Genomic DNA, 57,671 nt, shown 5'->3' with positions numbered 1-57,671 from the left:
CTGAACACCGATATAAACTAGCTAAGGTATTGGAGGTGTCATATGTGATTAGCGGAACATTTTTTTGTCCACTAACTACCGCCCCAAGTCCTCCGTTTAAGGATATATCAACAATAGAGTACATGAATCCATCATTTACCCCGTCTCCGTCCTGAGTGTCCGGATCATTATCTGCATTATCGTGATGAGGTTCATCAACCGTAAAAACGATATATAGATTGGGTGAATTGGGTTGAGGTACGATAAGAGCCGAAGAGGTACTAGAAGGATCTCCCTTCAGCCCGGTACCATTTTGCATAATGTTATTAAACCGATCCCAGATGGTAATTCCATCTGTATAAAACAAAAGTTGTCCTGTAGCATCCGATATGGTGGTACAGCCTTCTAAGGTGTCTATTTCTCCATCAGTTAATGCGCTGGGAGGTGTCGTGTTAAAACTTATCCCAGCGTTTTGTCCAAAATACCAATTGTTTGCTTCTCCTTGACTATAGATTGCAATGGTATTAGTGGTAAATAAAAAAAGAAAAAGAAGTAAAGATCTCATCGACTCGGCTCAAACGAGTCAAAGATAATTATAAATCTCTCTTTTTAAGAAGTACGTATGACCATCTCACAAAAATGGCGGTCCATACCAGTACAATTAGTGTTTCGTACCAATGTACAGCATAATCTCTTTGGAAATTTTCTCCTAATTGGTTCGCCGCCGATTGGATAAAATTTAGTCGGCTAAAAGGTTCATTGACCAAATTGCTCATACTGTCTAATGGAAGGAATGGAATTATTTTATCGATAACATCCGTTTCGAATTTCCATTTAAACAATCCTGAAACTAGCCTGAATAACAGCTCTATGATTTGCCAGAATATCAAGAATCCCAAAGCAAATGCTGATCGTTTGATAAGTATTCCCAAGAACATACAAAATGAAAAGAACCCGACTAACTTTAAGAAGTAGGCAAAAATAAATTCTAACCCAGAAAAAATGATTGAAGGTTCATTGTAGTCTGAAAAAATCAATCCTAAAATTAAAGATACCAGAAATAGGAATAAGGTAGATATAAATGAAAATACGAGTACTGTCAAAAATTTTGAAGCGAGAAACTCTTTTTTACTTAAGCCATCAATTAAGTTTTGTTTAAGGGTTCTGTTGGTATATTCATTAGCCATTATGGATACAATCACAATAGCCAAAAAAGTTTTAGCCAAGCTGCAATGTAGGCGTTAAAATGCCATATGTATGGGAAATTGAAGATCCCCTGATCTGCCAAACGGAAATTAACTCCACCAAATTTAAATTCGTAAGAAGCAATTAGTGCAATAGCGGTAATAAGCACAAAATAGGTGATCGTAAGTACTTTTGCTGCTTTATTATACTTTAATTTCTGAAATTCTATATTGAGTAATCGTAACATGTTTCTAGTTTAAATTGTTGGTTAATTGTAAGAATTGTTCTTCGAGACTTTCTTTTCGTTTTACCAAATGCGTAAGCACGATGCCTTCTTCAAATAATTGTCTATTCAGACTTTCTTCATCCAACTCATGCGCAAGGAAAGCGATAATCTTATCACCTTCTTCTTTAAAACTTTTGAAATTATCTTGTTTTGATAGCCACTCTTTTAAAACAGAATTTTGATTGCTTTTTAATTCAAAAAAGCCATGACTGGCGTTCATTTCATCTACAGGACCAGAATACAATTTGATCCCTTTTCTGATGATCACTACATGACTACATACCTTTTCTACTTCATCCAAAAGGTGAGACGCTAAAAGGATGGTTGTGCCTTGCGAGGCAATCTTTTTAATGATTTCTCGTATTTGATGTATTCCTTGAGGATCAAGCCCATTGGTAGGTTCGTCTAAGATTAAAATTTCAGGATCATTTAATAAGGCTGATGCAATCGCCAGGCGTTGTTTCATACCCAAAGAAAATGTTCTGAATTTGCTGTCCTTACGATCCAGTAATCCTACTAGTTCTAATTTTTCCTCAATTTTATCTGCAGGAACTTCTTTAATTTGACAAACTAGTTTTAAGTTTTGAGCTGCAGTCATATACGGGTAAAAGTTTGGGCGCTCTATGATCGCACCAACTTTTTTTAAGGCTTGATGTGTAGATGTATTTCCATCAAACCAGGTAAAATCCCCAGAAGTCTTATTGACAACATTGAGTACAATACCTAACGTGGTAGATTTTCCACTTCCATTAGGACCTAAAATACCATATACATTACCTTTTTTTATTGAAAAAGAAAGATCTTTTACAGCAGTAATATGGCCAAATTTTTTGGTCAGATTATTTAATGTGAGTATGTTTTCCAATGGTTTTCTTTTTTGGCGGTTATATTAAAGTAGACGATTGGCTTGGTTTTTTGTTACAGACTTAAGGTTACGATATTACGTTTTTGGTGTTTCAAAATTGTAATTCGTACCTTGCTCCGTACTAATGACAGATGGTTATGGATGAAAAATTAATGTCGAAAAAGAAACCTACGTATCCTATAAGTGAGGCACTCGATGCGTATTTAAAGCAATGTAATCGTAAAATCAAAATTCCTGTATTTTATGATGATTTGCTTCGCTTTTCGGGGTCTGTTGTGGTCTATGATAGTAATGATGAAGATACACTTTGGGTGCGCGTGTATTATGAGGAGCATGAACGGCCAGAGATCGAATCCAGTTTAAAAAAAGTGTATACCATATTGCACTCTGATGGAAATGAAGACGCTATCGAATTTTTGAATATTGATGCCATCGATTACTGTACATTCGGTAATTCTAAGCCTTTTCGGGTAAAAGTGCGAAATATCCTGAATGACAACTACACCTATATCTATGTAAAGAAAGCAGATGCTTCCCGTATCTATGGATTAGAATTGGAGCATATGTTTTCCCCTAATCGTATTAATTTTTTGGTCTATAAAAATACGTTGATCGAAGAGCATATTGCCGGTATTCCTGGAGATGTTTTTATTAAAGATTTCTTACCAGACTTAAGTGATCAGGCCAAATCGCAGATAGCCAAAGAGTTTGTGAAGTTTAATGAGCGTTGCCAAATGCGATTGTTAGGAGATATGCGATCCTACAACTATGTGATTATCCCTATACACGATTTTGATCATGTGGAGTATAAAATCAGAGCAATCGATTTTGATCAGCAGTGCTATGAAGGCAAATTGAAGGTGTATCAACCTCAGTTTTTTAAAGAAAACTTCAGTATGGTGGATATTGTGATGAAAAAATTACAACCTAACTCTATAGAACAATACAAAAAAGAAGAACGTTCTATTTTGGCAAAACGAGTGTTGGCGTCAAGGTCACGGTATGAAAACCTGATCGAATGTATGTGTGCAGATCATATTTCTACAGCCGAAAACTTAGAAGAATTGCGGGAACATCTTTATAATTTTACCCTAGATCTTAAGTTTAGAAGGAGTGAATCTATGGGAGATGTCTTGAAAACGGCTTTGGATTTTGTACGACGTAATTACGAGAATGTAAACATGAAAAACTTATTGGACCGATAATAGTATAGGAAAAATAAAAAAAGCCTGAGTATAGCTACTCAGGCTTTTTTTACTTAATCAGATTTCAATTTATTTTATTTTCTCTTCCAGTTCTTTGTTCTTTTCTTTTAATAAAAGAATTTCTTGTCGAAGAAGTTCTGTCTTTTTGTTTTGCTCGATCATGTATAATGTTAGCTCTTCGATTTTTTCGAGAAGTTTTAAATTCATTGTTTTCAATTCGATTCCGTTTTGTTCCATTTCTTTGGCAGAGGGTATATTAGGTAAATGCCCTTCTTTTTCAATATAGTTTTCCACTTCCTTGATGGTTTTAAGATCATAATCTTCCAGGAATACATAATCTGGAGCCACAGCACCGTTAAGGTCTACTTTCACTTCTTGGGTATGGATTCTTCCTTTTACTGCAAGTTTTGCATCAGGATTGGTGGTTCCTATGCCGACATTTCCATTGTCTGAAATCCTCATTTTTTCAGATAAAGAATTATAGCCGTTCCAAGTATTAAAAACTATATTCGAATAGTCCCAAGGTCCATTACCATTTCTTCTCGTTTTTACACCGATGGAAGCTGCATGAGTACCAGAAGTGGCATAGGCATTATAAAATTTTAATTCTCCTACATATTGGTCAGGTGTGTTTACTGAATTGGATATGGAAAGATTACCATTTACGCTTAGTTTTTCCTTAGGCGAAGAAGTTCCAATACCAATATTTCCATTTTTCATGATAGACATTTTACTACTACCATCAACCTGAAATCCAAATCGAGATGAAGCTGAGCCTCCAACAATATTCATATAGCTATTTCCATCTCCTGAGATTAAGAGATTGACATATCTGCCATCACTATGGGAAGTTTTTATTACACCTCTCACTTCTAGTTTTGATGTAGGGTTTGTCACTCCTATCCCTAAGTTTCCGTTAGCGGCCATTGTCATCATTTTTTGAGAATAATTGGTCCATACAAATAGAGGTCGGTTTTGGATTGGACTGTTTGTTCTTCTAGCATTGAAATTGATTAATGCATTACTCCCGTTGTCCATAGCATCCGAAGAAGATCCCATTATAGCAAGAGTGGTTCTGTTGTCTGTCTCGTGATAGCCTTTTAATAAAGGGATAAATTGTCCAGAGGTTCCAGTTGTATTAGCAATCTGAAAATAATCAGATGGCGCATCGGAAACCTTTAGTCTCAATAAGCTTTCGGTTTGTCCCGTGTTAGATAGAATGTCAAGTCTTGAAGAAGGGTTTGAAGTTCCAATACCGACATTTCCTCCGGGAAGTATCGTTAGTCTTTCTTTAGCACTTGTAGCATCTTCAAAAATACCAAAGCGATCAGCGGTTATCATACCAGTAGCCCAAATTCCATTATTAGAATTACTCTGAAACAGACTTACTCCAGTAGTAGATTGTAGGTTTATTTTTTCATTATTAGACGTCTCCGTTTGAGATTGCCCCGTTATTGACATGAAGATAAATGTCAGGGAAAGTAAGATTGTTATTTTTTTCATTGTTATAGATCGACTTTAGTTATTTATATAGTTAAGTGTTATGAAGTACTAAAATGTTACTCTGATTTCAGAAAGGAAGCGAAAATAGATCAAAATATCCAGAGACAATTTGTAATGTTGATAAAACGGAATATTTGTTCATCAATTTATTAGATAATACCGATACCTAGCAGAATAGAAAAGATGATCAATAATACCCCTACAACGGTCTGAATGGTGTTAATAGTAATTTTCTGTAGAAATTTATTACCGATATATGCTCCAATAAAAGCCATTAAAGAAGCAGTGATTAGCATGGGGTAATCTAGTTTATTTTTTAATTCAAAAATATCCTTGGCATAGATAGAAATCCGGGAAACATCTATACAACAGGCAATAACTACTCCGGTAGCAATAAAAGCTTCCTTGGATAGTTTTGCACGAATCAGGAAAGCTGTACGAAGCGCCCCTTGATGTCCTGATAAACCACCAAAAAATCCACTAAGAGCTCCCCCTATTGGTAAGTGTTTGGTGTCTATTTCTAACCGCTTCAACTTTGGTATTAAATCAAAGAATGAGAAGAAAATTAAAAGAGAAGCAATACAAACTTTTACCCCAGTGATTTCGTGTTCTGAATCCCCAATATGATAGGTGTACAGTGGATTCGTTTCTGTAAGTTTTCCAAGAAGGTAAGCACCCAAAAAGGCAAAAAGTATTGCGGGTATCCCAAATTTGAGTATGGTTTTGAGATGCGCTGCTTTTCCGATTAAAGTAAGCTTGAATAAGTTGTTCAACAAATGCACGATTGCAGTCAGCGCTATCGCAATGTCAATAGGAAAAAATAGAGCAAATACTGGCATTAATAAGGTTCCCAGCCCAAAGCCCGAAAAGAAAGTGAGTCCAGAACCTAACAATGCTATTATTCCTACCAGAATATACTCCACAGTATATTAGGTTTTTTGCTCTTTGTTGAAATATACCAGATAATAGTACATCTGTTTTTCTTCGTCCCATCCTTTTTCTACAAACTTCTCTGCAGATTCGGGATTGATAAAATCCATTTTTATCTGTACGTTGGTATCCAGACTGATTACATTTTTCATTTTTTTACGAGCCGCGGTAACCGCATTATTCGCAATAGGGAAGGAGGTAAGGTCTTCGATCTGGTATTTTGGTGCCTTTTCTACTTTGTAATGTTTGAATTCGGGGATTAGATCAGGATTGTCGATCACCTCATTTAGGAAAGCAGTTTCTTCAAAATCATCATTTTTGGCAAAGTGATTTACCGCTCTATTCATAAACATCACTTCCTCTTTCTTATCCTCGGCAGGAAGAATGACATCTTTGGCAAAATCCTGGCAGAATTTCATGTACTTTTTAGTGTAAAAATTCTCATCGGCAAAAGCTTCAACGCCCAAGAAATGTTCTAGCCAATATTTAGTGTCATACTTGTTGGAATCCACAGAAAGGATCTTGTAGCCTTCTTCTTTTTTATGATTAAAAATTAAACAGCCTTTATCCAATTTATTCAGATTTACACCCTGTTGAATCAATAATTCGATATCCGTTTCTTTTTCTGCAAATTGAAGGAAATCGTGTTTTAATTCTGATTTGAAAATCCCGATAGCGTCTACCTTTTCCTGATCAATAGTTAGGTTGTCTAAATAGGCTACATAGACCTCACCACTTTTGATATGAGGGTGCTGAGACTGCTCATACAACAAAGAAGCGATTCTTTTTGATTTTTCATGTACCGAAGATGGATTGTCAAAAATTTCGGTAGCAATTTTATATAGGGGATTAAATTCTATATCTACTTCATTAGCAAATTGAAAGTAGTTTTCCTCTTTTTCTCTAAATGGCTTAAAAAGTATTCCTTCAATAATGCGGTAAGCTCATCATTTAGCGTGTAAGGGGAATCAGATAGGAAAATATTCTCATTTCTGCTCTTATTTCCAATTTTATGAACCGAAAGAGATTCTATCTGTGTGCTATATAAATTAATCATAATTTTTTCTTTTCAGGGTTGAGTAATTCTAATTCCAATGTTCGTCAAAACCAAGTTCATCATAGTCGTCTAGATCTAGAAAACTATCTTCTCGATCATCATCGTCTAGCATATCCGAATCATCAGCAGTAAATTCTTTATCAGGAGCTTGGTCTGGAATTTGACCATGTACAAACATGATATTAGGATATTCTCTTCCACTTTCATACTCAGCTATTTCAGCAAGTTCTACGAGGAACGTCCACATGCTTAAAAAATCATAGATATAGATCAGTTTTGGAGATGCTTCATGCACCACATCGATCAAAGTGGTTTCATTCATTAATCGGATTGGCTGCGTACCATCACTCATATCAAACAACGAGATTTCTTCTCCCTGATTCCACTGCTCATCACTAATATAAAAAGAAGCCATTTCGGTGCCATCAAAACCAAAAGACTGCGTAATCGTATTATGAAATTGCTCTAAGGTGGCATCTTGCTCAATTTCAATATCTCTAAAAACATCCTCTTCGGTGTCTAATATAACTCTAAAACGATAAATCATTATTGACTAATTAGGTTTGCAAAGATACAAACAAGTTTGCGACAAATTTTGGATTTTGACAATGTAGTTTTTACTGCTTTTCAACAATAGGTTTTGATTTGAAAACTTCTAAAAGAATAAAAAATTGCACTCCAAACAGTAAGGAGGCTAATACCAAATGTATGGGTTGTGATAAGAATGGAAAATCAAAGTAGTACATTAAAATTCCTGTAAATGCTTCCAGTCCTATAAAAATCAGTACCCAAATCATTTTGGTGATATCCAGGTTAAGCTTTTTATACTGAAGGAACAACCAAGTGTTTATCAATACAACCAATATGGAAAAAGATCGGTGTACATAAAACATAACTGTGGGTGGATTCAACCATTGTGATTTTTGAGCTTCTCCCACCAATTTTATTTGTTCGTCGATATGTTGTCGAACTTGCGTTCCTAGAGCTACCTGGATTAGGGTAAGCAATACGGACACTGATAAAACAATTTTGAAGGTAGGAGAAAAGGTAATAGCTAGATTTTTGGGTCTAATTTGGTACAACAGGACAATAAGAATAGCAAGGATCACAAATGCCATTATCATATGAATCGTTATTCTAAGCGGTAATAAATTCGAATCTACTACGACTTTGCCCAACCATGCCTGAAACCCCATAGCTATGATAATGATAAAAGCCAGTATTGGAATCTGTTTGTTTTTTTTCCAGAAGGTAAAAGAAACAAAAAACATCAATAAAATTGGGATTCCAGATAATACAGATGCTAATCTATTGATATACTCTATCCAGGTATGCAAAACATTAAATTTTGCATAATCATGTTTAGTATATCGCTCCCAATTGTTTTCCTCAAAAATCTGCCCCGAAGTGAAATCCTTTGGAGCGATACGCAGTTCATCAGCTACAATCACGATGAATCCTTTTTGATACTCATGATTGGGTTGCCACTGTATTTGTGCTTCTTCGGTAGGAGGGATGTAATATCCAAAACACTTTGGCCAGTCTGGACATCCCATTCCAGATCCTGTCATACGTACTACAGCACCTGCAATAATGATTAAGTATATAAAAATAATTGATGTTACTACTAGAGGTCTAAAATATTTCTTCATAGTCTAAGTCTATAATCGCATTTTGCGACTCCTTTTTTATGTACAACTGATTCTAGTTGCTTTCTAATCCTAGTTCTTCACCTTTTCTAAGCATAAACTGATAAGCAGCTTCATGTTCATTGGGGATTTCACCTTCCAGAATAGCTTCTTTGATAGCTTCTTTTATGATACCAATTTCTCGAGAGGGTTTAATATTAAAAGTTTTCATGATTTCTTCTCCTGTTACCGGAGGTTGAAAATTTCTAACATGATCTCGTTCTTCGACTTCCACCATTTTTTGTCGAACAATCTTGAAATTATTGTGGTATTTTTTAAATCGCTTTGGATTCTTGGTAGTGATGTCAGCTTCGCAAAGTGTCATTAACTCTTCAATATGGTCTCCTGCATCAAAAACTAGTCTTCTTACCGCAGAGTCAGTGACATCTGAAGCAATAACAATAGGTCGGGAGCTCATTAGCACCATTTTTTGAACGAATTTCATTTTTTCATTCAAAGGCATTTTCAATCTTTTGAAAAGTTTAAATACCATTTTGGATCCAACAAATTCGTGTCCATGAAATGTCCAACCTACTTTTTTGCTAAACTTTTTGGTAGGAGCTTTTCCGATATCGTGCAGTAAAGCTGCCCATCGTAACCAAAGGTCATCCGTATTTTCGGCGATGTTGTCTACCACTTCCAAAGTATGGAAGAAATTATCTTTATGTCGTTGTCCTTCGATCTCATCAATACCTTTTAATGCGATTAATTCGGGTAAAATGTATTGTAGAAGCCCTGTCTTTTCAAGTAATTTGAACCCTACAGAAGGACGATCACTTAATAAAATCTTATTGATTTCTTCAACGATGCGTTCTTTGGTAATTATTTTGATTCGTTCCTTATTTCGTGTAATGGCGTCTAGAGATTGCTCTTCTATTTTGAAATGTAATTGAGAAGCAAAACGAATTGCCCTCATCATTCGTAAAGGATCATCAGAATAAGTGATATCTGGATCCAAAGGCGTACGAATGATTTTGGAACTTAGATCTTCAATCCCATTAAAAGGATCAAGGAGCTTTCCAAAATTTGCTTCAGAAAGTGAAATGGCCAGCGCATTAATAGTAAAGTCCCGACGGTTTTGGTCATCTTCGAGAGACCCATTTTCTACTATAGGATTTCGACTATGGGCTGCATAAGATTCCTTACGAGCACCAACGAACTCTACCTCTAGGTCCTCTGTTTTGAGCATTGCCGTACCATAGGTTTTAAAAACCTGTACTTTGGGTTGGTTAGGTAAAAGTCGAGATACTTCCTGAGCCAATTGTATACCACTTCCTACGGCAACAATATCGATATCCTTTGGATTACCTCTTTTGAGGATATAATCTCTTACAAACCCACCAATTACATAACAATCGAGTTTAAGATTACCAGCAGCCTTGGCTATGGTCTTAAAAATGGGGTTTTGTAAGGCTTGATTAAACGTTTTATCTTCAGACATGAATCAATTTACTTCCTGATAATTTTTACAGTACTGTCGTTTCCGATTTTAATAATCGAAGAAGGTTTTACTCCCTTTTTTTGTAAGGGCAAATTTACGACATAGTCTACGCCTTCCAAAATAGCTTTGTCAATTTCTTTAAAGTTTTTTGGAGTTGGAGATCCACTAATATTAGCAGAGGTAGATACAATAGGTCTTTTGAATTTGCGAATCAACTTTCCGCAAAAAGGATCTCTTGCAACGCGAATAGCTAGTGTATTATCTTCGGCGATAATATTTTCTGCTACTCGAAGAGGCCGGTCATAAACAATTGTAGTGGGTTTTGAAGCGTGTTTTAAGATGTCATAAGCCACTTCGGGCACCTCTTCTACATATTGTTGTAGCATTTTAAAATCACTTACCAAACAGATCATAGATTTGCTTTCTGCTCGTTTTTTGAGTGCAAAGATTTTATCGATAGCTTCTGCGTTTGTAGCATCACAACCAATACCCCAAACGGTATCTGTTGGGTAGAGAATGATACCTCCTTTTTTTAAAACTGAAATTGTATTGTTGATTTCTATATTTTGATCCGCCATGGGTTAATTTTTTATTTTTTGGATGCCTCAAAATTACTATATATTTGTCAATGTATCCGTATCTTAATTTATGAAGGTTTTACATATATCCGGAGCCCGCAGTTGGGGAGGAAATGAGCAACAACTGATATATCTTACAGAAGCATTACAGCAATATGGTGTTTCTCAATTTCTTTTCTGTTATGAGGGAACGGTGTTGGAAGAAGCAGCAACAAAACTGCCAGTGCAAGTGATTGCAATACCTTATGTGAAATCTCGTAAGAAAGCGTATAGAAAGCAATTGAGTGCTGTTGTTAAGGAAAAAGAAATTGATTTGTTGCATCTGCATACCAGTGATTCTGTAACAGGTTATGTATTGACCGACTTGTACGAAAAACTAAATGTTAAAGTCGTTTTTTCGAAAAAAGGGATAAGTAGAAAAGTAAGTTTTTTGAGTAAGCTGAAATACAATTATAAGAATATTGATAAAGTTCTGTGTGTTTCGGAAAAAGTGAAAGATCATTTTGCAACTGTACTATATGCTAAGCATCACCACAAATTATGCGTTGTTCATGATGGTGTTGCAGTGGATGCAACAACAAAAAAAGAAGTGATAAGTCTAAGAGAGGAGTTATCCCTACCTGAGCATACCAAGATTATTGGAAATATTGCAAATCATACCAAAGCCAAAGATTTAAAGACGCTGATCCATACACTTGACAATTTGGTGAATAAAAAAGAATAAAGATGTGCATCTTGTACAAATGGGAGAATCGTCTAAGCGTACTCAAGAATTAAAAGATCAAATCTCGTCCTTAGGTTTAGCGTCTTATATTACTTTTATAGGGTTTAGAAAAGATGCCTCTGCCTATTTGCCTCAGTTTGATGTATATCTTATGACGTCTGAGAGAGAAGGAGGACCTACTACTGTTCTAGAGGCCTTATATAAAAGAACTCCTGTGGTTTCTACAGATGTAGGTGTAGTGTCTGAAGCAATTACAGATGGCCATAGTGGGTATATTGCCAAAGTAGGTGATCCCGAGACTTTGGCAGAAAAAGTAGAAATTTTGTTGAATGATCCAGAAAAAAGAAAGTCCTTTGCAACCTTGGCATATGATAGTTTTTTAAAGACTTTTACTACCAAAAAATTAGGAGAGAATACCTTCAATATCTATAAAGAAGTTATGCATGAATATTAGATCAGCTTTAATTATATCTACCTACAAATGGCCTGAAGCACTATCTCTTGTTTTAAAAAGCGTAGTGAATCAAAGTGTACTGCCAGACGAGATTTTGATTGCGGATGATGGATCAGGTGAGGCAACAAAAAAGGTTGTAGATCAGTTCAAAGATCAAATTCAAGTGCCGGTAAAACATATCTGGCATGAGGATTTGGGATTTAGAAAAGGCAAAATATTAAATAAGGCCATTGCAAGCGCGGAGGCAGATTATTTGATCGAGGTAGATGGAGACTGCATCATGCAAAGAAATTTTATTGAAGATCATTTGGCGTTCGCAAAAAAAGGGATGTTTTTGTATGGTTCCAGAGTAAATATTCAACAAAGTTTTCTCAAGGAGTTGTTTCAAAAGCGAAAAATTGGATTTCATTTGTTTTCAAAAGGAATTAAAAAAAGAACGAGGGCTTTACGAATTCCTTTGTTAAGTCATTTCTTTACATCAAATGCCCAATTATCCAAAAAGATAAGAGGTTGTAATATTTCATTTTGGAAAGAAGATATTATTAAGGTGAATGGCTATAACGAATCTATAGAAGGATGGGGGAGAGAGGATAGTGAACTTATTGTGCGCGTATTGAATAACGGAGCAGAAGGAAGAAGATTAAGATACAGAGGTATTGTTTTTCATATTTGGCATCAGGAAAAGTCCAGAGATAAGCTAGAGGAAAATGACGAAATCCAAAAACTCTCCCAAGAGAACAAAATGACTTGGTGCGAGGATGGGATTGATAAGTACCTGAAAGAATAAAAATGATAAGATATAGTTGGGTTTTGTGCCTGGCTTTGTTTTGATAGTAAAAGAAAATGAACAAACGATTTATTATACACGACACCTATAAATCATTAACTGAAAAGATAAAGGATACTATAATCAATTTTGATAGTTACACTGACGTTCTTGGTGCAGCAGAAAGAAATATCATTAAAATTGTAACTGTCGATGGAAAACGACACACTGTAAAAGCATTTAAAATTCCTAATGTTTTTAACCAGATCGCTTATAAGTTTTTAAGAAAATCTAAGGCAGAACGATCTTATGAATATGCTAATAAATTATTGGATTTAGGAATTAATACTCCGTTTCCAGTGGCTTACGAAATACAAACGACTCCTTTGTTGTTTAAAAGAAGCTACTACATTAGCGAGTTGGTGGATTGTGAACTCACCTACAGAGAGTTGACCACGGATTTTGATATAGAAAATCATGAAGAGATATTAAGAGCCTTTACCAGGTTTACTCATCAACTTCATGTAAATGGAGTCAACTTTTTGGATCATTCTCCGGGAAATACACTGATACAAACAAATAAGAGTGGATATGAATTCTTTTTAGTAGATCTAAATCGTATGGAGTTTGGTGAAATGGATTTTGAAACTCGGATAAAGAATTTTTCTAAACTGACTATCCATAAATTTATGGTGGAGATAATGAGTAATGAATATGCGAAATGTACAGGGGAGGATGAAAAAGAGATATTCGATTTGATGTGGGAGTCCACACGTGAATTTCAGCATCGATATTATCGTAAAATAAGAATGAAAAAAAGAATTTTCTTTTGGAAGAAAAAGTATAAAACTATGACTTCCGATTCTCCGATTTGATAATTTCTCGCAGTTTGATATACTTTAGAAATGTAAGATTAGCGGTTTGAGCACAGATAATAAATCCGTTTACACCATCTAGGAATCCTAATCTTAAGAAATACGCTTTAAAAAACGCCCAAGTAGGATTAAAGAGAATGTTCCATAAGGTAGCTTTTTTCCCTAACTCATAGTAGGATTGTGCAGAAATAGAAGAAAACTTTTCAATCTGTAAATTGTGGGCACTGTAAGTGGGATAATTCCAGTGTAGGATATCACCCTTTAGTTTTCCACTAGCTTTATTGTTGTATAGTTTAAACTTTTCATGAATTCTATTACCTGTCCATTCTCCCTTACCTCTAATAAATGCTCTTAGCTTTTTGTCTGGATACCAATCAGAATGATTAATCCATTGTCCACAATAATTATTGAATCGATTCATGTAATAACCATCCTTGGTCCAATTTGATTTCAGAGCTAAGATTGATTCTTGAAGTTCGGGCGAAAGTGCTTCGTCACCATCCAAAGAAATGATATGATCGTAAGTAGCTTGAGCAACAGCAAAGTTCTTTTGGTCTTTATATCCTAAGAATTCTTGTTTTATAAAGGTTGCACCATAACTAAGACAAATCTCTTCGGTGCGATCTGTAGAGAAAGAATCTACCACGATAATTTCGTCTACAACATTTTTAAGTGATGCTAGACAAGCCTCGATTTTTCTTTCCTCATTAAAGGTGATGATGACTCCAGAGAGTTTTATCATAGTTGATGTTCTGTGTGTTAAATTTGGTCTCTAAAAATAACTAAATTATACTGTTGTTCCCAGCTATTACTAGAAAGATCAAAATTTGATTTCTATTTTTTTTTGCTAACTGAATTCGTCATTGTTGAAAAGTTGGACTAAATAATTTTTCAGCTTCGGTATGATAGATTCAGAAGAAAAATGTTGATACAATTCTATAGCTCTGTCTTTAAGAGCTTTGTTTGGTGGTTGGGTGAACAAATCAGGTCTGACATCTACAAGGTGTATCGAATCATGTTCAACACCATCCTCAAACATATTCCAATCTTTCTTTACGATCCAAGGCGAAAAAATAGTGAAGGTTGGGACATCAAGTGCTTTAGCCATGTTTACAGCACCTCCTTCATTTCCTATCAGAGCATTACAATGAAATAATATAGCAATAAAACCTCGTAAACTTTTTGCATATACATTAAAATGAATACGTTGTTGTGTTCTCGGTAATGTGAGGTCGTATATCGCTTTGGCCTCTTTTTCCTGACTAGGGATATAGTTAAAAAGAATATTTGCTTCTGTGATCCCTGCAACTTCATCTATTATTTTGGCCATGTATTTTGGCGGTAGTGTTTTTCTTTCTTCACTACCCAAAACACTGATCATGATCAATGGGTCATTGCAATTGATACCATTAGAAGCCAAAAATTCTTTGGCAGTTGCTATCTCTTCTTTGTCAAGAAAGATTTTAGGTTTTAATATTTCAGTAGCAATCCGATGTTCGGGAATGACCAACCGTAATCTATTTTCGATAGCGGTGCTGGCATTGGTAAGTGGCTTGGATTTTCTATGGATAACTTGTGTGTATAGAAGTTGCGTGTACCACTTGTAAAAGGAGATTCTTTTTGGAGCCCCGGAGAATAATGCGATCAGGTTGCTTTCTAGTTTGCCAAATGCATCGATAACCATATCGTATTTTTCTCTTCTGACTTGCTTCAAAAAGCGATATAATGCTTTCTTGCTATCCCTGTATTCTTGCTTGAATTCAATAATGTTATCAAAAAAGGGATTATTCTTGATAACTGGTTTGGCATTAGAATAGACCAGGTAGTCAACAGTACTATCAGGATACTCTTTTTTAAGGCTCTCACAAATTACTGTGCTCGTGAGAACATCACCTATCATTTTCTGTTGAACAACAAGAATTTTCATATATGATTGATCAAAATAGTTGAGCTTGTCAAACCAGAGACAAGCTCAATTTTTTATATAGCTAACCTCTTATACTGCAACATCGTATTCACGAAGAGCATCGTTTAAAGAAGTTTTCTTATCGGTACTTTCTTTACGTTTTCCAATAATTAATGCACAAGGTACATTATATTCTCCAGCAGCAAATTTTTTGGTATAGCTTCCTGGAATTACTACTGATCCAGAAGGAACCACTCCTTTTCGCTCTACTGGAGTATCACCAGTAACGTCAATAATTTTGGTAGAGGCTGTAAGTACAACATTAGCACCAAGTACTGCTTCTTTTTCTACTCGAACTCCTTCTACCACGATGCAACGAGAACCTATAAATGCATTGTCTTCAATAATAACGGGAGCGGCTTGTAAAGGTTCTAATACACCTCCGATACCAACACCACCACTAAGGTGAACATTTTTTCCAATTTGAGCACAACTTCCTACCGTTGCCCAGGTGTCTACCATAGTGCCTTCGTCAACATAAGCTCCAATGTTTACATAACTAGGCATCAAGATGGTTCCTGGTGAGATATAAGCTCCGTGGCGAGCAACAGCATTAGGAACTACACGAATGCCTTTCGCTTCATACCCTTTTTTAAGAGGTATTTTGTCATGATATTCAAAAATTCCAGCCTCAAGCGTTTCCATTTTTTGAATAGGGAAATATAAAACAACTCCTTTTTTTACCCATTCATTTACTTGCCAACCTCCTTCGATAGGCTCGGCTACTCTTAGCTCTCCTGCATCTAGTAAATTAACAACTTGCCTTATGGCATCTTGGGTGGCAGCTTCTTTTAAAAGCTCTCTGTTATCCCATGCTTTTTCTATAGTTTCTTTTAGTTGGTTCATCGATCAAAAATTTTGGTAAATATAACAGCTTATATCGAAAAAAATACGGATAAACCATATTTTAGGAAACCATTAATAAATAAGGACTTTTTATAATAAAATCATACTTTTGCAAAAAAAATATGGCAAGGATATTAGCAATTGATTATGGAGCGAAACGATGTGGGATTGCAGTAACCGACGAATCTCAGATTATCGCTTCTGGACTTACCACAGTAGATACAAAAGATTTGCTGTCTTGGTTAGAAGAGTATATGGGAGATGAAGAAGTAGAGCTTTTTGTGGTAGGAGAACCTAAAAGACTGCATGGAGAACCTTCAGAGAGTGAAAAGTTAATTACTCCTTTCTTGAAGAAGCTTAATCAGAAATTTTCGGATATCCCGGTAAAAAGAATTGATGAACGTTTTACTTCAAAAATTGCTTTTAACACCATGATCGAAAGTGGAATATCAAAAAAGAAACGAAGAAACAAGGCTCTGGTAGATCAAATCAGCGCAACGATTATACTGCAGGATTATTTGTATAATCGATAATTATAACATTAACAAGAATCATATGATTTATCCAATTGTAGCGTACGGAGATCCGGTATTGAAGAAAAAGGCAAAAGAGATTGATAAAGACTATCCGGAGCTTGATAAGCTTATTGAAAATATGTTTGAGACCATGTATAATGCACATGGAGTGGGGTTGGCAGCTCCGCAGATTGGACTACCCATCAGAATATTTATTGTAGATGCCGAGCCATTTTCCGAAGATGAAGAATTGTCTGAAGAAGAAGCAAATCTGCTAAAAGATTTCAAGAAAGTATTTATTAATGCAACTATTCTCGAAGAAAAAGATGATGAATGGGCATTTACAGAAGGCTGCTTAAGTATTCCTGATATACGTGAAGATGTATTTCGCAATGAGACAATCGTGATCAAATATTTTGACGAGAATTTTAAGGAGCATACCGAGACTTATGGAGGATTGGCAGCAAGAGTGATTCAACACGAATATGATCATATTGAAGGGATTTTGTTTACGGATAAACTATCCAGCTTAAAAAAGCGTTTGATTAAAGGAAAATTATCAAATATATCTAAAGGAAAAGTAAATGCTGATTACCGCATGCGTTTTCCTCTAGCGAAAAAAGGAAGATAACTAATTTTTATACTTGGTAATGTTTGATTATTTAAAACGAACTACAGATATTTGCCAACTTTGAAGATAAAATTTATGGGTTTAGATAAAATATTAGCAATTTCAGGGAAACCAGGATTGTACGAATTAAAAGCACAAACAAGAACTGGTTTTTTGGCAGAATCTTTACTTGATGGGAAAAGACTGTCGGTAAGCATCAGACATAATGTTAGCGTGCTAAGTGAAATTGCGATTTACACATTTAATGAAGAAGTGCCACTACGCGAAATTTTTCTGAAGATTCAGGAAAAAGAAAATGGAGAGCAAGCGATCAGTCATAAAGAGTCCAAAAACAAATTAGAAGCATATTTTTCTGAGGTATTACCAGATTACGATGAGGATAGGGTATATGTTAGTGATATGAAGAAAGTGATACAGTGGTACAATATTCTCCAATCTAAAGGGATAACAGATTTCTCTGAAGCTGAAGAAGATAAGGCTACTGCAGAAGAAGAGTAACTGAAAAGCGAAATAATTATAGACATTTAAGTCCCGTTGAAAAACGGGATTTATTTTTTGTAATTACTTTTTTCTTTTTTGGGTTGTTAATGGATTATGAATAAGTTCCTAAATATTGCTTCATTTTCGATGTAGCTTTTCGGGACTTCTTTGTATTTTTGCGCAAAATTTTAGGCACAACAAATAAATTTTTAGTTTACATGGCTAATACCAAATATGTTTTCGTAACCGGGGGTGTTTCCTCTTCTTTAGGAAAAGGAATCATTGCTGCCTCATTGGCAAAATTACTTCAAGCAAGAGGTTACAGGGTTACTATACAAAAATTAGATCCTTATATTAATGTGGATCCAGGAACCCTTAACCCTTACGAACATGGAGAATGCTATGTAACTGATGATGGAGCCGAAACGGATCTTGATTTAGGACACTATGAGCGTTTTTTGAATAGAGCTACCTCTCAAGCTAATAATGTGACTACTGGTAGAATCTATCAAAGCGTAATTGAGAAAGAACGAAGAGGAGAGTTTTTAGGAAAAACGGTACAGGTTGTTCCTCATATTACTAATGAGATTAAAGAAAGAATTCAGATTTTAGGAAAAAGCGGAGATTACGATATTGTAATTACCGAAATAGGAGGTACGGTAGGTGATATTGAGTCCTTACCTTATATCGAAGCAGTGCGTCAGTTAAAATGGGAGTTGGGAGATACCAACGCCATTGTTATTCACTTAACCTTAATTCCATATTTATCAGCAGCTGGGGAGTTGAAAACCAAGCCCACCCAACATAGCGTAAAAACCTTAATGGAAAGTGGTATAAAAGCAGACGTTTTGGTTTGCCGTACAGAACACGAATTATCTGATGATCTTAGAAGAAAACTAGCACTGTTTTGTAATGTAAAGCAGGAAGCGGTAATTCAATCTATAGATGCTTCAACTATTTATGATGTTCCTAATCTAATGCTAGAGGAGGGATTGGATTCTGTAGTGCTTAAGCAATTGGTTTTACGAGAAGACAATACGCCTGATCTCGAAAATTGGAATAAGTTTTTAGCACGACATAAAAATCCAAAATGTGAAATCACCATCGGATTAATTGGTAAGTATGTAGAATTGCAGGATTCTTATAAGTCGATTCTAGAAGCCTTCATTCATGCAGGAGCGGAAAATGAGGTAAAGGTCAATGTAGAAAGTATACATTCGGAATATATAGATGATGCCACTATCAAAGAAAAAATAGCTCATTTGGATGGTATTTTGGTAGCCCCAGGTTTTGGAGAACGCGGTACTGAAGGTAAAATCAAAGCCGTTCAATTTGCCAGAGAAAATGGATTGCCGTTTTTTGGAATCTGTTTAGGAATGCAAATGGCAGTAATTGAATATTCTAGAAATGTATTAGGGCTAAAAGATGCTAGTTCTTCAGAGGTAGATGAAAACACAGAACACCCGGTTATCGATTTGATGGAGGAGCAGAAAAGCATTACCGATATGGGAGGAACAATGCGTTTAGGAGCCTGGGATTGTGAATTAATGGAAGATAGTAAGGTTTTTGAAGCCTATGGAGAAACGGCTATCAAAGAACGTCACCGTCATCGTTATGAGTACAATAATAATTACAAAGAGCAACTGGAAAATGCTGGGTTAAAAACTACTGGAGTAAATCCTAAAACTGGTCTTGTAGAGATTATAGAAATACCTGAACACCCTTGGTTTGTTGGGGTGCAGTATCACCCCGAGTATAAAAGTACGGTGGCCAACCCACATCCACTTTTTATTGCTTTTGTAAAAGCAGCTGTGACATACTCCAAAAGTGATAAAAGTGCCAAAGTGTCACAGGGTTAGGAATTGGCGAGGTAATTGACAATAGAAAGTAACATAAAATTGTAAAGTCAGTCCTTTTCTGTTTTTTTTCAGCATAAAGGGAGTTATACATATCATACATGGAAGAAAAGAAATTTGACCTTAATTCGATTATTGGATTTGCACTTATTTTTGGAATCATCATTTGGATGTTTTATCTAAATCAGCCGACTCCAGAAGAAATTGAGGCAGAAAAAGCAAAACAAGAGCAAGTTGAGGCACAGCAACAACAAACACCAGATAAAACCACCGATTTTGTTACTCAAAGTGAAGCAATCACCGTAAATCCTCAGGATTCGGTAGCTTTAGAACAAGCAAAAGGACAATTAGGAGCTTTTGCATATTCTGCGAGTCTTCCTTCGGCAAAAGATCATAGTACTACAATCGAAAATGATGTATTACTGCTCAAAGTGAATAATAGAGGAGGATATATTTCTGAAGCACTTCTAAAAAACTTCAAAACTTATGATTCGGTTCCTGTATATTTAATCAAAGATGGTAAGAACGCCTCTTTCAATCTTAATTTTGGAACTACCGATAATAGAATCTTAAATACAAAAGATCTGTTTTTTGAGCCAACGGTAACCAAAAATGGCGACAATACTGTGTTGTCTATGAGACTTAAAGTTTCAGATTCAAAGTATCTGGAATACCGATATGAGCTTAAACCTAATGAGTATATGGTTGATTTTACCATTAGATCTCAAGGATTACAACAGGTTTTCAATAGTAGTCAGTCCATCAATATGGATTGGAAACTACAAGGAATGCGTCATGCCAAAAGTGCTGCGTATGAGAATAGATATACCGAAATCGTATACGAATATGATGGAGATAAAGACGATTATTTAGGTCAGGGAGAATTTACAGATGACGAAGAAGAGAATGTGTCTTGGGTTGCTTTCAAACAACATTTCTTTACTTCAATTTTACTTACAGATACTCCATTTAAGAAAGCTTCTTTTACTTCGAAAAATATCGCTAATGCTAGTGATTTGGCAGATAAAGAGATTAAAGTAACCAAAGAGTTTTCGGCTACCATGCCATTGGAACTTCAGGGAGGAGAACTAAATTATGCAATGGATTGGTACTACGGGCCAACAGATTATAGAATCCTGAATGATTACAAAAGAAACTTGGATGAGGTCGTACCTCTTGGATGGGGAATTTTTGGAGTGATCAATAAGTACTTATTTATTCCATTTTTTGATATTTTAAGAAGTTTCTTAGCACCTGGTTTAGCTATCATAGCTTTGACTATCATCGTACGTATTCTTCTTTCTCCGGTAACATACAAATCGTATTTGTCTCAGGCAAAAATGAAGGTCCTACGTCCGGAGATTACAGAGATCAACGAAAAACATAAGGATAATGCCATGAAAAAACAGCAGGAAACTATGGCGTTGTACAGCAAAGCAGGGGTGAATCCTATGAGTGGTTGTTTACCAGCTTTAATGCAAATTCCTGTGTTCTATGCATTATTCAACTTCTTCCCAAGTGCTTTTGAATTGAGACAAAAGAGCTTTTTGTGGGCGGATGATTTATCGAGTTATGATACGATAGCAAGTTTACCTTTCGAAATTCCGTTCTACGGAGATCACATTAGTTTATTCCCAATATTGGCTTCGATAGCGATATTTATTTATATGATGATGACTACAGGGCAAACTATGCAAACGCAACAGCCAGGGATGCCTAATATGAAGTTTATCATGTATCTATCTCCACTGATGATGTTATTTTTCTTTAATAATTATGCGAGTGGATTATCCCTTTACTATTTTGTTTCAAACTTGATTACTATTGGGATTATGCTAGTGATCAAAAATGTAATTATTGATGAAGATAAAATACACGCCAAAATTCAGGAGAATAAGAAGAAACCTAAGAAACAAGGTAGGTTCCAGAAGAAGATGAAAGAATTAATGGAGCAGGCAGAACAGCAACAAAAGCAACAACAAAAAACTAAGAAAAAGTAGTTTCTTACTGATGATAATAAAGAAAGCTCCTTTTTTTAAGGAGCTTTTTTATATTTTGAAATATTTTATACATTTAAAAAGTCAAAGATTGGTATACTTTTTGGAAATTACATTCGTTGAAATAAAGTCCCAAATTAGTTAGTTATGCGAAATGCGTTTTTATTTTGTATTTGTGCTTTTGTCTGTATTACTGTAAGTGGGCAGGAATATAATCAGCTTGATGCTGATGGTAAAAGACATGGAAAATGGCGAAAGCGATACGACAATAGTGATCAGATCCGGTACGAAGGTACTTTTGAACATGGCAAAGAAATAGGAGAGTTCAAATTCTACAAACCTTCTGGAGGAAATAAACCAACAGCCATAAAGACATTTTCAAAAAATAATGATACTGTTTTGGTTAAGTACTATAGCCAAAAAGGAAAGGTCATTAGTGAAGGGAATATGATAGCAAAAGATCGGGTAGGACAATGGAAGTATTACCATAACGGATCTGATAAAATCATGATGACCGAAGAATACAAAGAGGGAAAATTGGATGGGGAGCAACTTACCTATTTCACCAATGGTAAGCTCACCGAAAAAACAACTTATACCCTCGGGAAACGAAATGGTAAACGATTAATTTATTCTGAAAAAGGATTAATGCTTAAAGAGTTTACTTACGAAAATGATCAATTACATGGGTTGACCAAATATTATGATACTGATGGTAACTTGATTATCGAAGGAAATTATAAAAGAGATCGTAAAGATGGGATCTGGAAATATTATACCGACGGGAAATTGACAGAACAGAAAAAGTTTCCACTACAAAACGGAGGTTGATTTCTAGTATTGATTTATAATATACACCTATAGATAAAACCAAAAAGTGATACTTCTGTATTGCTTTTTTTATTTAGTATTTTTGCAGTATAAAAAGTTAACAAATCGATTTTATAGCGTAAAATCAAAGAGTTTTTTAAATGAAGAGAGTAATCGTAGGCCTTTCGGGAGGAGTTGATTCCAGTGTAGCGGCGTACTTGCTTAAAGAGCAAGGATACGAGGTGATTGGTCTGTTTATGAAAAACTGGCACGATGATTCTGTGACTATCTCTGATGAGTGCCCGTGGCTAGATGATAGTAATGATGCACTATTAGTAGCAGAGAAATTAGGAATTCCTTTCCAAACGGTAGACCTAAGTGAGCAGTATAAGGAAAGGATTGTGGATTACATGTTTAACGAATACGAGAGAGGGCGTACGCCTAATCCGGATGTTTTATGTAATCGAGAGATTAAGTTTGATGTTTTCTTAAAAATAGCCCTATCTCTTGGTGCGGATTATGTGGCAACAGGTCATTATTGTCGTAAAGAAACCATCCTACAAGATGGGAAAGAAGTTCATCGCTTACTGGCAGGAAAAGACCCTAATAAGGATCAATCTTATTTTTTATGTCAGTTGTCTCAAGAGCAGTTGTCCAAAACATTGTTTCCTGTAGGAGAATTATTAAAGCCCGAAGTACGAGAAATTGCAGCAGCGCAAGATCTGGTAACAGCAGAGAAAAAAGATTCGCAAGGGTTGTGTTTTATTGGTAAGGTACGGTTACCAGAGTTTCTTCAGCAGAAACTACAACCTAAACAAGGAGATATCATAGAGATTTCTTCAAAAGAGGATAAGTATGTGAAAACAATACCTCAATTCAATTCTAAAGTAGAAGAGTTAGAGTTTTTGTCAACCAAGTATAAATACGAAACTACTGAAGGAAAGGTGGTAGGAAAACATCAGGGAGCTCATTACTTTACAAAAGGACAACGTAAAGGGTTAGCTGTTGGAGGTACACCAGAACCACTTTTTGTAATTGAAACCGATGTAGATACCAATGTGATTTATACGGGGCAGGGGAAAGATCATCCTGGGCTTTACAGAAAAGCATTGTTTGTCTCAAACGAAGAATTGCATTGGGTGCGAGAAGATCTTTCATTGGAAGTAGATGAAGAGATGGAAGTAGTGGCACGTATACGTTACAGGCAGCCTTTAGAGAAAGCTCGATTGCATCAGGTAGATTCAGGAATGTATGTGGTTTTTGAAAATGCCCAAAGTGCTATCGCAGAAGGACAGTTTGTAGCTTGGTACCTCGAGGACGAGTTAGTAGGTTCTGGAGTGATTTCGTAATCACAGTTCATAAAAAATCATAAAGCTATATGAGACCCCAAAGGATTTAAATACCTTTGGGGTTTTTAAATATTAATGTATGAATACCATCAAATCACTATTTAATATTGAATATCCAATAGTACAAGGAGGAATGATCTGGGCGAGCGGATGGAGACTGGCTAGCGCAGTAAGTAATACTGGAGGATTAGGGCTTATTGGAGCAGGGTCGATGTACCCAGATGTTTTAAGAGAACACATCCAAAAATGCAAAGAAGCTACAAGCAAACCTTTTGGAGTAAATGTTCCGATGTTGTATCCCAATCTTGAAGAAATTATACAGATCATTATAGAGGAAGGGGTGAAGATTGTATTTACTTCTGCCGGAAACCCAAAAACCTATACCAAACATCTTAAGGATCAGGGGATCACTGTGGTTCATGTGGTGAGTAGCCTTAAATTTGCCCTAAAAGCTCAGGATGCCGGAGTAGATGCTATCGTGGCCGAAGGTTTCGAAGCTGGAGGGCATAATGGTAGAGATGAAACTACTACATTAGCTTTAATCCCAATGGTAAAAGAAAAAATACATATTCCCCTAATTGCAGCTGGGGGTATTGCCACGGGGGCTGCAATGTATGCGGTTATGGCTTTGGGAGCTAATGGAGTGCAGGTAGGAAGTCGTTTTGTTGCTAGTGATGAAGCCTCTTCTCATATGGATTTCAAAAAAATGGTGGTAGATGCCAAAGAAGGAGATACACAGCTTACATTAAAAGAATTGGCACCCGTGCGAATGCTTAAGAATAAGTTTTATCAGGATGTTGCCGAGTTGTATACCAAAGGCCCTTCTGTAGAAGACTTAAAAAACTTATTGGGTAGAGCCAGAGCAAAACGCGGTATGTTCGAGGGAGATCTTGAAGAAGGAGAGCTCGAAATAGGACAAGTTTCAGGATTGATACATGATATCAAACCTGCAGCAGAGATTATTCAGGATATGATATCTGAATTCAAGAATACCAAAAACAAAATGGATCAACTCGCTATCTAACAACTCTTATGAACTCTAGAAAGGATCAATTACAAGCATTTGATAGGTTATTAACCATAATGGATGAGCTTAGGGAGCAATGCCCCTGGGATAAAAAACAAACGCTACAATCATTACGGCATCTTACGATAGAAGAAACGTATGAGCTAGGGGATGCTATATTGGATAATGATCTTGAAGAAGTAAAAAAAGAGCTTGGTGATCTGTTACTCCATATTGTTTTTTATGCAAAAATAGGAAGTGAAACACAAGATTTTGATATTGCCGATGTTGCCAATGAAATTTGTGAAAAATTGATCAACAGACATCCACATATTTATGGTGATGTTGAAGTGAATGATGAAGAAGATGTGAAACGAAATTGGGAAAACTTAAAGCTCAAAGAAGGCAAAAAGAGCGTGCTAGAAGGGGTGCCTAAATCATTACCAGCAGTAGTAAAGGCCAGTAGGATTCAAGATAAAGTCGCAGGAGTAGGGTTTGATTGGGAAGAACCGCATCAAGTGTTTGATAAGTTGAAAGAAGAGTTAGAAGAACTACAGCATGAAATAAAAGTTGGAGATGCCGAAAAAATGGAATCAGAATTTGGAGACGTAATGTTTTCTATGGTGAATTACGCCAGGTTTTTGAATATTAACCCCGAGGATGCACTAGAGCGTACGAATAAAAAATTCATAAAACGATTTCAATACCTTGAGCAAAAGGCTAAAGAACTCAATAAAAGCCTTAAGGATATGACATTATCAGAAATGGACGTGTATTGGGAGGAAGCCAAGAAATTATAAATTTATATAGACTACAAATAAAATAGTTCCCCATCGATATCATATAGTAACGATGGGGAACTTCATATATAAAGGGGGCATGTTAAGGATTACGGTTTGAAAATCTTTTTGATTTGTGTACGACCATCAATGGTAATCTTACAAAGATAAATTCCTGAAGAACGTATTTGATTACTGCCCAAATCAATACTATGTTTACCTTGTTTTACTACCGCATCGAAAATTACTTCTGAAGCACCATACAAATTAATAAGCTCTATAGTGATCATACTTTTTTCGGTTTTGGTGTACCATGATAGCGTTGAATTAGCAGTAACGGGATTAGGATTGATATTGAAGGTGGTGGTTAAAAAACTAGTTTCATCTGCTTTGCTGGTACTAGGTTTTGTATCATGCCAAACACCATTATAATACCATCCATCTGTACAACGATTGAGATCTCCTGTTTGCGAGGCTCCATTATTACTGAAAATCATATTTGCACAGTTGGTGTTTGTAAATGTATATCTGTACCACCCTTCGGTATCTTCTATCATGAGCTCTCCCGGCCAGGAAGTGGTGAGTGCAGATGGCGTAGTATTCCAGTAATAAATAGATGGGTTACTAAAAGTGTCAGATTTAAAGTATACAGTCAGATCATTGCCCCCCTCTTCGGGGTTAGAGTCATACCATACACCATTAAAATACCAACCGTTTCCGCATCGATTTTGATCAGTGGTTTGATTACTTCCATTATCGCTAAAAATCAAATTGGTACAACTTACATTGGCTAAGGTATAACTAAACCAACCGTTCCCAATATCTTGCATTGATTCTCCTGGCCAGCTTGTAGAAATATCTGCCGGACTAGTATTCCAAAAATATATTTCGGGAGTATTAAGATTGCCTTTATAGTAGATCGTCATACCACCTGAGCTTGGTTGAAAGGTAAAAGTATTTTCAACTACAGAAGACGATAGACCTTCGCTATCGTATGCAATTGCTTTTAAGGTCGTATTTTGATTCAGAGTAATAGCAGACGAGTATACATTGGAAGAAGTTGACGGTTCGTCACCGTTAGTGGTGTAGTAAATAGTAACACCACTAGGGTTGTTATCGCCTGCAGTAAGCGTTATGGTTATATTTTCGCCTTCAACAAAAGATCCTCCTTCTGGAGACATAGCCAAAGTAGGAGGGGTATTTGTATTCCCGCCTGGTTGGGTGTCGTACCATGTTCCGTTATCATACCAACCGTCTCTATCTCTAGAAAGATCTGGGGTTTTATTACTGGCGTTATCACTAAACAACAAATTAGTACTATTGACACCTTCAAAAATGTATTCATACCATTCCGAATTGCCTACTTGTGTCATTATAGGTCCTGGCCAGTTACTAGGAGGGAGTACATCGGGAGATTCATTCCAATAATGCACATTTACCTGGGACCAACTCGCTGGCTTTTTAAAATAAATATGAAGACCTTCGATGGGGCCAATCGTATAGTTTTTGGTAATAATATCGGAAGCAGTACCGTTGGTGTCAAATACGACTGCCTTAATGGTTGTAGATTCGGTTATAGTAAAGCGTCCTGCATATCGTGTACTAGATGCATTTGGATTGCTGCCATCGGTAGTATAAAAGATATCGTAAGGTCCACCAGCTCCGCCAAGCCCTTCCATAGAGATCTCTATTGGATCCTCAGAACGACTTATGTTTGGATTCACTACTGCTATTGGATTCGAGGGACCATTAACACAATTTTCAAAAAAACCACCACCACAACTTCCAATTAATCCTGGACCATTGAGCACATATATCCCGGCAGATCCCGAAGTAACCGAAAAATTTAGCGTTCCGTTAGAAGCGGCAATTTCCCGACCTGTAACGGCATCTCTATAAATTCCGTTTGTCATTCCTGAAATTGAAAAAGAAGCACCACCGTCTTTGGCAAGTCCGACAGCAACTTCACTATTTTGATATACTCTTCTGTAGGCTACTGCATTTCCTGGGGCGTTTTTCCAGCTCCATGCACCTTTTTGCAAAGCAGGAACTGCTTTACGGATAGCATTTAGCTTTTTGATATGTTGATAGATGGTATGACTAGAGGCTTGATCAATAGCATCTCCATAGTAGGCTCTACCCGTTTCATTAATAGATCGTTGTATTCCTGAAGCATCATGAATATCTGCAAATTCTCCTGCTTTAAATCTCATTTCGGTACCATAATATACCGATGGAATACCTCTCCAGGTAAACATAAAATTCATACAGGCTGCAAGGTTTTCATCACTACCTCCATAACGTCTGTTCCAATCATTATTAGGTCCAAAATCATGATTGTCTAGCCAGGTTACTAATGTCGAAGGGTCGCTATAAAGATGGTCATATCTAGCTGCCGCTTTTACCGTAGGGAAGGATTGACCTTCTTCAAAAGTACCATGAAAAGTAGCTTCTCCATAAAAATCAAGAACAGCCATATCAAGAGGCGCAGAGTTGTTTACGGCTCCTCTCCAGGTATAATAGTGTGGGTTGATCTCCTCAACAGGGTGTAACTCATGTCTTTTTTGGGCTACCTCACCAAAAATGAAAAGGTCTGGGTTGATTGCTTTAAAAGCGTCATAGAAATAGATGACATCCTCTCTGCTCATGTGTTTTATAGTATCCCATCGAAATGCGTCTACACCCATGTTAATAAAAGTTGCATAGGCATTTACTAGGTAGTCTCGAACCGCTTGACTACCTGTGTTTAAATCGGGCGTATCACCTGCCAATGCTCTGTTATATAGATTTTCTATATCATCAAATCCTTGTGCAAAACCATTTCCCGAATGGTGGTACCAATCAGGATCAGAAGTGTCTACATAGTTTTCTTTACTAGGGAAATTAAATGCTGCTAGATTTTGGTTATACGGTGGAGGCATTTTGGCCAGATTGGCTCTACTCCATATCAATCCATCTTCGGGATTAGGAGTTAGTCCATCATATTCCCAATTGGGATTATCTGGAGCATACCAGCTTGCATCGGGATCTGTATTGTATTTAATTTCCGCCACATCTTTGATTCCAAACCTTCCTGCATGGTTGGTAACAACATCCAAAACGATTTTCATATCCCTGGCATGGATCTCATTGATCAAATCCTGAAAAGTGGCACCGGGAGATTCTAATCTGGGATCTACTTTGGTAAAATCCCAGGCGTGATAGCCATGATAATCCAGAGGACTACGGTTATGAACGATAGGGGTAATCCAAATAGCGGTAAAACCAAGATCTTTGATATAATCCAGTTTTTGAATCAACCCTTTGAAATCTCCTCGCCAAGTCACATCGTTGGGATCTGTGATTGAAGGATTAATGGTAGGATCGGGATTGTACGAAGACCATTCGGTAGGAGCATTGTTACTTTGATCGCCGTCAAAAAAACGGGTAGTCATCAAAAAGTAAATGGTTTCTTCTCTGAAATCTGTTTGTCCTTGTGTAATAAGTGGAACAAAATAAACCGTGCAACAGCTAAGTATAGCTGTCGCTTTGAGTAATAACTTTTTCATTAGTGTTGTTCTTGTGTTGATTGTGTGTAAAAAAATTAACCATATAATTGTGAATTATGTAATTAATCTTGTCAATAAATATTGATTTAGCAATTTAGGTAAAATCTTAGGGCTGTTAGAATGGCCGTGTATGCGAAAACGTTTTCGTGTTGATAAATCACAGAAACTTCATGTTTTTTTACATGTATAAAAAATAAAAGAAGTGTTATTTTTTTAGACGGAAATATGCTTTGGGAATCTTTAGTTCTTGATAATCAAAGTGTTTGTTGATCCATTGTACTGTTTTGTCAGAATAAAAAAACACATGTGTAGCATCATTTTTATACCACCAGGATTCGAAATTTATAGAGGAGGAATAGAGATTGGTTTTACAAAATAAAATTCCTCCTGGCTTTAATAGGGAATATAACCGTGCAAATTCCTTTGATGGTTGATAAAAGTGCTCTATAACCTCACAGGAAACGATATAATCATAGGTGTGTTCTAAAGCGTTGGTGTTTGGATCAAAAAAAGGATCATAAGTCTCGATGTTATATCCTTTCTTTCTTAGAAGTGATGTAATTACTGAATTTGTTCCAGAGCCAAAATCTAGTCCCAAATCATCTGCCTCAAAATTTTTCAAAACAGCATCGACAAGCGGAGATACAAAGTCCTGGTACCCTTCGTCATCGACATCGTTTTGGTGCAATTGATAACGTTCTTTTTCTTTTTCTTCGGATAATAGGAAAGAAGGATCCAGAAAAATACCATCACATACAGTACAGCGATAGTATATTCTTTGGTGTGTTTCAGAAAAAAGTTGACTTTGTGATTGACAAAGCGGACAGTGCATGCTACAATTGTTTGATCTTTTTCAATTTAGCTTTCCACACTTCTAAGTTTTCACGATGTTTTGCAATGTTTTTCTGTACTTCCTGAACCAGAGGATTGTCGTCTTTTGCATTTTTAAAGAATTGAAGATTATTCTCTAGCTGTCGTATCTCACCATTTACATCATCAATTTTCTTACGAATAAAGTTTTGCTCATTACGTAGTGCTCTATCATCACTTTGATTGGATAAAGAATTAAGTTTGTTTTCGTATTTAATGAGTTCGGTTTCGGTACGTGTCAAGTTTAGTTGCGCAAAAAGCCCGTCTAATATTTTGTTATATTCGGATTCTATGTTCTTGTGTTTGTATGGTACTCTACCCAGTGTTTTCCACTGTGCAATATTGTCTTTTATGGTTTGTAAGTCTGCTTCAGGATCTCCAACAAGTTTAATCGAGGAGATAGCTTCAATATGTGCTTGCTTCTTTTCTAGAGCGACTAGTTCTTCCTTGTTAGCTTCATTTCGCTCGGCATGCAAACGATCAAAATAAGCATTACAAGCATCTTTAAAGCGTTTCCATATGCGATCACTATCTTTTCGCGGCACATGACCTATTTTTTTCCAATCCGCCTGAATTTTTTTCATCAACGGAGTGGTAGTACTCAGATCTTCATTATCCTTATTATCTTCAGCAATTTTGATCAGTTCCATCTTTTTATTTAGATTTTCGAACTGCTCTTTTTCAAGCTCTTGTAAAAGGCATTTTTGTTTCGGTTAAACTCTCTTACTGCAGTTTTGAATTCGCTCCAAGTTTGTTCGTTAACCGCAGATGGAACTTTTCCTGCCTTGAAAAATTCTTCCCTTAAAGCTTCAATCTCTTTTATCTTTTGTTGCCATCCACTATGATTCCTTGGGTGATCGGAACCTACCGCAATGATTTTTTGGATAATTTCTTGTTTCTTTTCAAGGTTTACTTCATATACCTTATCTAGTTCCTTAAAATATTGCTGACGGTTTTCATGAATTTGCTTGGTAAGGCCACTAAACTTCTCCCAGATCGGTTCTCTGTATTCTTTACCTACTGGACCAAGATCTTCTTTCCACATTTTGTGAAGCAGCTGCAGTTCTCTAAAAGCCCTATTTACATCGGTTTCCTGAGCCAATTCTGTGGCTCGTTCAATAATCTTTAATTTTTGTTCGAGGTTATGTTTAAAATCAAGGTCTCTGAATTCTCGGTTCAAATGCAGAAAATCATAAAAGTTTTCGGTATGGTGGTGATAGGTATTCCATACCGTATTGTATTTATCCCGGGGTATGGGTCCTGCATTACGCCATCTTTCCTGAATACTTTTGAAATGATTATAGGTTGTATTTATATTTTCATCTACATTCAGAAGTCCTTTGAGCTCCTCGATTAGATCTAATCTTCGGTTAAGATTTTCTTGAAGATCTCTTTTTAAGTTTTGGTAATACGCATTGCGTTTTTCTTTGTAGTCAAAATAAACAGAGTTGAATTCTTTTTTTCTGGAGTAGAGTAGTAGAAGTCTATAATATCACCTCCATCAGCAAGGAACTCTTCCTTTTTTTGTTCTACTTCTTCGTTAAATTTTGCGCTAAACTCATTTCTGATTTCTTCAACATGTTCTTTGATAGCCTGCACTTTTTCATTTTTTACCAAAAAACGTAACTCTTTAATGAGCTCTTCTTTGCTCATTGCATGGTAATCTTTCTTTTCGATGTCATGACTTTCAAGAGTGCTTTCGTCTTCGCTGTGTTCTGCTACAGCTTCATCCATTTGATTCTGGACATGGTCTTCTTTTTCAACACTGGTTTCAGATGTTGTTTCTTGAGCAGATGTTTCTTCGGTACTTTCGTTTTCTGTATTCGAGGTAGGATCAGTTACTTCAGGTTCAGTATTTTCAGGGACTTCGGTTTCTGATGTTGTCACCTGATCTTCTTGATCTTGATGTACTGGATCTTCAATCTTTGTTTCAAGAATATCTATCTTATTTTCTTTATCTCCATCTGCTTTAGGCAGGTTATCCTGTGTTGACATTGTGCGAACGTTTTTGTTTGTCTGAGCTTAAACATCACTAAGATACTAACATATTAGGTAACCTCAAAGGGATTGAGGGTGTTTTAGGAATAACGAAATGTATATTAAGTAAGAATTTTAAGACAAAATCAGGTTTTACAGGCTGTTCCAAATCTCCCAAGCTTTTTGTGCTTGAAATATTAACATTTGCAGCCCATTCGCGGTTTGTGCACCTTTTTCTTTTCCTTTTTTTAGGAATACCGTTTCGCTGGGATTGTAAATAAGATCGAACAAAACATGATCCTTTGTTATATATTCGTAAGGAATGTTTGGGTAATTGTCAACATTAGGATGTGTGCCCAAAGGGGTGCAATTAACGATGAGTTTAAACTCCCGGATAATGTCTTCGTCGAGTTCATTATAACTCATTTCGTTAAAATCGGGATTTCTTGAGACAAATGTGTAAGAAATATCCAACTGATTCAAGGAATAGGCTATGGCTTTTGAAGCTCCACCGGTTCCCAGAATTAGTGCTTTTTTGATATTGCTATGTAGGAGAGGTTTTAAGGATTCGGTAAATCCATAATAATCGCTGTTATATCCTATTAGTTTATCGTTGTCGAATCTAATCACATTTACCGCTCCAATGTCTTTTGCCACAGGATCAAGTTCATCCAGATAAGATATCACATCTTCTTTATACGGTATGGTTACATTTAAGCCCGAAATATGGGATGTAGTAAGAATATCTTTGAAATCTTCAATTTGTTTGAGATCAAAGTTTTGGTAAGAGCAATCCAGCTGTTCTTTTTCGAATTTTTCAGAAAAAAACCTCTTGAGAATGAATACCCGATATCCCTACCTAAAAGTCCGTATATTTTTGTCATTTTGAAGTTTTGATCGTTTTTTTACCATACCATTCTAGCCAAAGTACAATTCCTATACCTACCAAAATATAGACTAATGCGATATATGTTTGTAAAGAAGTTACATCTGGGAAAAAGCGATCATAGTTGTCCAAAATAGGATTTCCCTGGGCATCCAATAACGTATTACCTAAAGTATCTGCTTTGTAAATTTTATTTTTCCATGGCCAAACTACGCCGAGAGAACCCGTGATAAATCCAATAATCACTGCAAACGTAGCAGTCTTATAGCGTTTCAATACATATCCAAGGAAATGCGACCAGGTCACTAATCCCATCAGAGAACCAAGGCTAAATACCACCAAAACTTTTAATAGCCTCATTCTTTTTGCGTTTTCGATAAAAGAAAGATCCCAGCGAACAAGATCAGCTATAGTGTCATATAATGCATTAACAGAGTCTACCAGGAGTAATACATAATTTCCTAAAAGGATTAAAATAAAAGAGCCCGATAAACCGGGTAATGTCATTCCGGATACACCTACAATCCCACAGATAAAAACAAAAATAAGGTTGTCATTTTCTTTGGCAGGATCCAAAAGACTAATCGTCACTCCAACAATGGTTCCCAAGGTAATTAAAAGGATGTTTCGCTTACTCCAATCATCAAAATCTTTTACAATATAGTAGATGGAGCCTATGATCATTCCAAAAAAACAAGCCCATACATAAAGTTCGTAATGAATGATTAAGTAATCCAGAATTTTGGATACACTAAAATAACTAATCAACATCCCCAGAATTAATAATCCCAGAAATCTCCCGTTGATATATCTCCAAAAGCTTTTGAACCTAAAGTTGGTAAAAAGTTTAAATGCCTTAAAGTTTATTTTTTGCAGCGAATAAATAAATTCTTCATAAAAACCAGCTACAAATGCTACTACTCCACCAGAAACTCCAGGTACCTTATTAGCCGCTCCCATTGCTAAGCCCTTTATAATAAGGAATATCCTATCTGTAATCGTTCTGGTACTTTGTTGCATATATCAATTGGCCTTTTTTGTGGCTAGACGCTCAAGAGTAAAAATTAATAAAAAACCAATAATTATAAATAGTATTACCAACAATATTTTTGGATCTCCATCAAAGTGACTAGGAAGAATGCTTTTTTCTATAAAAGGAACTTGTATTCCTTCAGAGTTGGTGCGCCAGGAGAGTACTTTTTTCCAGGGCCATAACTTATTAAGGGATCCAATCATGAATCCTGTAAGGATGGCTAAGGTGGTATTTTTATGATTTTTAAACATCCAGTTAAGGACTTTCGAAAACAATTTCAATCCGGCGATAGCACCAAGGGCAATCAATAAAATTTTTAGAATTGCCTGGTATAATAGCTCCCAATCAAAATTTACAATACCATCTCTAAATTGATTTAGAATATCAATAAATGTTTGATAGGCTCCTAAAATTAATAGGATAAAAGCACCAGAGACACCGGGCAATATCATAGCAATAATTGCAATGAATCCGCAAAAAACCAGGTACCAATTGCTATCTGGAGAAGCAAAAGGTTCTGCTATAGTTATAAAATAAGAAACTACCCCAGCAATAATGACTCCTATCCATACTTTTGGGGTCCATTTGGTGATTTGTTTTCCTATGTAAAATATACTAGCAATTACCAAACCAAAGAAAAACGCCCAGAGTAATAAGGGTTGGTTGTGTAATAACCATTTGATGAGTTTGGCTAAGGAAAGAATACTAATAGCTATACCCAAAAATAAAGCTACTAAAAAAGATAGGTTGTATTTTTTCCACGATACCAGAAAACCTTCTTTTTTCCAGGTTTTGAAGAAACCGAGATCAAGTGAGTTGATGGTTTCAATTAATTCTTCATAAATACCAGATATAAAGGCGATGGTTCCTCCAGAAACACCAGGTACAACATCTGCTGCGCCCATGGCTAGCCCTTTAACCGAAATCACTAGGTAGTCCTTAAGATTTCTATGCATTCTTTTTGTTTTGGTTATAGTCAAACAAATGTATGCATTTTTATGATGGAATACGAGAAGAAAAAAGGTGTTTATTTCTTTTACTTGGTGTATTCTGAGACGATATTTTTTACCAGGGTAAGGTTGTATACTTTTTCGAATAATTCCTCTAATACGATTAGATATTCATGATCCGTAGCGAGTCCTTTTCTCAAATGGAATTCTCCTTTTTCAAAATCGGCGTTTTCATAATACAGCCCAGCTAATCGATAATGAATTTCAGCATTTTCGGGATAGAATTCTACCGCTTGGTGCAGGTTCTGAATAGCTGCTTTGGGTTCTCCTAAAAAACGTAAAATATCAGATCTGTTGTTCCAGGTTTCCAGTTCATAATTACCTAATTCGATGGCTTTACGATACCCTCTTTCTGCTTCTTCAAAAAACGCAAGCTTATTATTGATTTTTGCATATCGTTTCCAATACAACACGTTTTCTGAATCTATATTGATGGCTTTATTGATATAGTATAGTGCTTTCTGGTAATTACGTTTTCTCATATAGAAATCGGTGATTGCAATCCACCCTTTATCTAATAAGGGATCTTCGTGCACTGTTTTGGTATAATGCTGAAGTGCCAAATCATCATTACCTAATTTTTCAAAACATTTACCGATACGCAATAAGGCAAAAGAAGTAGGGTCATCTAATTCTAGCGTGATTCTATAATTTTCTATAGCCTCATTATTCCGGTTTAGCTTTTCCAGCACTTTTCCTTTTTCCAGATAAGCTCCAATAAAATATTCATCACTAATAATAGCAAAGTCAAAAGCTGCTAACGCCTTTTCATAATCTTTTAAATCAAAATATTGTTTTCCAACCTGGTGCCATGCTACTTCGCAATAAGGATTTTTGTCCAGAAACATATTGAGGTAGTCAATGGCCTCCTCGTGTTGTTCCAGAAAATCAAAACAATAAATCACATTATACAAAGCAGAGTAATCTTGATCGTCTGCTTCGAGACATCTCATGAAATTTGTTTTTGCATTTTCAAAATCGTCCATAAACAGATATTCCATTCCTATCAATGAATAAACATCTGCAGGGTCATTCGTATATTGAAGCGCCATGTTTAATAATTCTATGGCTTTTTTATGTTCGTTTTGTTTGGATAAAATATTGGCTTTTTGAATATAGATTTCTTCATTCTCTGGCTCTATGGCATGCAATTGCGCTAGCAAATTATCCGCTTTTTCCAATCGATCTTCAAAAACCAATACTTCTACTTGTAGTAATTTCAAGTTTACAGAAGATGGGTGTTGAGAAAGTCCTAAAGAGATCGCTTTTTTAGCTTTGGCAATTTTTCCATTTTCAAGATAATGATGGATAATAGACTCAAATTCATCAGAATCAAAAAACTTCACATCATTAGATCTCAGCATAGACTCATATCGAGTAATTGAGAAATTATTTTCTTCTTCGTGGTTAAATTTCATACACGTTGATTAAAGATGCTCAATAAATGGACAGTAATGTCAAATAGATTTTGTTTTCCCCAACAAAAACGAATAATTAATACATCCCATACTTCATTTATTTTCGCACTATTGATTTCCTCAGTATTAAAATTACAAATGAAATTGCAAGTTTGAACTTGAGCAATCAATTGTTTTTAACAAACTAATTAACAAAATATGTACCATTTGTAAAATGACCATATTTTGTCAGTCACTATGAGTTTTTAGAAAAGAGTAAGGATTGTGTGTTTAGTCGGAATAGTAGCTTTAAGATAACATTTTTGAGGACAAAATGCTAATTTTTAACTAGTTTTCTTTCTTGTAAGAGCTCATCTAATACAGAGGTGATGATGGCGCAACCTTCTTTTATTTCTGCTGTAGAAATGGTAAGAGGAGGGGTAATGCGTACTGCTCTTGGCTCAAATAACAACCAGAATAGGATAAGTCCTTTATCCTGACATCGTAGTACTACTTCGTTCGTAATTTCTGAAGAAGGAGTCATAAAAGCTAACATGAGTCCGATTCCTCTAATTTCTTCAATCAAAGGGTGTACCAGCAAAGATCTGAATAGTTGTTCTTTTTCCAGCGTTTCTGCCATTAAGTCACTCTCGGTAATTTCTTGTAATGTTGCCAATGCTGCTGAAGCAATAACCGGATTGCCTCCAAAAGTGGTAATATGACCTAGTTTTGGTTGATCTTGTAAAGTATTCATGTGGTCTTCCGAAGCCGTAAAAGCTCCAATAGGTAGTCCTCCTCCCATACCTTTACCCATAACCACAATATCGGGAGTAAGTCCATAATTTTGAAAGCCAAATAGCTTACCAGTTCTTCCGAACCCTGGTTGTATTTCATCCAGTATCAGAAGTGCTCCAACTTCATGACATCGTTTACTGACTTTTCTGAGATAGTCATTACTTGGAGTAATAAAACCAGCACCACCCTGTATTGTTTCCAAAATTACTCCAGCCGTACTTGTAGTAATCTGCTCGAGTTCTTGTTCGTTATTAAACGTGATGAATTTGATATCGGGTATTAAGGGTCTAAATGCTTGTTTGCGTTCTTCATACCCCATAACACTCATGGATCCCATGGTGTTTCCATGATAGGCGTGCTTTGCTGCAATGATTTCACTTCGTCCGGTAACCCTTCGTGCTAATTTTAGAGAACCTTCAATGGCTTCGGTACCTGAGTTGGTTAAATACGTTTTTGACAGAGGAGTAGGTAGGTGATGTGCGAGTAATTTAGTCAATGCTACCGCTGGTTCCTGGATATACTCACCGTACACCATTACATGAAGATATTTATCAAGTTGCTCCTTTATGGCTTCTACAACTTTAGGATGCCTGTGTCCCAAGCTACATGCAGATACTCCAGCTACAAAATCTAAATATCTTTTACCAGCACGATTATAGATATAAGAACCTTCGGCATGTGATATTTCCATGGCCAATGGGTGAGGTGTGGTTTGTGCCTGATATTTTAAAAAGTCCTCTTTCAAGATACGATGGTCTTACATTAATTGTTGGATAATCTTTGCAAGCTATCCTTTTGCTTGACATGCTTTAGCGTAGTAACCGTAATACTGTCTCTTTGCCTGGCCGTACGTTGTAGATCCATGTCAATAAAAGAACTCTTTTTCTTAGGATCATTCTTTTGAGTATCAATTTCCTCTTGTATTTTTTGTTGCACAGGAGAAGAAATGGAATCCAACTCTTCGTTGGTTTTTTTCAATTCGGCATCTTTTAACTCCTGCTCTAGCAAGCGAGAGCCTTCTGATTTACTTTCTTCCAAACGTTTTACCGTTTCCTCATCAAAGAAATCTGCTTCATCTTTTGGTAAAGGGATTCCTGTTATTTTAGTTAATTTAGGAGGCTTTTCACCCCTAAATAAGTCCGCCTTGCTATTAATTCTTTCATCACCCCGCCAATGAAATCCAGATAACTCTCTGGCATTTTCTGGTAAATCAATTTCTCGATACAAGGTGCCATCAACGTTTTGATAATAGTAAACATCCACGATTTCTCTTTGCTCTAATAACAATTTAATAGAACTGGATAATACTTTGTTGATACCAATTAGTTTAAGCTCTCCTTCGCTTTCTCTTTGATAAAAGATAGTTTCAGTGTTTTTATCAATATCAACCTGATAGATTTCATTATCCTTAAACAGACCATAAAGCGTTTGACCTTTTACCTGATTAAATCCAGCTTTTAAAGTGTCTTCTTGGACCAAAAATGCATTTTGATAGACTAGTAATGAATCTAGTTTTTCGGTCTCTTTGTTAGAGATAATTTTTATGGTATCTCCTGTCATTTGATTTCTTTGAGACCAAATGATAGGCCTTCCGATCATTTTAGTATACCCCGTAGTTTGATCTACGTTGATAGAATCACTTTTACCGCTCATATTACTTTTGTAGATCCTTACATCATAAAATCCATTCATGATCCGATGTTCGGGTTTTCCGGTTACCATCAAGGTATCACTATGGATATAAATCGAATCGTTTTCTTGTAAAGTAGCGGCGAGCGCTCTTTTTGTGATAAATACGGAATCTTTGTCTTTGAAAACTTCGGCATAATGCCCTGTAATTACTGAATTATTAGCAGTGTCAAGAACTTTTATGTTGTTCGTGGCTGAAGCAAATTGAATGGCGCTATTATAAAAAATACTATCTCCAAAAACTGTTCGATTATCATAATCAATACGCGCGTTTTTGATAGCATACCCTGTTTTTACTTTGGTGTCATAGAACCCACGTTCACAATAGAGTGTACTTTCTTTTCCCTTTACTGTAGAGGGGCCATACAAATAGGCATGTCCGTTTTCTGTATAATAATCTAATCGATCCGAATCTACAGTGTTTTCTGGGTTTACAATTTTTACATCGGTATTAAACGAGTATTGTTTTCTATCCATAAAATAGCGTCCAATACGACTAGTTAATGTGTTCGAAGAATCTCGAACAGTACCTCCACTGCGATAATAGGCTTGTTGTCGTAATCGATCAAAAAATAAGGTGTCTGTTCTTAAAGTATTCGAAGGAGTTTCCATAAATACATTTTCGCTGGCATATGCAAATTGTGTATCCCCATTGTATTCTGCATATGTGCTAGTCATAGTAATCGTATCCCCTTGGATCATTTTTACATTCCCCAAGGCTTTCACGAATCTATCCTCACTATAATGAATGGCTTGATCACACCAGATTTCAATACCTTCATGTTGCATATATACTTGCTCGTCTACTTTGGCAAGGATAGTGGCACCAGGAAATCTGTTTTGATCCTTAATGGTACGATCAGATTGTACTTTTATCGGTTTTCCTTCCTGAGCAAAGGATAAAGAACTCAATAGAAGACAAAAAACAATATAGAGAAATGTATTTTTCAAGTATTTCAAATTTGTATGCAAAATAACGAAAATTGTATCTAATGATTGTTCAAATAGTAAATACTTATTCCTGTTTTTGGTGTTGCATCAAATTTAGTTTTTTCATTGACTAAAGCGGGAAGAGGGTTAGCCCCTTTTTGCCCCGGTTTGTAAGGGGTATGCCCCATTTTGTAAAGGAGGAGGTTCGTAGTATTTTGTAAAGAAATTAAAATTTTCGGTTTTTTTAACATTATATATATTTAAGTATCAGTAAATTGTGCTTCGCTAACAAAAAATCATGAATCAATACTATGGGGATAGTATTGATCAATACTTCTTTTAATATTCAATTATATAATTTTTTAGAAGGTACGGGAAATACCTTTTGAGAAGCATGTTATGTATTTGAAAAAAAGGAGACTAAAGTTGTAATACAATCAACAAAAAATAAAATATGTTTTTGAGAAAAAACCATTTGGGGCTGTTTTTTTCTCGTTTTGTGGGATGCTATTTTCCCAGGGGAAACAATTGGAGTTGGTAAATCAGAATCTGGTTGATTACACCTATGATAACAATCAGGTTACTTATGAATCGGTAAACGAAAATGAAGGGGGTCGAACAATTATATACAATTGTTGGATAGTTTTACTTCATTAGCTATCGAATCAGAAGGATATGAACTCCATATTTTAAACATCAACTCCAAAAATTCGGATTACGCTCCCTTTTTTCATAATGAGGAGCTAGTGTTTTCTTCTTCTAGAAATACGAGGAGTATTTCAAAATCTTACGATGAAGAAAATAAGCAACCGTTTTCAGATTTATATATAGCAACTAATAAGTCTGATAAGGAGGTTATCAAAAAGGTAAAAGGAAATATAAATACCAGATTCCATGAATCTTCTGCGGTATTTAGCAAAGATGGTACAACTGCGTATTTTACTAGAAATAATTATGTCAATCATAAATGGAGTGCTAACGCAGCAGGGGAAGTGCTTCTCAAAATCTATAAGGCTACAAATAAAAATGGAAAATGGGTAAATGTAGAAGAATTGCCTTTCTGTAGTGACGAATATTCTGTTGCCCATCCTGCGTTGTCTGCAGATGGGAATGTTCTGTATTTTGCTAGTGATATGCCAGGAAGTTATGGGAAATCCGATTTGTATGCGGTAGAAATTTTTGAAGATGGAACATTTGGTACTCCATATAATTTGGGAGGGCAAATTAACACACCTGGTAGAGAAACATTTCCATTTGTTAGTGACAAAGGGAATTTGTTTTTTGCTAGTGATGGGCATATTGGTTACGGGAATCTTGATGTTTATATGGTATTGCATGATAAAAATGCAATGTCCAAAGCGTACAATCTCGGTTATCCGATTAATGGACCTCAAGATGATTTTACTTTTGTGATTAATGAAGAGAACAAAGTAGGGTATTTTGCCAGTAATCGAGATGGAGGAGAAGGTAATGATGATATTTATGGATTTAGGCAATTAGTGCCGTTTCCGGAGTCAGGTTTAAATAAGCCTAAAACCATGAAAAAAATGGAGCGTATTATGAATATCAAAGAAAAAGATGTGGAAATTACTTCCTGGTAGTTTTTATTTCTTGGTTATATAAAAGAAAAAGCTGCCTGAAAGGGCAGCTTTTTTATATGATACCAGTTATATCGTTTTATCTATGGATGGTTTGTTTTCTATCGGGTCCAACAGAAACGATAGTAATTGGAGTTTCTAGTTCCTTTTCCAAAAATGCGATATACTCATTCAATTCTTTAGGAAGTTGAGAAGCCTCAGTCATTTGAGTAAGATCTTCTGACCATCCCTTCATCTCTGTATAGATTGGAGTTACATTTTCTGGTTCAATATTATAAGGAAGGTGGTCAATAGTTTTTCCTTTGTAAGAGTACGCAGTACAAACTTTAAGCGTGTCAAAGCCACTTAATACATCTCCTTTCATCATCATTAGCTTGGTAACACCATTTACGTGAACTGCATATTTTAAGGCTACCAAATCAAGCCATCCACATCTTCTGGGTCGACCAGTAGTAGCTCCAAACTCATGACCTACACGAGCCATTGTTTCTCCGTTATCATCAAATAATTCTGTTGGAAAAGGACCGCTACCCACTCGAGTCGTATATGCTTTGAATATACCAAACACATCTTTGATTTTGTTTGGAGCGATTCCAAGACCTGTACATGCTCCAGCAGCAGTGGTGTTCGAAGAAGTAACAAATGGATACGTTCCAAAATCAATGTCTAGAAGTGACCCTTGTGCACCTTCTGCCAAAATTGTTTTTCCTTCTTTTTGTGCTTGATGCAAGTATTCTTCGCTATCAATAAAAGTCAGGGTTTTTAAGGTTTCAACAGCTTCAAAGAATTCATTTTCTAATTCTGCCAAATCGTACTCGATTTTAGCATCGTAGAAATCGATCATGGCTTCGTGTTTGTTAGCAAGATTGCGATAACGTTCTTTCCAGTCATCAAGTTCTAAATCACCAACGCGAATACCGTTTCTTCCGGTTTTGTCCATATAAGTGGGGCCAATTCCTTTAAGCGTAGAACCGATTTTTGCTTTTCCTTTAGACGCTTCAGAAGCGGCATCCAAAATTCTATGGGTAGGTAAAATTAAATGTGCTTTTCTAGAGATAAGTAGCTTGGATTTATAATCCAAATTGAACTTATTTAAGTTGTCTAACTCTTTTTTGAAAATTACTGGATCAATTACAACTCCGTTTCCAACCAAATTAATGGCTTTGTCATGAAAAATCCCACTTGGGATCGTATGCAATACATGTTTGATGCCATCAAATTCTAAGGTATGTCCCGCATTTGGACCTCCTTGAAATCGTGCAATAATATCATAATCTTTGGTAAGAACGTCTACAATTTTTCCTTTACCTTCGTCTCCCCATTGAAGACCTAGCAATAAATTTACCGCCATTAGTTGTCTTGATTAGTTGGTTTCTTTTTAGTTCCGTAAAAATATAGTGAGTGGTTAGTGATATCCACATCAAATATTTCTTCTATTGTTTTTTTAATGGATTGAATTCTAGGGTCACAAAACTCAAGAACATCTCCGGTATCGGTCAAAATCAAATGATCGTGTTGCCTGTCGAAATATGATTTTTCATATTGGGCCTGATTTTGTCCAAATTGATGTTTTCGAACCAGTTTGCACTCCAAAAGAAGTTCGATAGTATTGTATAGAGTAGCACGACTTACTCTATAATTTTTGTTTTTCATTTTGATATAGAGTGATTCTATGTCAAAATGCTCGTCGCTTTCATAAATTTCTTGTAGAATCGCATATCGTTCGGGTGTTTTACGGTGTCCGTTTTCTTCTAAGAAACTGGTAAACACGTTCTTAACGATATTTTGGTCATTTTGTGTAGTTGCTCTAGTACTCATACGCTCAAAAACGCAAAGTTACATTATTTTTTATTCACGAACTACTTTATCAATACCACTTATTTTGGAAAGATTTTTCATTACTGTTTTTAGGGTATCCTTATTTCTTACTCCAACAGTAATTTTACCTGTAAATACACCATCATTAGTATCAAAATTCATGTTGTAAATAGCCAAATGCATATTGTTTGAAATGATTTGTGTCACCTCATTTACTACACCAATATTATCAATACCATTCAGTTTAATAACGGCTTTGAACTCTTCTTGCGAAGAATCAATCCACTTTGCTGGCATGATACGGTAGGCGTAATTACTTTGTAGCTGTAGTGCGTTTGGACAATTGTTTTTATGTACTTTGATACCTTCATTTACAGTAATAAAACCAAAAACATCATCTCCAGGAATAGGATTACAACAGTTGGAAAGTTTATATTCCAGTTTTTCAGAATCCTTACCAAAAACAAGTAAATCGTATTTTGAAGTAATCTCTTCTTTGTCTACATCTTTCACGTTTCCTCGGCGAATTCTATTTTTGATAAAATTCATGAAAACATTACTTCGGGTTGTAGCAAATTCCTTGATTTTCTGATTGTCTATAGTGCCAATACCAACCCTATAGAAAAGATCCAGACTTGTTTTCAATTTAAAATAGAGCACCAATTCGTTGACCACTTTTTCGCTCATGGTGATCTTTTGAGAACGAAGTTTTCGTTTTAGAATCACTTTACCCTCTTCCGCAATTTGCTTTTTCTCGTCTCTAAGTGCAGATTTTATTTTTGATCTGGCTCTAGCTGTGGTAGCGTAATCTAACCAGCTTGAAGATGGTTTAGACTTGGGAGAAGTAATAATTTCTACTTGATCACCGCTTTTCAATTCGTGACTGAGTGGGACCAATTTCCCGTTTACCCGAGATCCTCTGGTTCTAAGGCCTACCTCGGTATGTACACTAAAACCAAAGTCCAGTGCTGTAGCTCCTTTTGGAAGTGATTTAAGGTCTCCTTCAGGAGTAAACACAAATATTTCTTTAGAATAGAGATTAAGTTTAAACTCTTCAACAAAATCGACAGCATTGGCTTCAGAGTTTTCTAAAGCCTCTTGTAGACGATTTAGCCATCCATCAAGACCCTGGTCTTGTTTCTCTTCAGTATTTTTGTATTTGTAATGCGCAGCATATCCTTTTTCTGCAATTTCATGCATACGCTCACTACGTATTTGTACTTCTACCCATTTACTATCAGGTCCAATAACGGTGATATGCAAAGCTTCATATCCAGTGGATTTGGGTTGAGAAATCCAATCTCTTAAACGAATAGGGTTGGGACGATAATAATCAGTTACAACCGTATAGATCTTCCAGGCAATGAACTTTTCATTTTCAAAATCTGATTTGTAAATAATCCGAATGGCAAATTTGTCATATACTTCATCAAATGAAATATTTTGTTTTACCATTTTTCTCCGGATCGAAAAAATAGACTTTGGCCTACCTTTGATATCGTAGGTTAACCCTTCTCTATCAAGCCCTTCTCTAATTTTGTCAGAAAATCTTTTGATGTAAGCATCTTGCTCTTCTTTGCTTTCTGTTATTTTTTCCAGAATATCTTTGTAAACCTCAGGCTCTGTGTATTTGAGTCCCAGATCTTCTAATTCTGTTTTAATATTGTAAAGCCCGATTCGATGGGCAAGAGGTGCATAAATGTACAGGGTTTCGGATGCAATTTTGACTTGTTTATCAGGTCGCATGGCATCCATGGTTTGCATGTTGTGTAATCGATCTGCAATCTTAATGATAATTACCCGAACATCATCATTAAGGGTAAGGAGCATTTTTCTGAAGTTTTCTGCTTGCAGCGATATATCTTTATCCTTTTTTAAGGAAGAAATTTTGGTAAGTCCGTCAACAATACGAGCTACAGTTTCTCCAAACATCTGCTCGATATCCACTAAGGTGTACTCGGTATCTTCTACCACATCGTGAAGTAAGGCCGCAGCGATAGAAGTTGCATCCAAACCTATTTCGCTAGCAACAATTTTGGCAACAGCGATAGGGTGAAAGATATAAGCTTCACCACTTTTGCGTCTCTGATCTTTATGAGCATCTACAGCAACATCAAATGCCTGTCGTATTAGTTTTTTATCTTCTTTAGAAAGATCTCTATAACTAATACGAAGCAACTCTTTGTATTGCTTTGCAATCTGTTTATTTTCTTCTTCGATAGCAGCTTCAGTCATAACTTAAAGTTTTCTAAGAAAGCCCTATTTAGCGTCTTGTGTGATATCCCCTTGTAATGTATAGTGACAAAAATTGTGCCTTTCACTATTCTTGTCAATCAACCAGAAATTGTGGCATATAATAATTAAAAATACAATTAAGAATTGTAACCACCAAGGACTTATAATTGATTTATTTTCTCAGGTTTCTTATTCGCTGAAGCAGAGTAGGGTGCGAATAATGAATAAACACCATAGCAGGATGAGGCGTTAAATTGCTGAAATTATTTTTAGAAAGTTTTTTAAGACTATTGATAAGCGCTTCGCTATCATAGGTTTCTTTTGCATAATCATCGGCCTGATACTCAAAGGCTCTCGAAACTACATTCATAATCAAACCGGTGATTTCAGAAATAGGACTGTATAAAACACCAAAAGTAATAAGACCAATATGAAACGACGGAGTATCTACTTTAAGCGCTTCAGATAATAAAGGATTTGCTATAAAAAGTGATAAGAACCATAGCGTGATACCAGTAAGTGCAACGGATAGCAAAAGATTGATGATTACATGACGCTTCTTGTAATGTCCAACTTCATGCGCAAGCACAGCAACAATTTCCTCCTTGTCCAGATCTTTAATAAGTGTATCGTAGAGTGTGATTCTTTTTTCACTACCGAATCCAGAGAAATATGCATTCGCCTTGGTACTTCTTTTGGAGCCATCGATGACAAAAATATCTTTTAATTGAAATCCTACTTTCTTAGAATAGGCTTCTATAGTATTTCTCAGATCGCCAGGTTCTAAAGGAGTTTGTTTGTTGAATATAGGAACGATCAATTTGGCATAAAACATATTCATGGCAACTGTAAAAATTGACACCAACGCCCAGGCATATATCCAAAAAGATTTTCCAGTAAGTTCATAAAACCACATGATCAGCGCCAGCAGACTTCCCCCCACAATGATCATCATAATGATCCCTTTAAATTTATCGATGATGAATGTCTTTCTGGTAGTCTTGTTAAAACCAAATTTTTCTTCGATCACAAAGATTTTGTAGTATACCGTTGGTGTGGATAGGATATCACTTCCTATCATAATGATTCCGAAGAAAATGAGACCAACGACCACAGGATTGTCTGAAAAACTTCTTGCTAGCCGATCCACCCAGGCAAACCCGTCTAAAAAAAAGAACAAGAGCATCATGACCAAAGAAATAGCAGAAGAAACTAGTTTGAACTTGTAGTTTGCCCGTTTGTAGGCAATAGAATCTTCATATTCTTTTTGGGGATAAACATCAGAAAGTTCTTCAGGAATTTTATCGTTATAATGTCTTGCATTAAGAATATCCAATAAAGAATCAATTAAAAAGACAATAACAATAATAGCAATGAGTAAGTAAAACAGCGAGGTTGGGGTCATTAGTTATAGCAATTAGTCGTTCAATCCTTCTTGGGGTCAGTACGAGAGGGTAAGGTAGTGATTTTAAATCTATTTATGACATAAAACTATAATCTTTTCCTAAATGAAATCTCTTTGACGTTTGGCTTCGAATACCAAAATTCCTGCAGCTACCGAGACATTCATAGAGTCGATAACTCCACTCATTGGGATTTTAATATTCTGGTCTGTACTGGCCAAGAAGACATCACTTAGTCCAGTGGCTTCTGTACCTACTACTATAGCGGTTGGTTGGGTGTAATCTTGTATATGATAATCTACGGCATCTCGTAACGCTGCTCCATATATGGTAATATGTTGTTTTTTGAGAAAATCGATAATCTCAGAAGAGCTGCCTACAGCCAAATTGGTAGTAAATAGACATCCAATACTTGATCTTATGATGTTTGGATTATATACATCTGTTTTTGGATTAGCAATTAATACAGCATCCAACTGGGCTGCATCAGCCGTACGTAGTAAGGCTCCAATATTTCCTGGTTTTTCAGGTGCTTCGGCAACTAGAATCAACGGGTTTTTGGATGGTAAAACAAGATCTTGAATATCAAGATTCTTAAAAGTCGCTACAGCTATAACACCTTCGGTTGTGGTTCTGTAAGAAAGCTTTTGATAAATTTCAGTAGTAATTTCGAATACCATCACCTGATCTTGAACTTTACTCAGAATAGCATCAATGGTTTCAGAAGTAATGATAGAAGAGCAGTAGTACAGTTGTGTAATGGTGTATCCTCCCTCTAATGCTAAGGAAAGCTCTCGCTGTCCCTCAATAACAAAAAGCCCTTCCTTCTTTCGAACTCTTGATTTTTCTTTAAGTTGATTTAGGAATTTTATTTTAGGATTTTGAAAGCTGGTAATCGTGTTTTGCATAAAAGCAAAGATAAGAATAGCGACCAGAAAAGAATGGGTTAGGAGTTAGAAGGAGTAAAATCTTTTGCACATTTTTTTATCTCTTCTATTACATTTGGGTAGGACTCATCCAAGTTTTCAAACTCCTTTTGAATCAAATCAAATTTTTGCTCTTCCCTTGCAGCGGTTTCTATGGTTTGTAGAAGTGAAGCTTGGTTTGTTAAGCCAATAGTTTTGAAACTTGATTTTAGTTTATGTGCAAACTGTTGGGTTAATGTATGGTCTTTTGAAGCGATGGCATCGGATAATTTTTGATAATCTGTGGGTGTCGCGTCCAAAAAGATTTGTAAAACAGAATGGATAATTTCGGTATCATTGTCAAAGGTTTTCTTTAGAAAAGATAAATCATGAAAAACCTTTTTTTCTGTTAAATGTGTAGTAGAATTGAGATGAGCATGATCTTTTTTAGGTATAGTACGGTTATGAGTATTCGATTTTAAACTTAATAGAATTTCCTCTAACTCATTTTCATTTATTGGTTTTGTTAGATAAAAATCCATTCCAGATTCTGTAGCTCTTCTTTTGGATTCGGGGAAGACATCTGCAGAGCAGGCTATAATTGGAATTTGACTAATTTTTGGATTTTTGGAAGCTCTTATTAGAGCAGCAGCCTCCGGACCATCCATTACGGGCATGTGCATGTCCATCAAAATTAAATCATAGGTTTCTTGTGCAACTAATTCTACAGCGATTTCTCCGTTTTCAGCCATTTGAACTCCTACATTCCAATTTGATAATAATTGTTGAATGAAAAACTGATTCATCTTATTATCCTCGACCACCAATACTTTTAATCCCGATAAATATTCGCTATGTTTTTGTTGATTGTCGGTGCCTTTTTGATGATTAAGATTTCGCTTTAGGATGCTAATTTCATATTCAATGGTAAATTCAAAAGAAGATCCTTTGCCAGGTTTGCTTTTGGCGATTAAGGTACCTCCCTGCATTTCTATAAGCTGCTTTGATATCGAAAGCCCTAAACCAGTTCCTTCTATTTTGTTTTTACCGGGCTTGTGCACTTGGTAAAAACTCTCGAATATAGAGTTTAATTTATCTTCGGGAATGCCGATACCGGTATCTTTTACCAGGAAATGTAGTGCTACTTTTCCTGAAGTCATATTTTTTGTGCTCACCTCTATCGAGATTTCCCCTTCGTGTGTAAACTTAATGGCATTACCCAGTAGATTGATTAGGATTTGATTAAGTCTGAGTTGGTCGCCAATAATGAACTTGGGAACCAATGATTCGATCTTCATTTTATATCCCAATCCTTTCTCGTCTGCTTTTATTTTGAAACCTCTCGAAACGTTAGAGATTAATTCGTGAAGGTTAAAGTCTGTTTTTTGCAGTGTGAGCTTACCCGCTTCAATTTTAGAAAAATCCAAGATGTCATTGATCAAACCCAATAGATTTTCGGCAGAGAATTGAATACCATCCAGATTTTTTTGATCTACCATTGGATTCGTGAAATCACTCTTTTGTAAAATTCCGGTTAGCCCAAGAATTACGTTTAGCGGAGTTCGTATTTCATGACTCATATTAGAGAGAAAAACAGATTTTGCTTTGGCTGATTTTTCGGCCATTACTTTGGCTTCTCTAATCTCGTTATCAATGATTTTTTTGTTGGTAATATCTCTAAAAAATGCATTAAACAAATAGTCGTCTTTAGTTTCAATAGCTACGATGGTTAGTTCTATGTATACAACACTTCCATCTCTTCTGTTTACCGAGGTTTCTACCCTTTTGTTAATTAAATCATCATCTCCGGTAGCGATATAATTATCAAAGCTATTCCGTAATTGTTGGCGTAGTTTATAGGGAACCAAAGAATAGATACTTTTGCCAATAGTTTCTTCCCTTTTTAATTCTAAAATATTCTCAGCTTCCTTGTTCCAATTGAGAACTGTTCCCTGGCTATTGGTTAGGATGGTGCCATCCATAGCCGTTTCCAAGATAATAGTTTTAAGGTGCTCGCTTTGTTTTAGTTCTTCTTCAACTTTTTTCCTTTCGATAATCTCTTCTGTAAGCCTTTCATTTATTTGCTCGAGACTAAATAATTGTTTTTGCAACATTTTTAGCATTTGTTGCTTGCTAGGAAAGGTGATGAGATCTTTGGATAAGATTTCTTCCGGAATTACATTGAGTATAGAGGTGAAAGACTCTAACAGATGATAAGACTGAAAGTATTTTTTATAAATATTGAGATAAATATTGGTGATGGCATTAATACCTAAACTACCTTTTATCTTCGAATAAATTTCATTAGAAAAATCGAGTAGGCTTTTCCTTTCTTTTATAACATCAATGGTTTTAAAATCATAAGTAGATTCTAAATATGTTTTTGTTGTAATAATTTTTGGATCATTAAAATTACCAATCAACTCTGAAGATCTCTGTAGTACTCGTAGCAGAAAAATTTTGCATAATATTAGTTCTTGCTCATCAACTGGATGAAATAATAGTTCAAAGTTTCGGTATTGTTTTAGAAAAGGATACTTGTGCTGTATTTTTTCTCGAAGAGATTCAGAATCTAAGTTTTTAGTGGTGATATATTTTTCGAGAAACAAATAAGTTTCAGGTAGGGTTTCTATCTTTTTTTGAAGAGGAAGGAATTCGAAAGATTTTATTCTGTTTTCTAAATTGAAGTCGATAGAAGATACGTCGATCTTCTTCCTTAAAGAATGGATAAGATCAACAATTTGTTGCTCTTCTTGATTCTTTGGAAGTTGGGCTTTTTTACTGGGGAGTATTCTTTTAAGCCACTGGATCATTAACGACTAGATTTTACTGGCTTTATATATTTTGTAAAAGCCCAATGCTGACAATGCCCACGTAAGGATCAAAGCAACAAACCAAATGTAGTTGCCTAAAGTATCCCCAAAAAGATTTTTAAAAATGTTGAAATTAAAAATGTGCGCAATTTGCATATGCAGGTGCCCAAGAGCCATGACCACAAATCCCCATGCAAGGAGGGTCATTCCCGAACCAAATTTTCCGCCTTTTAATCGTGTGGCGGTAAGAAAACTAAATACCAATGCAATTGCTAGAAAGGGCATTTCTAAGAGTCCAAATATTTGCTCCGCCAGAAGTGTGTCACTGGAATGCGCCGAATGTTCTTGCGCAAAGAGTCCTATGGGCGTGCCGAGGAATACCAGTACAGCAGTAGTGTAAGATTTTTTCATTTTATTTTGGGGGTTTTGATAAAAATAATGAAAAAATCCTTGTTTTTGACATTTTTTACAGATAAAGTGAGGGGTTTTGTCGATAAAAGTCGTATTTAAGAAGGTTTTAAAAATGAAAAACCCGCGAATTTCGCGGGTTTTTTATATAAGTGAGATCGTTTATTATTATAAAAAAATTACTTTACTTTTTCTACAATCGCTTTAAAAGCTTCAGGGTTGTTCATTGCTAAATCTGCAAGAACCTTACGGTTCAATTCGATGTTGTTAGCTTTTACTTTTCCCATGAATTGAGAATAAGACATACCGTGTAAACGAGCACCCGCATTAATACGAGTAATCCATAAAGCACGGAAAGTTCTTTTTTTGTTTCTACGGTCTCTGTACGAATATTGCATCGCCTTGTCAACCGCATTTTTTGCTACTGTCCAAACGTTTTTACGTCTTCCGAAGTAACCTTTTGCTTGCTTAAGAACCTTTTTTCTTCTAGCTCTTTTTGCAACAGAATTAACTGATCTTGGCATAATTTTAAATTTTTTAGTAGTAGGCGGCCGATAATCGACACTTTGCTTATTTTTTGATTCTTAATGATTCCTGAATCAAATTTTTAGAGCCTAACTCCTGGGTTTATATTAATTTTAACCTTGATTAAATTGTAATTACTTCAAACGTAATTGCTCTTTAATACTATTTTCATCGCTTTTGTGCACCAATGTAGAGTGCGTTAAAGCTAGCTTACGCTTTTTAGATTTTTTTGTCAGGATATGACTCTTAAAAGCGTGCTTTCTTTTGATCTTACCGGTACCGGTCAACTTAAAACGTTTCTTGGCACTGGATTTTGTTTTCATTTTAGGCATTGTATCCTTAGTTTTATAATCTCACTTATTATCTTGAATTCTTGAGCATGCAAGAATTGACTTTACTTTTTGGGAGCGATAAACATAATCATACGCTTACCCTCTAGCTTAGGCATTTGTTCCACTTTTCCGTACTCTTCTAATTCTTGAGCAAGTCTCAACAACAAAATTTGTCCTTGATCCTTATATATAATAGAACGGCCTTTAAAGAAAACATATGCTTTTAATTTGGCACCTTCACTTAAGAATTTGATCGCATGTTTCTTTTTGAACTCATAATCATGCTCATCTGTGTTTGGTCCAAAACGGATTTCTTTAATAACTACTTTGGTTGCTTTGGCTTTAAGAGCTTTTTCTCTTTTTTCTGTTCGTAAAGGAATTTTTTGTAATCCATTATTTTACAAACAGGTGGATTCGCTTTGGGCGATATCTCAACAAGATCAAGCCCTTGCTCTTCTGCAATCTGCAATGCTTTTCTGGTAGGGTATACACCTACCTCTACATTGTCACCAACTAATCTCACTTCGTCAACACGTATTTTATTGTTGATTCTGTGAGCGTCTTCTTTGATTATTCTGGCTGGCCTTTGAGACTTTCTTCTTCTTATTGCTATGACTTAAATTTTTTTAATTAAACTTTATTTTCTTATCCGTTAAACGGTTTTAGTGTATTATTAATTTCTTTTTTTACAATTTCTTTAAACTCTGCTATTGTAATAGCACCTAGATCTTCGCCTCCGTGCTTGCGAACAGATATGGTTTGATCTTTTTCTTCTTGTTCTCCGATGATTATAATATAAGGAAATTTATTCATTTCTGCTTCACGAATCTTTTTTCCTATCGTTTCATTTCTATCATCTGCAAGGGCGCGAATTTCGGCATTTTCTAACAAATTTAAAACTTTTTCGGAGTATTTTTCATATTTCTCGCTGATAGAGAGAACAATAGCTTGTTCTGGCATGAGCCACAGCGGGAATTTTCCTCCGGTATGTTCTAGTAAGATAGCGATAAATCTTTCCATGCTTCCAAAGGGAGCTCTGTGGATCATTATTGGTCTGTGTAATTCATTATCGCTTCCTTTATAAGTAAGGTCAAAACGTTCGGGCAGATTGTAGTCTACCTGAATAGTTCCTAGCTGCCAACTGCGTCCAAGAGCATCTTTTACCATAAAATCCAGTTTAGGGCCGTAAAATGCAGCTTCTCCGCTTTCTACTACAAAATCTAAGCCTTTGTCCTTAGCGGCATTAATAATAGCATTTTCTGCCTTTTCCCAGTTCTCTACATCACCAATGTATTTTTCTGGTTTATCAAGATCCCGTACGGATACTTGCGCTGTGAAATTTTCAAAACCTAAAGATCCAAAGACATAAAGAACTAAGTCTATAACTTTTTTAAATTCCTCATCTAATTGATCTGGAGTGCAAAATATATGGGCGTCATCCTGGGTAAAACCTCTTACTCTTGTTAACCCATGTAATTCTCCACTTTGTTCGTATCTATACACCGTACCAAACTCGGCATATCGTATAGGTAGATCTCGATAGGACCAAGGTTCGCTCTTATATATTTCACAGTGGTGTGGGCAATTCATTGGTTTTAGTAAAAACTCTTCACCATCTGCAGGAGTATTGATAGGTTGAAAACTATCTTCACCGTACTTTGCATAGTGACCAGAAGTTACATATAGTTCTTTTTGACCTATATGTGGTGTAACCACCATTTCGTATCCCGCTTTTTTCTGTGCTTTTTTCAAAAATTGTTCAAGGCGTTCTCTCAAAGCAGCTCCTTTAGGAAGCCATAATGGTAAACCTTGACCAACTTTCTGGGAAAATGTAAAAAGGCCTAATTCTTTTCCTAGTTTGCGATGATCTCTTTTTTTGGCTTCTTCTAATAATTCAAGATATTCTTTTAATTCCTTTTGTTTTGGAAATGAAGTACCGTATACTCGAGTTAGCTGTTTGTTGTTTTCATCACCTCGCCAATAGGCACCAGCAACGCTCATAATTTTTACAGCTTTTATAATTCCTGTATTAGGGATGTGGCCACCTCTACATAAATCGGTAAAGGAATCGTGATCACAAAAAGTGATGGTTCCATCTTCAAGATTCTCTATAAGCTCGGTTTTGTATTCGTTTCCTTCAGTTTGATATTTAGATAAGGCATCTTCTTTCGAAATCGATCTCATTTTGAAATCATGCTTACCTCTGGCAATTTCAAGCATTTTGTCTTCAATCTTTTTGAAGTCTTTATCTGAAATAGTATTTTCTCCAAGATCTACATCATAGTAGAAACCATTCTCTATTGATGGTCCAATAGATAATTTTACACCAGGATACAGCTCTTCTAAAGCTTGTGCTAATACATGCGAAGAAGAATGCCAAAAAGCAGCTTTTCCTTCTTTGTCTTTCCAGGTATATAAAACAAGGTTACCATCAGTGGTTAATGTGGTAGAGGTTTCAATAGTGGTGTCATTAAACTTTGCCGAAATAACATTTCTGGCAAAACCTTCACTAATATCTTTGGCAACACCCATAGCAGTAATACCGCTATCGTATTCTCTAACCGAACCGTCTGGTAACGTAATTTTGATCATCTCTTTTATTAAATTAAAGTTGCAAAGATAATACGATAATAAAATCCTTACAATACTATAAGTAGATATTTAATAGGAAATAAGTTTTCGGTGTTTTGAATGTGTTAAAGATGGGCTCGACCCATTCGTTTTAATTTTTTTAGCTGTAAGTAATGGTGTATTAGTGTGTTGGGTTTTTAGATTAAAAAAAGATTAAAAAAAGATTAAAAAAAGATTAAAAAAACTTTAAAAAAGTCTTGTTGGTAATTAAAAAGGCTGTATGTTTGCAGCCGCTAAACGGGGAAGAGATTTGAGGGTAGATGTAGTTTAGTAATGTTCATTGACAGCTTCGAAAAAAAACTTTTTAAAAATATTTCAAAAAAGTTTTGGTGGATAAAAAAGGGGTTGTATATTTGCACCCGCTTTGAGAGAGAGAAGCGAAGTTCATAAGAGAAATTACAATGGTTTAGGGTTGGTTTTGGCTAGCTAAAAATAGGGTTCGATTCCCTTAGTAATGACGAAGTTTTAGGATGCTATTAATAGTGGCATTTGAATCTAAAGAAGTTCATAGACATATTGATTGACAGCGCGTACGATTTTTGGTTTTATTACTGAGAATCGAAGCAAATAAATTAAATCGAAAGACTAGAATCATCTATTGAGATAAGAACCGATTAATTCTGTGTTGTATTGTTTTTAGATAGATAATATTTAAGAATAAACGATGAAGAGTTTGATCCTGGCTCAGGATGAACGCTAGCGGCAGGCTTAACACATGCAAGTCGAGGGGTAACAGGAGATTGCTTGCAATCTTGCTGACGACCGGCGCACGGGTGCGTAACGCGTATAGAACCTACCTTATATTGGGGGATAGCCCAGAGAAATTTGGATTAATACCCCATAGTATGCTGAATTGGCATCAGTTTAGTATTAAAGATTTATCGATATAAGATGGCTATGCGTTCTATTAGCTAGTTGGTAAGGTAACGGCTCACCAAGGCGACGATAGATAGGGGTCCTGAGAGGGAGATCCCCCACACTGGTACTGAGACACGGACCAGACTCCTACGGGAGGCAGCAGTGAGGAATATTGGACAATGGAGGCAACTCTGATCCAGCCATGCCGCGTGCAGGAAGACTGCCCTATGGGTTGTAAACTGCTTTTATAGAGGAAGAAACCGCTCTACGTGTAGAGCTCTGACGGTACTCTACGAATAAGGATCGGCTAACTCCGTGCCAGCAGCCGCGGTAATACGGAGGATCCAAGCGTTATCCGGAATCATTGGGTTTAAAGGGTCCGTAGGCGGGCTTATAAGTCAGTGGTGAAAGTTTGCGGCTCAACCGTAAAATTGCCATTGATACTGTAGGTCTTGAATCATTGTGAAGTGGTTAGAATGTGTAGTGTAGCGGTGAAATGCATAGATATTACACAGAATACCGATTGCGAAGGCAGATCACTAACAATTGATTGACGCTCAGGGACGAAAGCGTGGGTAGCGAACAGGATTAGATACCCTGGTAGTCCACGCCGTAAACGATGGTTACTAGCTGTTTGGACTTCGGTCTGAGTGGCTAAGCGAAAGTGATAAGTAACCCACCTGGGGAGTACGTTCGCAAGAATGAAACTCAAAGGAATTGACGGGGGCCCGCACAAGCGGTGGAGCATGTGGTTTAATTCGATGATACGCGAGGAACCTTACCAGGGCTTAAATGTAGTCTGACAGCTTTAGAGATAGAGTTTTCTTCGGACAGATTACAAGGTGCTGCATGGTTGTCGTCAGCTCGTGCCGTGAGGTGTCAGGTTAAGTCCTATAACGAGCGCAACCCCTGTTGTTAGTTGCCAGCGAGTAATGTCGGGAACTCTAGCAAGACTGCCGGTGCAAACCGCGAGGAAGGTGGGGATGACGTCAAATCATCACGGCCCTTACGTCCTGGGCCACACACGTGCTACAATGGCCGGTACAGAGAGCAGCCACTTAGTGATAAGGAGCGAATCTATAAAGCCGGTCACAGTTCGGATCGGAGTCTGCAACTCGACTCCGTGAAGCTGGAATCGCTAGTAATCGCATATCAGCCATGATGCGGTGAATACGTTCCCGGGCCTTGTACACACCGCCCGTCAAGCCATGGAAGCTGGGGGTACCTGAAGTCCGTCACCGCAAGGAGCGGCCTAGGGTAAAACTAGTAACTGGGGCTAAGTCGTAACAAGGTAGCCGTACCGGAAGGTGCGGCTGGAACACCTCCTTTCTAGAGAATTTAGAAATGGTACGACTCAGAAGGTTTTTATTCAAGGAGTTGATTTTAGTTTTTCGGCTGTCAATTAAATATTAAGGGATCGATTGTTTTATTAGGCAATTGATTTTTACTAACGAAGTCTCATAGCTCAGCTGGTTAGAGCGCTACACTGATAATGTAGAGGTCGGCAGTTCGAGTCTGCCTGAGACTACGAAATAAGTTCATTTTATATTGAATAAGGAAATTTTAGAAGTTGTGCTACTGTCAACTAATATTTGGCTACGGTCAACTTTATAAGACGGGGAATTAGCTCAGCTGGCTAGAGCGCCTGCCTTGCACGCAGGAGGTCACCGGTTCGACTCCGGTATTCTCCACAAGGTCTTTAAGGCCACAACGTTCATTGACATATTGATTTAGAGAAAAAACGAGCACACATGATTGTAAAATTGTGTGATGTAAAGAAAAAAACTAAGAGCAAATTAAAGCATAAGACATAAGCTAATTAAGGGCGTATGGGGGATGCCTAGGCTCTCAGAGGCGAAGAAGGACGTGATAAGCTGCGATAAGCTACGGGGAGAGGCACATACTTGTTGATCCGTGGATTTCCGAATGGGGCAACCCGGCATGTTGAAGACATGTCACATCGTAAGATGGGCGAACGTGGGGAACTGAAACATCTAAGTACCCATAGGAGAAGAAAACAATAGTGATTCCGTTAGTAGTGGCGAGCGAACGCGGAATAGCCCAAACCAAATCGGTTACGGCCGGTTTGGGGTTGTAGGACTACGAGATAGGATTTGTAATGAATTAGAACTGTTTGGAAAGACAGGCCAGAGAAGGTGATAGCCCTGTATAAGTAAAGATCAAATACTTAGTAGTATCCTGAGTAGCGCGGGGCACGGGAAACCCTGTGTGAATTTGG

At 36.3% G+C, this 57,671-nt stretch carries 46 protein-coding genes, 2 tRNA genes, 2 rRNA genes and 5 pseudogenes (2 of these 55 running past the window's edge); 19 read left to right on the top strand and 36 right to left on the bottom strand.

Annotated features, from left to right (window positions below; genetic code table 11):
• The 3 genes and pseudogenes from AC0L3Q_RS17165 to AC0L3Q_RS17155 all read right to left on the bottom strand — a co-directional run.
• Positions 1–544, bottom strand: partial view of a T9SS type B sorting domain-containing protein gene (locus AC0L3Q_RS17165; protein WP_473281317.1) — the start only. 2,282 nt of this gene lie to the left of the window's left edge; the window shows 544 of its 2,826 coding nt (coding positions 1–544); it begins with the start codon at positions 542–544; the stop codon falls past the left edge of the window.
• Positions 545–572: 28 nt separating this feature from the next.
• Positions 573–1,411, bottom strand: a pseudogene (locus tag AC0L3Q_RS17160) (ABC transporter permease).
• A 4-nt stretch (positions 1,412–1,415) separates the two neighbouring features.
• The gene (locus AC0L3Q_RS17155; protein ID WP_473281315.1) at positions 1,416–2,315 is read right to left on the bottom strand and encodes an ABC transporter ATP-binding protein; all 900 of its coding nucleotides are present in this window, start codon (positions 2,313–2,315) and stop codon (positions 1,416–1,418) included.
• A 137-nt stretch (positions 2,316–2,452) separates the two neighbouring features.
• Between AC0L3Q_RS17155 and AC0L3Q_RS17150 the strand changes: the two genes are divergently transcribed.
• On the top strand, positions 2,453–3,520 hold the full coding sequence (locus AC0L3Q_RS17150; protein WP_473281313.1) for a hypothetical protein: 1,068 nt from the start codon (positions 2,453–2,455) through the stop codon (positions 3,518–3,520).
• A 69-nt stretch (positions 3,521–3,589) separates the two neighbouring features.
• Here the strand turns inward: AC0L3Q_RS17150 and AC0L3Q_RS17145 are convergent, their stop codons facing one another.
• The 7 genes and pseudogenes from AC0L3Q_RS17145 to AC0L3Q_RS17115 form a co-directional block, all read right to left on the bottom strand.
• Complete coding sequence (locus AC0L3Q_RS17145; RefSeq protein ID WP_473281311.1) at positions 3,590–4,981, bottom strand: hypothetical protein; 1,392 nt, start codon at positions 4,979–4,981, stop codon at positions 3,590–3,592.
• A gap of 191 nt (positions 4,982–5,172) precedes the next feature.
• The gene (locus tag AC0L3Q_RS17140; RefSeq protein ID WP_473281309.1) at positions 5,173–5,946 is read right to left on the bottom strand and encodes a TSUP family transporter; all 774 of its coding nucleotides are present in this window, start codon (positions 5,944–5,946) and stop codon (positions 5,173–5,175) included.
• A gap of 6 nt (positions 5,947–5,952) precedes the next feature.
• Positions 5,953–7,010: pseudogene (locus tag AC0L3Q_RS17135) on the bottom strand (nucleoid-associated protein).
• A 28-nt stretch (positions 7,011–7,038) separates the two neighbouring features.
• On the bottom strand, positions 7,039–7,557 hold the full coding sequence (locus tag AC0L3Q_RS17130; RefSeq protein WP_473281307.1) for an IS1096 element passenger TnpR family protein: 519 nt from the start codon (positions 7,555–7,557) through the stop codon (positions 7,039–7,041).
• A 70-nt stretch (positions 7,558–7,627) separates the two neighbouring features.
• Positions 7,628–8,662 carry a COX15/CtaA family protein gene (locus AC0L3Q_RS17125; protein WP_473281306.1) on the bottom strand — a complete coding sequence of 345 codons (1,035 nt, stop codon included), beginning with the start codon at positions 8,660–8,662 and terminating at the stop codon, positions 7,628–7,630.
• A 52-nt stretch (positions 8,663–8,714) separates the two neighbouring features.
• Entirely contained in the window at positions 8,715–10,139 is a 1,425-nt protein-coding gene (locus AC0L3Q_RS17120) for a CCA tRNA nucleotidyltransferase (protein WP_473281304.1), read from the bottom strand.
• A gap of 8 nt (positions 10,140–10,147) precedes the next feature.
• The gene (locus AC0L3Q_RS17115) at positions 10,148–10,717 is read right to left on the bottom strand and encodes an L-threonylcarbamoyladenylate synthase (protein ID WP_473281302.1); all 570 of its coding nucleotides are present in this window, start codon (positions 10,715–10,717) and stop codon (positions 10,148–10,150) included.
• 70 nt (positions 10,718–10,787) lie between these two features.
• Here AC0L3Q_RS17115 and AC0L3Q_RS17110 point away from each other — a divergent pair, with 70 nt between their 5' ends.
• From AC0L3Q_RS17110 to AC0L3Q_RS17095, 4 genes are read left to right on the top strand one after another with little or no spacing between them, the layout of a single operon-like run.
• The gene (locus tag AC0L3Q_RS17110) at positions 10,788–11,441 is read left to right on the top strand and encodes a glycosyltransferase (protein WP_473281300.1); all 654 of its coding nucleotides are present in this window, start codon (positions 10,788–10,790) and stop codon (positions 11,439–11,441) included.
• 4 nt (positions 11,442–11,445) lie between these two features.
• Entirely contained in the window at positions 11,446–11,895 is a 450-nt protein-coding gene (locus AC0L3Q_RS17105) for a glycosyltransferase (protein ID WP_473281298.1), read from the top strand.
• Positions 11,885–12,682, top strand: a complete 798-nt coding sequence (locus tag AC0L3Q_RS17100) for a glycosyltransferase family 2 protein (protein WP_473281296.1) — start codon at positions 11,885–11,887, stop codon at positions 12,680–12,682. Before AC0L3Q_RS17105 ends, AC0L3Q_RS17100 begins: the two co-directional genes overlap by 11 nt.
• 56 nt (positions 12,683–12,738) lie before the next feature.
• Complete coding sequence (locus AC0L3Q_RS17095) at positions 12,739–13,536, top strand: lipopolysaccharide kinase InaA family protein (RefSeq protein ID WP_473281294.1); 798 nt, start codon at positions 12,739–12,741, stop codon at positions 13,534–13,536.
• Here AC0L3Q_RS17095 and AC0L3Q_RS17090 read toward each other — a convergent pair.
• The 3 genes from AC0L3Q_RS17090 to AC0L3Q_RS17080 all read right to left on the bottom strand — a co-directional run bounded on the left by AC0L3Q_RS17090 (position 13,511) and on the right by AC0L3Q_RS17080 (position 16,348).
• Complete coding sequence (locus tag AC0L3Q_RS17090) at positions 13,511–14,278, bottom strand: glycosyltransferase family 2 protein (RefSeq protein ID WP_473281292.1); 768 nt, start codon at positions 14,276–14,278, stop codon at positions 13,511–13,513. The genes AC0L3Q_RS17095 and AC0L3Q_RS17090 overlap by 26 nt on opposite strands.
• A 105-nt stretch (positions 14,279–14,383) precedes the next feature.
• The gene (locus AC0L3Q_RS17085; RefSeq protein ID WP_473281290.1) at positions 14,384–15,463 is read right to left on the bottom strand and encodes a glycosyltransferase family 9 protein; all 1,080 of its coding nucleotides are present in this window, start codon (positions 15,461–15,463) and stop codon (positions 14,384–14,386) included.
• Between the two features lie 69 nt (positions 15,464–15,532).
• Complete coding sequence (locus AC0L3Q_RS17080) at positions 15,533–16,348, bottom strand: 2,3,4,5-tetrahydropyridine-2,6-dicarboxylate N-succinyltransferase (protein WP_473281288.1); 816 nt, start codon at positions 16,346–16,348, stop codon at positions 15,533–15,535.
• Between the two features lie 122 nt (positions 16,349–16,470).
• Between AC0L3Q_RS17080 and ruvX the strand changes: the two genes are divergently transcribed.
• The 9 genes from ruvX (at position 16,471) to mazG (ending at position 25,792) form a co-directional block, all read left to right on the top strand.
• Positions 16,471–16,881, top strand: coding sequence for a Holliday junction resolvase RuvX (gene ruvX, locus AC0L3Q_RS17075; RefSeq protein WP_073320382.1), 411 nt, complete (start codon positions 16,471–16,473; stop codon positions 16,879–16,881).
• 22 nt (positions 16,882–16,903) lie between these two features.
• The gene (def, locus tag AC0L3Q_RS17070) at positions 16,904–17,494 is read left to right on the top strand and encodes a peptide deformylase (protein ID WP_473281286.1); all 591 of its coding nucleotides are present in this window, start codon (positions 16,904–16,906) and stop codon (positions 17,492–17,494) included.
• 75 nt (positions 17,495–17,569) lie between these two features.
• Complete coding sequence (locus tag AC0L3Q_RS17065) at positions 17,570–17,992, top strand: DUF5606 family protein (RefSeq protein WP_473281285.1); 423 nt, start codon at positions 17,570–17,572, stop codon at positions 17,990–17,992.
• Positions 17,993–18,192: 200 nt separating this feature from the next.
• On the top strand, positions 18,193–19,833 hold the full coding sequence (locus AC0L3Q_RS17060; protein ID WP_473281283.1) for a CTP synthase: 1,641 nt from the start codon (positions 18,193–18,195) through the stop codon (positions 19,831–19,833).
• Between the two features lie 98 nt (positions 19,834–19,931).
• The gene (gene yidC / locus AC0L3Q_RS17055) at positions 19,932–21,830 is read left to right on the top strand and encodes a membrane protein insertase YidC (protein ID WP_473281281.1); all 1,899 of its coding nucleotides are present in this window, start codon (positions 19,932–19,934) and stop codon (positions 21,828–21,830) included.
• Between the two features lie 144 nt (positions 21,831–21,974).
• Entirely contained in the window at positions 21,975–22,658 is a 684-nt protein-coding gene (locus tag AC0L3Q_RS17050; protein WP_473281280.1) for a toxin-antitoxin system YwqK family antitoxin, read from the top strand.
• Positions 22,659–22,798: 140 nt separating this feature from the next.
• Positions 22,799–23,986 (top strand): tRNA 2-thiouridine(34) synthase MnmA, encoded by a 1,188-nt coding sequence (gene mnmA, locus AC0L3Q_RS17045; RefSeq protein ID WP_473281278.1) that lies wholly within the window; start codon positions 22,799–22,801, stop codon positions 23,984–23,986.
• Positions 23,987–24,065: 79 nt separating this feature from the next.
• On the top strand, positions 24,066–25,010 hold the full coding sequence (locus AC0L3Q_RS17040; protein ID WP_473281276.1) for an NAD(P)H-dependent flavin oxidoreductase: 945 nt from the start codon (positions 24,066–24,068) through the stop codon (positions 25,008–25,010).
• 8 nt (positions 25,011–25,018) lie between these two features.
• A complete protein-coding gene (gene mazG, locus AC0L3Q_RS17035) occupies positions 25,019–25,792 on the top strand; it encodes a nucleoside triphosphate pyrophosphohydrolase (protein ID WP_473281274.1) in 774 nt (257 codons plus the stop codon).
• Between the two features lie 89 nt (positions 25,793–25,881).
• Here mazG and AC0L3Q_RS17030 read toward each other — a convergent pair whose 3' ends face one another.
• From AC0L3Q_RS17030 to AC0L3Q_RS16975, 12 genes and pseudogenes are all read right to left on the bottom strand, one after another.
• Positions 25,882–29,319, bottom strand: a complete 3,438-nt coding sequence (locus AC0L3Q_RS17030) for a starch-binding protein (protein ID WP_473281272.1) — start codon at positions 29,317–29,319, stop codon at positions 25,882–25,884.
• 205 nt (positions 29,320–29,524) lie between these two features.
• Positions 29,525–30,151, bottom strand: a complete 627-nt coding sequence (locus AC0L3Q_RS17025; protein ID WP_473281270.1) for a methyltransferase domain-containing protein — start codon at positions 30,149–30,151, stop codon at positions 29,525–29,527.
• A gap of 1 nt (position 30,152) precedes the next feature.
• Positions 30,153–30,839: a DUF349 domain-containing protein gene (locus AC0L3Q_RS17020; protein WP_473281268.1), complete on the bottom strand. Its 687-nt coding sequence runs from the start codon at positions 30,837–30,839 to the stop codon at positions 30,153–30,155.
• An 8-nt stretch (positions 30,840–30,847) separates the two neighbouring features.
• Positions 30,848–31,369, bottom strand: a complete 522-nt coding sequence (locus AC0L3Q_RS17015; protein ID WP_473281267.1) for a DUF349 domain-containing protein — start codon at positions 31,367–31,369, stop codon at positions 30,848–30,850.
• Between the two features lie 123 nt (positions 31,370–31,492).
• Positions 31,493–31,588 (bottom strand): annotated as a pseudogene (locus AC0L3Q_RS17010) (hypothetical protein); the annotation flags it as partial.
• The gene (locus AC0L3Q_RS17005; RefSeq protein ID WP_473281265.1) at positions 31,585–32,184 is read right to left on the bottom strand and encodes a hypothetical protein; all 600 of its coding nucleotides are present in this window, start codon (positions 32,182–32,184) and stop codon (positions 31,585–31,587) included. The gene AC0L3Q_RS17005 and the pseudogene AC0L3Q_RS17010, both read right to left, overlap by 4 nt.
• A gap of 135 nt (positions 32,185–32,319) precedes the next feature.
• A pseudogene (locus AC0L3Q_RS17000) lies at positions 32,320–33,050 on the bottom strand (shikimate dehydrogenase family protein).
• Positions 33,047–34,072: a DUF368 domain-containing protein gene (locus AC0L3Q_RS16995; protein WP_473281263.1), complete on the bottom strand. Its 1,026-nt coding sequence runs from the start codon at positions 34,070–34,072 to the stop codon at positions 33,047–33,049. Before AC0L3Q_RS16995 ends, AC0L3Q_RS17000 begins: the two are co-directional and overlap by 4 nt.
• Before the next feature lie 3 nt (positions 34,073–34,075).
• Positions 34,076–35,041: a DUF368 domain-containing protein gene (locus tag AC0L3Q_RS16990; RefSeq protein ID WP_473281262.1), complete on the bottom strand. Its 966-nt coding sequence runs from the start codon at positions 35,039–35,041 to the stop codon at positions 34,076–34,078.
• Positions 35,042–35,121: 80 nt separating this feature from the next.
• Complete coding sequence (locus AC0L3Q_RS16985) at positions 35,122–36,513, bottom strand: tetratricopeptide repeat protein (protein WP_473281260.1); 1,392 nt, start codon at positions 36,511–36,513, stop codon at positions 35,122–35,124.
• A gap of 316 nt (positions 36,514–36,829) precedes the next feature.
• On the bottom strand, positions 36,830–38,032 hold the full coding sequence (locus AC0L3Q_RS16980; RefSeq protein WP_473281258.1) for an aspartate aminotransferase family protein: 1,203 nt from the start codon (positions 38,030–38,032) through the stop codon (positions 36,830–36,832).
• Between the two features lie 17 nt (positions 38,033–38,049).
• The gene (locus tag AC0L3Q_RS16975; protein WP_473281256.1) at positions 38,050–39,927 is read right to left on the bottom strand and encodes an OstA-like protein; all 1,878 of its coding nucleotides are present in this window, start codon (positions 39,925–39,927) and stop codon (positions 38,050–38,052) included.
• A gap of 614 nt (positions 39,928–40,541) precedes the next feature.
• On the opposite strand from AC0L3Q_RS16975, the gene AC0L3Q_RS16970 reads away from it, so the two are divergent.
• On the top strand, positions 40,542–41,507 hold the full coding sequence (locus tag AC0L3Q_RS16970; RefSeq protein ID WP_473281254.1) for a TolB family protein: 966 nt from the start codon (positions 40,542–40,544) through the stop codon (positions 41,505–41,507).
• A gap of 76 nt (positions 41,508–41,583) precedes the next feature.
• Here the strand turns inward: AC0L3Q_RS16970 and AC0L3Q_RS16965 are convergent, their stop codons facing one another.
• From AC0L3Q_RS16965 to thrS, 11 genes and pseudogenes are all read right to left on the bottom strand, one after another.
• Complete coding sequence (locus AC0L3Q_RS16965; protein ID WP_473281252.1) at positions 41,584–42,855, bottom strand: adenylosuccinate synthase; 1,272 nt, start codon at positions 42,853–42,855, stop codon at positions 41,584–41,586.
• Positions 42,855–43,322 (bottom strand): Fur family transcriptional regulator, encoded by a 468-nt coding sequence (locus AC0L3Q_RS16960; protein ID WP_073320333.1) that lies wholly within the window; start codon positions 43,320–43,322, stop codon positions 42,855–42,857. The genes AC0L3Q_RS16965 and AC0L3Q_RS16960 overlap by 1 nt, the downstream gene beginning before the upstream one ends.
• 30 nt (positions 43,323–43,352) lie before the next feature.
• On the bottom strand, positions 43,353–45,557 hold the full coding sequence (locus AC0L3Q_RS16955; protein WP_073320331.1) for a RelA/SpoT family protein: 2,205 nt from the start codon (positions 45,555–45,557) through the stop codon (positions 43,353–43,355).
• 172 nt (positions 45,558–45,729) lie between these two features.
• Positions 45,730–46,962, bottom strand: a complete 1,233-nt coding sequence (locus AC0L3Q_RS16950) for a M48 family metallopeptidase (protein ID WP_473281250.1) — start codon at positions 46,960–46,962, stop codon at positions 45,730–45,732.
• Positions 46,963–47,061: 99 nt separating this feature from the next.
• A complete protein-coding gene (locus AC0L3Q_RS16945; protein ID WP_473281248.1) occupies positions 47,062–47,868 on the bottom strand; it encodes a TrmH family RNA methyltransferase in 807 nt (268 codons plus the stop codon).
• A gap of 38 nt (positions 47,869–47,906) precedes the next feature.
• Positions 47,907–50,678 (bottom strand): PAS domain-containing hybrid sensor histidine kinase/response regulator, encoded by a 2,772-nt coding sequence (locus AC0L3Q_RS16940; RefSeq protein ID WP_473281246.1) that lies wholly within the window; start codon positions 50,676–50,678, stop codon positions 47,907–47,909.
• A 6-nt stretch (positions 50,679–50,684) separates the two neighbouring features.
• Positions 50,685–51,089 carry a hypothetical protein gene (locus AC0L3Q_RS16935; protein ID WP_473281244.1) on the bottom strand — a complete coding sequence of 135 codons (405 nt, stop codon included), beginning with the start codon at positions 51,087–51,089 and terminating at the stop codon, positions 50,685–50,687.
• Between the two features lie 176 nt (positions 51,090–51,265).
• Positions 51,266–51,610 carry a 50S ribosomal protein L20 gene (gene rplT / locus AC0L3Q_RS16930; RefSeq protein ID WP_073320319.1) on the bottom strand — a complete coding sequence of 115 codons (345 nt, stop codon included), beginning with the start codon at positions 51,608–51,610 and terminating at the stop codon, positions 51,266–51,268.
• A gap of 135 nt (positions 51,611–51,745) precedes the next feature.
• The gene (gene rpmI, locus AC0L3Q_RS16925; RefSeq protein WP_027394180.1) at positions 51,746–51,943 is read right to left on the bottom strand and encodes a 50S ribosomal protein L35; all 198 of its coding nucleotides are present in this window, start codon (positions 51,941–51,943) and stop codon (positions 51,746–51,748) included.
• A gap of 62 nt (positions 51,944–52,005) precedes the next feature.
• A pseudogene (gene infC / locus AC0L3Q_RS16920) lies at positions 52,006–52,493 on the bottom strand (translation initiation factor IF-3).
• A 95-nt stretch (positions 52,494–52,588) separates the two neighbouring features.
• Entirely contained in the window at positions 52,589–54,535 is a 1,947-nt protein-coding gene (gene thrS, locus AC0L3Q_RS16915) for a threonine--tRNA ligase (RefSeq protein ID WP_473281241.1), read from the bottom strand.
• A 700-nt stretch (positions 54,536–55,235) separates the two neighbouring features.
• On the opposite strand from thrS, the gene AC0L3Q_RS16910 reads away from it, so the two are divergent.
• From AC0L3Q_RS16910 to AC0L3Q_RS16895, 4 genes are all read left to right on the top strand, one after another.
• Positions 55,236–56,761 (top strand): 16S ribosomal RNA (locus AC0L3Q_RS16910).
• A gap of 125 nt (positions 56,762–56,886) precedes the next feature.
• Positions 56,887–56,960, top strand: a tRNA-Ile gene (locus tag AC0L3Q_RS16905).
• Positions 56,961–57,049: 89 nt separating this feature from the next.
• Positions 57,050–57,123, top strand: a tRNA-Ala gene (locus AC0L3Q_RS16900).
• 117 nt (positions 57,124–57,240) lie between these two features.
• Positions 57,241–57,671, top strand: a 23S ribosomal RNA gene (locus tag AC0L3Q_RS16895); it runs 2,389 nt beyond the window's last position.
• Together the 16S and 23S rRNA genes with 2 tRNA genes alongside form the textbook arrangement of a ribosomal RNA operon.

Source organism: Aquimarina sp. KJ22-3, from assembly GCF_055808215.1.
The sequence above is the reverse complement of the archived record's forward strand: the minus strand, read 5'-3'. Positions and strand labels throughout refer to the sequence as shown.

Excerpts from the sequence above, each read along its gene's own strand:
- AC0L3Q_RS17040 (WP_473281276.1), top strand. The coding sequence starts at position 24,066 with ATGAATACCATCAAATCACTATTTAATATTGAATATCCAATAGTACAA.
- AC0L3Q_RS16985 (WP_473281260.1), bottom strand. The coding sequence starts at position 36,513 with ATGAAATTTAACCACGAAGAAGAAAATAATTTCTCAATTACTCGATAT.
- AC0L3Q_RS17145 (WP_473281311.1), bottom strand. The coding sequence starts at position 4,981 with ATGTCAATAACGGGGCAATCTCAAACGGAGACGTCTAATAATGAAAAA.
- AC0L3Q_RS16955 (WP_073320331.1), bottom strand. The coding sequence starts at position 45,557 with ATGACTGAAGCTGCTATCGAAGAAGAAAATAAACAGATTGCAAAGCAA.
- AC0L3Q_RS16960 (WP_073320333.1), bottom strand. The coding sequence starts at position 43,322 with ATGAGTACTAGAGCAACTACACAAAATGACCAAAATATCGTTAAGAAC.
- AC0L3Q_RS17090 (WP_473281292.1), bottom strand. The coding sequence starts at position 14,278 with ATGATAAAACTCTCTGGAGTCATCATCACCTTTAATGAGGAAAGAAAA.
- mnmA (WP_473281278.1), top strand. The coding sequence starts at position 22,799 with ATGAAGAGAGTAATCGTAGGCCTTTCGGGAGGAGTTGATTCCAGTGTA.
- AC0L3Q_RS16940 (WP_473281246.1), bottom strand. The coding sequence starts at position 50,678 with ATGATCCAGTGGCTTAAAAGAATACTCCCCAGTAAAAAAGCCCAACTT.
- AC0L3Q_RS17005 (WP_473281265.1), bottom strand. The coding sequence starts at position 32,184 with ATGTCAACACAGGATAACCTGCCTAAAGCAGATGGAGATAAAGAAAAT.
- AC0L3Q_RS16935 (WP_473281244.1), bottom strand. The coding sequence starts at position 51,089 with ATGAAAAAATCTTACACTACTGCTGTACTGGTATTCCTCGGCACGCCC.
- AC0L3Q_RS16950 (WP_473281250.1), bottom strand. The coding sequence starts at position 46,962 with ATGACCCCAACCTCGCTGTTTTACTTACTCATTGCTATTATTGTTATT.
- yidC (WP_473281281.1), top strand. The coding sequence starts at position 19,932 with ATGGAAGAAAAGAAATTTGACCTTAATTCGATTATTGGATTTGCACTT.
- AC0L3Q_RS17095 (WP_473281294.1), top strand. The coding sequence starts at position 12,739 with ATGAACAAACGATTTATTATACACGACACCTATAAATCATTAACTGAA.
- mazG (WP_473281274.1), top strand. The coding sequence starts at position 25,019 with ATGAACTCTAGAAAGGATCAATTACAAGCATTTGATAGGTTATTAACC.
- AC0L3Q_RS17065 (WP_473281285.1), top strand. The coding sequence starts at position 17,570 with ATGGGTTTAGATAAAATATTAGCAATTTCAGGGAAACCAGGATTGTAC.
- AC0L3Q_RS17020 (WP_473281268.1), bottom strand. The coding sequence starts at position 30,839 with ATGGAACTGATCAAAATTGCTGAAGATAATAAGGATAATGAAGATCTG.
- AC0L3Q_RS17060 (WP_473281283.1), top strand. The coding sequence starts at position 18,193 with ATGGCTAATACCAAATATGTTTTCGTAACCGGGGGTGTTTCCTCTTCT.
- AC0L3Q_RS17130 (WP_473281307.1), bottom strand. The coding sequence starts at position 7,557 with ATGATTTATCGTTTTAGAGTTATATTAGACACCGAAGAGGATGTTTTT.
- AC0L3Q_RS17050 (WP_473281280.1), top strand. The coding sequence starts at position 21,975 with ATGCGAAATGCGTTTTTATTTTGTATTTGTGCTTTTGTCTGTATTACT.
- AC0L3Q_RS16990 (WP_473281262.1), bottom strand. The coding sequence starts at position 35,041 with ATGCATAGAAATCTTAAGGACTACCTAGTGATTTCGGTTAAAGGGCTA.
- AC0L3Q_RS17115 (WP_473281302.1), bottom strand. The coding sequence starts at position 10,717 with ATGGCGGATCAAAATATAGAAATCAACAATACAATTTCAGTTTTAAAA.
- rpmI (WP_027394180.1), bottom strand. The coding sequence starts at position 51,943 with ATGCCTAAAATGAAAACAAAATCCAGTGCCAAGAAACGTTTTAAGTTG.
- ruvX (WP_073320382.1), top strand. The coding sequence starts at position 16,471 with ATGGCAAGGATATTAGCAATTGATTATGGAGCGAAACGATGTGGGATT.
- AC0L3Q_RS17025 (WP_473281270.1), bottom strand. The coding sequence starts at position 30,151 with ATGCACTGTCCGCTTTGTCAATCACAAAGTCAACTTTTTTCTGAAACA.
- AC0L3Q_RS17125 (WP_473281306.1), bottom strand. The coding sequence starts at position 8,662 with ATGAAGAAATATTTTAGACCTCTAGTAGTAACATCAATTATTTTTATA.
- AC0L3Q_RS17085 (WP_473281290.1), bottom strand. The coding sequence starts at position 15,463 with ATGAAAATTCTTGTTGTTCAACAGAAAATGATAGGTGATGTTCTCACG.
- AC0L3Q_RS17110 (WP_473281300.1), top strand. The coding sequence starts at position 10,788 with ATGAAGGTTTTACATATATCCGGAGCCCGCAGTTGGGGAGGAAATGAG.
- AC0L3Q_RS17150 (WP_473281313.1), top strand. The coding sequence starts at position 2,453 with ATGGATGAAAAATTAATGTCGAAAAAGAAACCTACGTATCCTATAAGT.
- AC0L3Q_RS16995 (WP_473281263.1), bottom strand. The coding sequence starts at position 34,072 with ATGCAACAAAGTACCAGAACGATTACAGATAGGATATTCCTTATTATA.
- AC0L3Q_RS17120 (WP_473281304.1), bottom strand. The coding sequence starts at position 10,139 with ATGTCTGAAGATAAAACGTTTAATCAAGCCTTACAAAACCCCATTTTT.
- AC0L3Q_RS17080 (WP_473281288.1), bottom strand. The coding sequence starts at position 16,348 with ATGAACCAACTAAAAGAAACTATAGAAAAAGCATGGGATAACAGAGAG.
- AC0L3Q_RS16965 (WP_473281252.1), bottom strand. The coding sequence starts at position 42,855 with ATGGCGGTAAATTTATTGCTAGGTCTTCAATGGGGAGACGAAGGTAAA.
- thrS (WP_473281241.1), bottom strand. The coding sequence starts at position 54,535 with ATGATCAAAATTACGTTACCAGACGGTTCGGTTAGAGAATACGATAGC.
- AC0L3Q_RS17030 (WP_473281272.1), bottom strand. The coding sequence starts at position 29,319 with ATGAAAAAGTTATTACTCAAAGCGACAGCTATACTTAGCTGTTGCACG.
- rplT (WP_073320319.1), bottom strand. The coding sequence starts at position 51,610 with ATGCCAAGATCAGTTAATTCTGTTGCAAAAAGAGCTAGAAGAAAAAAG.
- def (WP_473281286.1), top strand. The coding sequence starts at position 16,904 with ATGATTTATCCAATTGTAGCGTACGGAGATCCGGTATTGAAGAAAAAG.
- AC0L3Q_RS16945 (WP_473281248.1), bottom strand. The coding sequence starts at position 47,868 with ATGCAAAACACGATTACCAGCTTTCAAAATCCTAAAATAAAATTCCTA.
- AC0L3Q_RS17100 (WP_473281296.1), top strand. The coding sequence starts at position 11,885 with ATGAATATTAGATCAGCTTTAATTATATCTACCTACAAATGGCCTGAA.